43 protein-coding genes and 1 other RNA gene are annotated in these 44,350 nt (G+C 62.3%); 31 read left to right on the top strand and 13 right to left on the bottom strand.

Annotated features, from left to right (window positions below; genetic code table 11):
* Window positions 1-82: 82 nt before the first annotated feature.
* From BJN45_RS16930 to BJN45_RS16940, 3 genes are read left to right on the top strand one after another with little or no spacing between them, the layout of a single operon-like run.
* A complete protein-coding gene (locus BJN45_RS16930; RefSeq protein ID WP_076097409.1) occupies window positions 83-1,006 on the top strand; it encodes a branched-chain amino acid transaminase in 924 nt (307 codons plus the stop codon).
* A 54-nt stretch (window positions 1,007-1,060) separates the two neighbouring features.
* Window positions 1,061-1,531 (top strand): hypothetical protein, encoded by a 471-nt coding sequence (locus BJN45_RS16935; protein ID WP_076097411.1) that lies wholly within the window; start codon window positions 1,061-1,063, stop codon window positions 1,529-1,531.
* 4 nt (window positions 1,532-1,535) lie between these two features.
* The gene (locus tag BJN45_RS16940) at window positions 1,536-2,066 is read left to right on the top strand and encodes an ankyrin repeat domain-containing protein (protein WP_076097413.1); all 531 of its coding nucleotides are present in this window, start codon (window positions 1,536-1,538) and stop codon (window positions 2,064-2,066) included.
* A 34-nt stretch (window positions 2,067-2,100) separates the two neighbouring features.
* On the opposite strand, the gene BJN45_RS16945 is transcribed toward BJN45_RS16940, so the two are convergent.
* On the bottom strand, window positions 2,101-2,988 hold the full coding sequence (locus BJN45_RS16945) for a LysR substrate-binding domain-containing protein (protein WP_076097474.1): 888 nt from the start codon (window positions 2,986-2,988) through the stop codon (window positions 2,101-2,103).
* A 99-nt stretch (window positions 2,989-3,087) separates the two neighbouring features.
* On the opposite strand from BJN45_RS16945, the gene BJN45_RS16950 reads away from it, so the two are divergent.
* From BJN45_RS16950 to BJN45_RS16980, 7 genes are all read left to right on the top strand, one after another.
* Entirely contained in the window at window positions 3,088-4,275 is a 1,188-nt protein-coding gene (locus tag BJN45_RS16950) for an MFS transporter (protein ID WP_240494606.1), read from the top strand.
* 9 nt (window positions 4,276-4,284) lie between these two features.
* Window positions 4,285-5,166, top strand: a complete 882-nt coding sequence (locus BJN45_RS16955) for a DMT family transporter (protein WP_076097415.1) — start codon at window positions 4,285-4,287, stop codon at window positions 5,164-5,166.
* 25 nt (window positions 5,167-5,191) lie between these two features.
* On the top strand, window positions 5,192-5,581 hold the full coding sequence (locus BJN45_RS16960) for a PTS sugar transporter subunit IIA (protein WP_076097477.1): 390 nt from the start codon (window positions 5,192-5,194) through the stop codon (window positions 5,579-5,581).
* Between the two features lie 3 nt (window positions 5,582-5,584).
* Complete coding sequence (locus BJN45_RS16965) at window positions 5,585-5,854, top strand: HPr family phosphocarrier protein (protein ID WP_076097416.1); 270 nt, start codon at window positions 5,585-5,587, stop codon at window positions 5,852-5,854.
* Window positions 5,855-5,859: 5 nt separating this feature from the next.
* On the top strand, window positions 5,860-7,602 hold the full coding sequence (ptsP, locus tag BJN45_RS16970; protein WP_076097418.1) for a phosphoenolpyruvate--protein phosphotransferase: 1,743 nt from the start codon (window positions 5,860-5,862) through the stop codon (window positions 7,600-7,602).
* Between the two features lie 130 nt (window positions 7,603-7,732).
* Complete coding sequence (locus tag BJN45_RS16975) at window positions 7,733-10,024, top strand: TonB-dependent receptor (protein WP_076097419.1); 2,292 nt, start codon at window positions 7,733-7,735, stop codon at window positions 10,022-10,024.
* A 70-nt stretch (window positions 10,025-10,094) separates the two neighbouring features.
* On the top strand, window positions 10,095-10,679 hold the full coding sequence (locus BJN45_RS16980; RefSeq protein WP_076097421.1) for a Crp/Fnr family transcriptional regulator: 585 nt from the start codon (window positions 10,095-10,097) through the stop codon (window positions 10,677-10,679).
* A gap of 28 nt (window positions 10,680-10,707) precedes the next feature.
* On the opposite strand, the gene ssrA is transcribed toward BJN45_RS16980, so the two are convergent.
* The 4 genes from ssrA to BJN45_RS17000 all read right to left on the bottom strand — a co-directional run bounded on the left by ssrA (window position 10,708) and on the right by BJN45_RS17000 (window position 13,930).
* Window positions 10,708-11,038: a transfer-messenger RNA gene (ssrA, locus tag BJN45_RS16985) on the bottom strand.
* Window positions 11,039-11,044: 6 nt separating this feature from the next.
* A complete protein-coding gene (locus BJN45_RS16990; protein ID WP_076097423.1) occupies window positions 11,045-11,560 on the bottom strand; it encodes a hypothetical protein in 516 nt (171 codons plus the stop codon).
* Window positions 11,561-11,564: 4 nt separating this feature from the next.
* A complete protein-coding gene (locus tag BJN45_RS16995) occupies window positions 11,565-12,161 on the bottom strand; it encodes a riboflavin synthase (RefSeq protein WP_076097425.1) in 597 nt (198 codons plus the stop codon).
* A gap of 59 nt (window positions 12,162-12,220) precedes the next feature.
* Entirely contained in the window at window positions 12,221-13,930 is a 1,710-nt protein-coding gene (locus BJN45_RS17000) for a response regulator (protein WP_083651392.1), read from the bottom strand.
* A gap of 140 nt (window positions 13,931-14,070) precedes the next feature.
* On the opposite strand from BJN45_RS17000, the gene mnmG reads away from it, so the two are divergent.
* From mnmG to BJN45_RS17065, 13 genes are all read left to right on the top strand, one after another.
* Window positions 14,071-15,969, top strand: coding sequence for a tRNA uridine-5-carboxymethylaminomethyl(34) synthesis enzyme MnmG (gene mnmG / locus BJN45_RS17005; RefSeq protein ID WP_076097427.1), 1,899 nt, complete (start codon window positions 14,071-14,073; stop codon window positions 15,967-15,969).
* The gene (gene rsmG, locus BJN45_RS17010) at window positions 15,966-16,583 is read left to right on the top strand and encodes a 16S rRNA (guanine(527)-N(7))-methyltransferase RsmG (protein ID WP_076097428.1); all 618 of its coding nucleotides are present in this window, start codon (window positions 15,966-15,968) and stop codon (window positions 16,581-16,583) included. Before mnmG ends, rsmG begins: the two co-directional genes overlap by 4 nt.
* Window positions 16,580-17,341, top strand: a complete 762-nt coding sequence (locus tag BJN45_RS17015; protein ID WP_076097430.1) for a ParA family protein — start codon at window positions 16,580-16,582, stop codon at window positions 17,339-17,341. Before rsmG ends, BJN45_RS17015 begins: the two co-directional genes overlap by 4 nt.
* The gene (locus BJN45_RS17020) at window positions 17,338-18,189 is read left to right on the top strand and encodes a ParB/RepB/Spo0J family partition protein (protein WP_076097432.1); all 852 of its coding nucleotides are present in this window, start codon (window positions 17,338-17,340) and stop codon (window positions 18,187-18,189) included. The genes BJN45_RS17015 and BJN45_RS17020 overlap by 4 nt, the downstream gene beginning before the upstream one ends.
* Before the next feature lie 117 nt (window positions 18,190-18,306).
* On the top strand, window positions 18,307-18,645 hold the full coding sequence (locus BJN45_RS17025; RefSeq protein WP_076097434.1) for an ATP synthase subunit I: 339 nt from the start codon (window positions 18,307-18,309) through the stop codon (window positions 18,643-18,645).
* A 2-nt stretch (window positions 18,646-18,647) separates the two neighbouring features.
* Window positions 18,648-19,475, top strand: coding sequence for a F0F1 ATP synthase subunit A (atpB, locus tag BJN45_RS17030; protein WP_076097480.1), 828 nt, complete (start codon window positions 18,648-18,650; stop codon window positions 19,473-19,475).
* Between the two features lie 64 nt (window positions 19,476-19,539).
* On the top strand, window positions 19,540-19,794 hold the full coding sequence (atpE, locus tag BJN45_RS17035; protein WP_076097435.1) for a F0F1 ATP synthase subunit C: 255 nt from the start codon (window positions 19,540-19,542) through the stop codon (window positions 19,792-19,794).
* A 42-nt stretch (window positions 19,795-19,836) separates the two neighbouring features.
* Window positions 19,837-20,307, top strand: coding sequence for a F0F1 ATP synthase subunit B (locus BJN45_RS17040; RefSeq protein ID WP_076097437.1), 471 nt, complete (start codon window positions 19,837-19,839; stop codon window positions 20,305-20,307).
* 5 nt (window positions 20,308-20,312) lie between these two features.
* A complete protein-coding gene (locus BJN45_RS17045; protein WP_076097439.1) occupies window positions 20,313-20,846 on the top strand; it encodes a F0F1 ATP synthase subunit delta in 534 nt (177 codons plus the stop codon).
* Between the two features lie 9 nt (window positions 20,847-20,855).
* Window positions 20,856-22,394, top strand: coding sequence for a F0F1 ATP synthase subunit alpha (gene atpA, locus BJN45_RS17050; protein WP_076097441.1), 1,539 nt, complete (start codon window positions 20,856-20,858; stop codon window positions 22,392-22,394).
* A 15-nt stretch (window positions 22,395-22,409) separates the two neighbouring features.
* Window positions 22,410-23,273: a F0F1 ATP synthase subunit gamma gene (gene atpG, locus BJN45_RS17055; protein WP_076097442.1), complete on the top strand. Its 864-nt coding sequence runs from the start codon at window positions 22,410-22,412 to the stop codon at window positions 23,271-23,273.
* Between the two features lie 37 nt (window positions 23,274-23,310).
* Window positions 23,311-24,714: a F0F1 ATP synthase subunit beta gene (gene atpD, locus BJN45_RS17060; protein WP_076097444.1), complete on the top strand. Its 1,404-nt coding sequence runs from the start codon at window positions 23,311-23,313 to the stop codon at window positions 24,712-24,714.
* 25 nt (window positions 24,715-24,739) lie between these two features.
* Window positions 24,740-25,165, top strand: coding sequence for a F0F1 ATP synthase subunit epsilon (locus tag BJN45_RS17065; protein WP_170873120.1), 426 nt, complete (start codon window positions 24,740-24,742; stop codon window positions 25,163-25,165).
* A 64-nt stretch (window positions 25,166-25,229) separates the two neighbouring features.
* Here BJN45_RS17065 and BJN45_RS17070 read toward each other — a convergent pair whose 3' ends face one another.
* The 7 genes from BJN45_RS17070 to BJN45_RS17100 form a co-directional block, all read right to left on the bottom strand.
* Window positions 25,230-25,808 carry a ubiquinone biosynthesis accessory factor UbiJ gene (locus BJN45_RS17070; RefSeq protein ID WP_076097447.1) on the bottom strand — a complete coding sequence of 193 codons (579 nt, stop codon included), beginning with the start codon at window positions 25,806-25,808 and terminating at the stop codon, window positions 25,230-25,232.
* 16 nt (window positions 25,809-25,824) lie between these two features.
* The gene (gene ubiE, locus BJN45_RS17075; protein WP_076097449.1) at window positions 25,825-26,562 is read right to left on the bottom strand and encodes a bifunctional demethylmenaquinone methyltransferase/2-methoxy-6-polyprenyl-1,4-benzoquinol methylase UbiE; all 738 of its coding nucleotides are present in this window, start codon (window positions 26,560-26,562) and stop codon (window positions 25,825-25,827) included.
* Between the two features lie 5 nt (window positions 26,563-26,567).
* Window positions 26,568-26,984 (bottom strand): gamma-butyrobetaine hydroxylase-like domain-containing protein, encoded by a 417-nt coding sequence (locus BJN45_RS17080; protein ID WP_076097451.1) that lies wholly within the window; start codon window positions 26,982-26,984, stop codon window positions 26,568-26,570.
* A gap of 56 nt (window positions 26,985-27,040) precedes the next feature.
* Window positions 27,041-28,648: a hypothetical protein gene (locus BJN45_RS17085; RefSeq protein WP_076097453.1), complete on the bottom strand. Its 1,608-nt coding sequence runs from the start codon at window positions 28,646-28,648 to the stop codon at window positions 27,041-27,043.
* Entirely contained in the window at window positions 28,645-29,082 is a 438-nt protein-coding gene (locus BJN45_RS17090) for an HIT family protein (protein ID WP_430793462.1), read from the bottom strand. The genes BJN45_RS17085 and BJN45_RS17090 overlap by 4 nt, the downstream gene beginning before the upstream one ends.
* A 102-nt stretch (window positions 29,083-29,184) precedes the next feature.
* On the bottom strand, window positions 29,185-33,060 hold the full coding sequence (locus BJN45_RS17095) for a DUF3683 domain-containing protein (protein WP_076097457.1): 3,876 nt from the start codon (window positions 33,058-33,060) through the stop codon (window positions 29,185-29,187).
* 88 nt (window positions 33,061-33,148) lie between these two features.
* Window positions 33,149-33,574 (bottom strand): YqaA family protein, encoded by a 426-nt coding sequence (locus BJN45_RS17100; RefSeq protein ID WP_076097458.1) that lies wholly within the window; start codon window positions 33,572-33,574, stop codon window positions 33,149-33,151.
* A gap of 36 nt (window positions 33,575-33,610) precedes the next feature.
* Here BJN45_RS17100 and ilvA point away from each other — a divergent pair, with 36 nt between their 5' ends.
* The 4 genes from ilvA (at window position 33,611) to BJN45_RS17120 (ending at window position 37,577) form a co-directional block, all read left to right on the top strand.
* Window positions 33,611-35,143 (top strand): threonine ammonia-lyase, biosynthetic, encoded by a 1,533-nt coding sequence (gene ilvA / locus BJN45_RS17105; RefSeq protein ID WP_076097460.1) that lies wholly within the window; start codon window positions 33,611-33,613, stop codon window positions 35,141-35,143.
* 90 nt (window positions 35,144-35,233) lie between these two features.
* On the top strand, window positions 35,234-36,166 hold the full coding sequence (gene cysK / locus BJN45_RS17110; protein WP_076097462.1) for a cysteine synthase A: 933 nt from the start codon (window positions 35,234-35,236) through the stop codon (window positions 36,164-36,166).
* The gene (locus tag BJN45_RS17115; RefSeq protein WP_076097464.1) at window positions 36,163-37,293 is read left to right on the top strand and encodes a MalY/PatB family protein; all 1,131 of its coding nucleotides are present in this window, start codon (window positions 36,163-36,165) and stop codon (window positions 37,291-37,293) included. Before cysK ends, BJN45_RS17115 begins: the two co-directional genes overlap by 4 nt.
* On the top strand, window positions 37,290-37,577 hold the full coding sequence (locus tag BJN45_RS17120) for a hypothetical protein (protein WP_076097466.1): 288 nt from the start codon (window positions 37,290-37,292) through the stop codon (window positions 37,575-37,577). Before BJN45_RS17115 ends, BJN45_RS17120 begins: the two co-directional genes overlap by 4 nt.
* On the opposite strand, the gene BJN45_RS17125 is transcribed toward BJN45_RS17120, so the two are convergent.
* Window positions 37,561-38,139 carry a 5-formyltetrahydrofolate cyclo-ligase gene (locus BJN45_RS17125; protein WP_083651393.1) on the bottom strand — a complete coding sequence of 193 codons (579 nt, stop codon included), beginning with the start codon at window positions 38,137-38,139 and terminating at the stop codon, window positions 37,561-37,563. The two genes, BJN45_RS17120 and BJN45_RS17125, sit on opposite strands and share 17 nt — an antisense overlap.
* 15 nt (window positions 38,140-38,154) lie before the next feature.
* On the opposite strand from BJN45_RS17125, the gene BJN45_RS17130 reads away from it, so the two are divergent.
* The 4 genes from BJN45_RS17130 to BJN45_RS17145 all read left to right on the top strand — a co-directional run.
* Window positions 38,155-40,086, top strand: a complete 1,932-nt coding sequence (locus tag BJN45_RS17130) for a lytic transglycosylase domain-containing protein (protein ID WP_076097467.1) — start codon at window positions 38,155-38,157, stop codon at window positions 40,084-40,086.
* A gap of 87 nt (window positions 40,087-40,173) precedes the next feature.
* Window positions 40,174-42,252 (top strand): DUF1631 family protein, encoded by a 2,079-nt coding sequence (locus BJN45_RS17135; RefSeq protein WP_139326376.1) that lies wholly within the window; start codon window positions 40,174-40,176, stop codon window positions 42,250-42,252.
* Between the two features lie 79 nt (window positions 42,253-42,331).
* Window positions 42,332-43,294: a complex I NDUFA9 subunit family protein gene (locus BJN45_RS17140; protein ID WP_076097470.1), complete on the top strand. Its 963-nt coding sequence runs from the start codon at window positions 42,332-42,334 to the stop codon at window positions 43,292-43,294.
* 17 nt (window positions 43,295-43,311) lie between these two features.
* Window positions 43,312-44,350: multifunctional CCA addition/repair protein (locus tag BJN45_RS17145; protein WP_076097472.1), on the top strand; the 1,039-nt coding region annotated here is incomplete at its 3' end.

Raw genomic sequence — 44,350 nt, forward strand, 5'->3', positions numbered from 1 at the left:
CCCCGGAACCTGCCGCGCCCACCCCCGCGCCCTGCGAACGACCGATGTTGCGGTCGACCCCAATATTTCGAGGAAAACCATCATGCAAGACAAGGACGGATTCATCTGGCTCGACGGCCAGTGGTTGCCCTGGCGCGACGCCAAGGTGCACGTGCTCACCCATACCCTGCATTACGGCTACGGCTGCTTCGAAGGCCTGCGCGCCTACGCGACGCCGGCCGGCCCGGCGATCTTTCGCCTCGACGAACACCTGAAACGGCTTGAGGATTCGGCGCACATCCTGGCGATCGAGATGCCCTTCGACCGCGCCGCGCTGACCGAAGCCTGCCGCCAGGCGGTTGCCCGCAATGGCCTGGCCAGCGGCTACATCCGGCCACTGGTCTTTCTCGGCGCCGAAAAGATCGGCGTCGATCCGGCCGGCGCGGCAACGCACGTCATGGTCGCCGCCTGGGACTGGGGTGCCTATCTCGGCCAGTCAGCGCTGGACAACGGCATCCGTGTGCGCGTCTCGTCGTACGCGCGGCACCATCCGAACGTGCAGATGTGCCGGGCCAAGGCGATCTCGATGTATGCCAATTCCATCCTCGCCGTGCGCGAGGCGCGGCGAGACGGCTACGACGAGGCGCTGCTGCTCGATACCGAAGGCTATATCGCCGAGGGTTCGAGCGAAAACCTGTTCCTGGTCCGCGATGGCGAACTGCTGCAGCCGGAAACGACGTCGGCACTCGACGGCATCACCCGGCGCACGGTGTGCACGCTGGCCGGCGAACTCGGCCTGCCGGTGCGCAGCAAGCGCATCACCCGCGACGAGCTGTACTGCGCCGATGAGGTCTTCCTGACCGGCACCGCCGCCGAAATCACCCCGGTGATCGAGGTCGACCGCAGAAGAATCGGCAACGGCCGACCCGGCCCGCTGACCCGCCAACTGCAGCAGGCCTTCTTCGCCTGCGTGCGCGGCGAGGATGCGCGCCACGCGGACTGGCTGACGCTGGCAAAAAACCACTAATTCACATGTCATTAAAACAATATACTAGCGGCTGAATTCCTTCATGGAGCAATCATGGGTAACCTTCTCATCAGCGTGCCTGACATCGCTGACAGCGATCTCATCTACAGCGAACACGAAACTCGACAGATTCTCAAATTCTTCTGGCCGGAAGAGAGCGCGTTTATCGATGGGGCGAGCATTGACAATCCCACCCGGCGCCTGGCGCAAACTGCGCTGATCGCCGCAATCGACGGTTCTTATGCACAGGGTTTCATTGACGTGTTGTTACGCAGCCTTACCCATCCCGCAAAGGGACTGGGCCCGTTGGCAAAACGCCTGGCGCAACGCTACACACGTCACTGGTGGCAACACGCCCAGCGAGAAGATCTGGAAGATGTGCGGATTTATGAAAGTGTTCGCAATGGAATCGCCAGAGCACTCAAATCGCGCCTGATCGGCATCAAAAACGGGGTTGCCATCAAACGCGGCATATCTCCCTTTCATGTTCAAGTGCAATTAGTCAGCAACATTCTCTGGTCCTGAAAACATGAGAGCAAAACGCTGGGCAATCGGAGGGCTTGGCCTCGTTCTAGCTATTGCAGTCGGCTTGTACGGCTGGTTTGTCCTCGAAACCAGGAAACACTCGCCACTATTTCTGTTGTCCTGCATGGAGGCAGAGCCGGCATTGCTTGCCTGGACCTGCAAACAGGTACTGGTGCACGACAGCCTGCGGCCGGATCAGGTTGCCCAGCTCAATCGGGAAGGCGGTGCTTTGTACCCAGTACTGTCGAAGGATTTGGCAACGGCAGAGGAAATGCTTGTCCTGTTCATTTCCCGGGGGGTAGATATCAATGCGGGCAATGAATCCGTCAGGAACTGGAGCGCCTTGTACTCGACAATCGGCAGCAGCGATATCGCCCGCACAAAAATGCTGCTCCGGCACGGCGCACGGGCAGACGTACGGGACGTGGAAGGAATGACGCCGCTGGATTCTGCACGCAGATTGCAGCAAAAATATCCGAACGAGACAGATCGGCTGGAAATCATACAAATATTGGAAGATTCACTCAGCCCCTGATTGCCACACCAACTACCTGAATCGGTGTGAAGCTTCAGACGGCGGCGCCCATCGTCGCCAGGTGGTCGAACAGCGCGCGCGCCGCCGGGCCGAGGGCGGCGCGTTCGCGGACGCACAGCTGGAGGTCGCGCGGCGCCCAGGGGTCGGCGATTTCCACCGTTTTCAGGCGGTCGACCGCAGAAACCGACGAGCGCGGGACCATGCCGATGCCGACGCCGGCGGCGACCATGCGGCAGACGGCGGCGAAGCTGCGCACCTGGATGCGCACGTCGAGCCGGCCACCGAGGCGCGCCGCGTGGTTCATCATGAAGGTGTGGATGGCGCTGCCGGCGTGCAGACAGACGAAGGCTTCCGTCAGCACGTCGGCGAAGGCGATCTCGGTTTTTTGCGCCAGCGGGTGGTCGACCGCAACAATCAGCACCAGCCGGTCGCGCCGGTATGGCGTCACTTCCAGGCCACCGAAATCCCCCTCGGCGGCGACGACGCCGATATCGACCTGGCCGGCCGCGACCGCGCCGACGATCGCCGGGCTCGGCTGTTCTTCCAGGCTGACGCGGATCTGCGGGTGCTCGCGCAGGAAGTCGCCGAGGTCTTCCGGCAGGAAGCAGTTGATCGCGTTGGTGTTGGCGAACACCGTCACCTGGGTGTTCAGGCCGCTGGCGTAAGGGGCGAGGTCGGCGTGCATCTGTTCGAGCTGGGCGAATACCTGGCGGGCGTGGCGGAGCAGCGATTCGCCGGCGACCGTCGGCGTCAGGCCGCGTGCGTGGCGTTCGAACAGGGCCACGCCAAGGCTCGCCTCGAGCTGCGTCAGACGATGGCTGGCCGACGACGGCGCGAGGTGAACGCGCTCGGCGGCACGCGTCAGGGCGCCGCTGTCGGCAATTGCGGCGACGAGCCGGAGGTCGGGAAGGTCGTAATGCATGGTTTCGCCTGTATCGAATGCTCGCTTGCGATAATACCAATTGCCGGCAGCGCCGTCCGGGCGTTCAATCGCAGCCCTGACCTTCATTGTTGATTCGCCTTGTCGCCAACCACCGCCCCCGCCGACGCTTCCCGCCGCATCACGCTGGCGCTGTCGCTTGCCGGTTTTTCCTGTTTCATGCTGCTCTACGGCACGCAGCCGTTGCTGCCGCAGCTCGCCGACACCTTCGCCATCGGCCCGGGCACGGCCAGCCTCAGCGTCACCGCCGGCACCGGCCTGATGGCGCTGCTGCTGATCCCGCTCAGCCTGCTGACCGACCGTTACGGCCGCGAACGCCTGATGCGCTACGGCCTGCTCGGCGCGGCCGCCTTCTCGCTGGCTTCGGCCTGGGCGCCGGATTTCTGGCTGCTGGTGCTGGCCCGCGCCGGCCTCGGCCTGTGCATCGCCGGTGTGCCGGCGGCGGCAATGGCGCACCTCGGCGAAGAACTGCCGATGGCCGAAAGGGCCCGGGCGATGGGCCTGTACATCGGCGCCAACGCGCTTGGCGGCATGGCCGGCCGCCTGCTCGCCGCCAGCGTCAGCGACTGGACCGGCTCCTGGCACTACGGGCTGGCCGCCGTCAGCCTGCTCGGCCTGGTCGTCGCCATTGCCTTCTGGCGCCTGCTGCCGCCGGCCGTACACTTCGAAGCGCGTTCGCTGCAACCACGCCAGCTGTTCGCCGACGTTCGCCGCATCTACGCCGACCCCGGCCTGCCCTGGCTGTTCTGCGTCGCCTTCCTCGGCATGGGTACGCTGGTCGGCCTCTACAACTACCTGCCTTTCCTCCTTGGCGCGGCGCCCTACGGGCTCGGGCCGGCGGCGATCGGCAGCATCTTCCTGCTCTACGCGATCGGCAGCTATTCGTCGGCCTGGGCCGGCCAGCAGGTCGCCCGCCGCGGCCGCCAGCGCATCCTGCTGGCGATGGCGCTGCTGCTGACCGCCGGCATCGCGGTGACGCTGGCGCCGCCGCTGTGGCTGATCGTCAGCGGCCTGGCGGTGTACACCTTCGGCTTCTTCGCCGTGCATTCGGTCGCCAGCGCCTGGGTCGGCCACCGCGCCGGGCCGCGCCGCGGCCTCGTCTCGGCGCTCTACCTGGCGAGCTACTACCTCGGCGGCAGCGTCATCGGCACCGCTACCGGCTGGGCCTGGAGCCATGCCGGCTGGCCCGGCGTGATCGCGGCGATGCTCGCCTGCGGCCTGGCAGTGACCGGCATCGCCTGGCGTCTGCGCCGGCTGGCCACCGACTGAGCAGGCAACATGGAAAAAGCGAATTCCTGGGGCATCCTGCTGGCGCTGACCGCCGCGCTCGGTTTCTCGATGAAGGCCATCTTCATCAAGCTCGCCTATCCCTACGGCGTCGATGCGATCACGCTGCTGGCGCTGCGCATGGCTTTCGCGCTGCCGGCCTTCCTCTGGGTCGGGCTGGCCCGGCGACACCCGGACGCCGCCCTGAGCGCCGGGGACTGGGCGCGCGTCGGCATCCTCGGCTGCCTTGGCTACTACGGCGCCAGCCTCCTCGATTTCATGGGCCTGCAGTACATTTCGGCCGGCCTGGAACGGCTGATCCTGTTCACTTACCCGACGCTGACCATCCTCATCGGCGTGCTTTTCCAGGGCAAGGCCTTCAGCCGCCGCGAACTGGTCGCCATCGTGTTGTGCTACGCCGGCATCGGCTTCGCCTTCGTCCATGATCTCGGGCTCGGCGAGCCGCGCGACGTGCTCATCGGCGGCGCGCTGGTCTTCGCTTCCAGCGTTGCCTACGCGCTCTACCTGTCGGGCAGCGGGCCGATGATCGCGAAACTCGGGGCGATGCGCTTTTCGGCACTGGCGATGCTGGTATCGACCGCCGTCACGCTGCTGCATTTCGGCTTCGCCCAGCCGTTGACCGCAATTCTCCAGCCGCTGCCGGTCTATGGCTGGAGCCTGGCGATGGCGGTGTTCTCGACGGTGATTCCGGTGTTCGCGCTGTCGGCGGCAATCCGCCAGCTCGGCGCCGGCCGCACTTCGCTGTACGGCATGGTCGGACCGATGCTGACCATCGGCTTCGGCTGGTGGCTGCTCGACGAACAGATTTCGATGCCACAGTTGGCCGGCGCTGCGCTGGTCGTCGCCGGGGTCCTCGTCGTCAGCCGAAAATGAGGGCCTGCGGGTTAGAATGACCCGCATGATCGGCATCTTCCTCATCACGCACGGCAGCTACGGCGACACGCTGGTCCAGAATGCCTGCCATATCCTGAACCGGCGACCGGCGCAGCTGACCCAGCTCGGCCTCGTCGCCCAGGATGACCCGCTCGACCTGCTGCCGCTGGCCCGCCAGTTGTGCGCCGCGGTCGACAGCGGCAAGGGCGTGCTGATCCTGAGCGACCTGTTCGGTGCGACACCGGCCAACCTGGCGCTGAAACTGCTGCAACCTGGCCGCGTTGCCGGCCTCGCCGGTGTCAATCTGCCGATGCTGCTGTCGGCATTGACCCACCGCGACAAGGACCTTACAACCCTGCTGACCCGGGCCCGCGATGGCGGCCGGGACGGCATCCTCAACCTGCAGGACCACTGACCCATGCTTACCCGGGAAACCCAGATCATCAACAAACTCGGGCTGCACGCCCGCGCTTCCGCCAAACTCACCCAGCTCGCCGGCAAATTCACGTGCGAGGTGTGGATGAGCAAGGGCACGCGCCGGATCAACGCCAAGAGCATCATGGGCGTAATGATGCTTGCCGCCGGTAAGGGCTCGACCGTCACCATCGAAACCGACGGCAAGGACGAGAACGAAGCCATGACCGCGCTGCTGGCATTGATCGCCGACTACTTCGGCGAGGGAGAATAAGGGCCATGAGCTTTACCCTGCACGGATTGGGCGTTTCCGCCGGCATCGCCATCGGCCGGGCGATGCTGATGTCGCACGCGACGCTGGAAGTGTCACACCTGACGCTGGCGCCACGGCTGGTGGACAAGGAAATTGCCCGCTTCGATGCAGCCATCCTCGCCGTCAAGAGCGAACTGCTGACGATGAAAGAAAACACCGAGCACGCGCCCGCCGAACTCGCCGCTTTCATCGACATCCACACGATGTTCCTGGAGGACCCTGAACTCGCCGAAAAACCGCGCGAGATCATCCGCGAACGCCGCTGCAACGCGGAATGGGCACTGGTCCAGCAGATGGAACACCTGGTGCACCAGTTCGAGCAGTTCGACGATCCCTACCTGCGCGAACGCAAGTACGACGTCGTCCAGGTGGTCGAGCGGGTCATCAAGGAACTGCTCGGCCATCCCGGCCGGGCCTCGCTGAAGGCCGGCAAGCAGACCAAGGAAGAAGCGCTGATCGTCGTCGCCCACGACCTGTCGCCAGCCGACACCATCGCCTTCAAGGATCACCGCTTCGCCTCGTTCATCACCGACGTCGGCGGCGCCACCTCGCACACCGCCATCCTCGCCCGCAGCATGGCGATCCCGGCGGTACTCGGGCTGGAGAACGGCCGCGCGCTGATCCGCGACGGCGAACAATTGATCGTCGACGGCATGCGCGGCGTCGTCATCGTCAATCCGGACGCACGGGTGCTCGAAGAGTACCGGCTGCGCAAGGAACAGATCGAACTCGAGAAGACCAAGCTGCGCCAGTTGAAGAACTCGCCGGCGGTCACGCTCGACGGGATCGACGTTGCGCTCTACGCCAACATCGAGTTGCCCGGCGACGTGCGCGACGCGCTCGACGGTGGCGCCGAAGGCATCGGCCTGTTCCGTACCGAATTCCTGTTCCTCGACCGCGGCGACATGCCCGACGAGCAGGAGCAGTACGAAGCCTACAAGAAGGTGGTCAAGGGCATGGGTGGCCGGCCGGTCACCATCCGCACCTTCGACCTCGGCAACGACAAGGACCTGCGCCCGGACAACAACGCCAACGACCGCGTCAAGACCAACCCGGCGCTCGGCCGGCGGGCGATCCGCCTGTCGCTGTCCGAGCCGAAGATGTTCCAGACGCAGTTGCGCGCCATTCTGCGCGCGTCGAAGCACGGCCCGATCAAGCTGCTGATCCCGATGCTGGCGCACGCGCACGAGATCGACCAGACGCTGGCCGCGCTGGAACAGGCCAAATCCAGCCTGCGCGGCGAGAAGGTAGCCTTCGACGAAAACATCCAGGTCGGCGGCATGATCGAGATTCCGGCGGCCGCGCTGGCTGTCGGCATCTTCCTGCGCCGGCTCAACTTCCTGTCGATCGGCACCAACGACCTGATCCAGTACACGCTGGCCATCGACCGCTCAGACGAACAGGTCGCCAACCTTTACGACCCGCTGCACCCGGCGGTGCTGATGCTGCTGGCGCACACCATTTCCAGCGCCGAGAAAGCCGGCATTCCAGTCTCGGTCTGTGGCGAAACTGCCGGCGACCCCAAGCTGACCCGCCTGCTGCTCGGCATGGGCCTGCGCACTTTCTCGATGCACCCCTCGCAGGTGCTCAAGGTAAAAAGCCGGATTCTGAAGTCGGATGTTTCCGAGCTCGCCCCCAACGTGCGCAAGATGCTGCGCCTCGACGAACCGGCCAAGCTGCGCGAAGCGCTGGAAAAGCTGAACGGCTGAAAACCTGCGGTCGACCACGGGAATTGATGAAAAATCCCGATTGACCGCAGGGTGCGACGATTTGCCACATTCCCGAAGCACAAGGCCTTGCGGACAATCCGCCCTTTGTAAAAAGACAAAGGGGTTTTGCATGACCTACCGTATCCGGCCGCTGGCCGTCGCCATTGGCATCGCTTTTTCTGTACCCGGCTGGGCGCAGACCATGGACGAAATTGTTGTCAGCGCAGAGCGCGACAAGACGGCAGGCAGCACGACCCAACTCGATGCCGCTACCCTGCGCCAGAACGGCACCCGCAACAGCGACGTCGCCAGCCTGCTGCAGGATGTTCCCGGCGTCAGCTTCTACGGTGCCGGCGCCGTCTCCAGCCTGCCGGCGATCCACGGTCTGGCCGACGACCGCCTGCGGGTCAAGATCGACGGCATGGACCTGATCGCCGCCTGCCCCAACCACATGAATCCGGCGCTTTCCTACCTCGACCCGAGCCAGGTCGGCGCACTCACTGTCTATGCGGGCATCAGCCCGGTCAGCGTCGGTGGCGACAGCATCGGCGGCAGCATCGTCGCCGAAACCCGCGCACCCGAGTTCGCGACACTAGGCGAGCGCCTGGTCAAGGGCGAGGTCGGTGCCTTCTACCGCAGCAACAACCAGGCGCACGGTGTCAACGCCAGTGCCACGGCCGCCAGCGAAAACATCAGCCTGACCTACACCGGCGCCTACAGCGAGGCCGACAACTACACCGCCGGCAGGAATTTCAAGAACTATACGAACACCGGCCGCGCCGGTCACCGCCTCGACCGCGACGAAGTTGGCTCGAGCAGCTATGAAACAAGCAACCACACACTCGGCCTGGCAGTTAGGAACGCCAACCACCTCTTCGAGGTCAAGCTCGGCTATCAGGACATGCCGGAACAGCTCTACCCGAATCAACGCATGGACCTGCTCGACAACGAACAGAAGCGCATCAACCTGCGCTGGCAGGGTGAATACGACTGGGGCAAGCTGGAAGCCCGGGCCTACCACGAGACCGTCGACCATTTCATGGACTTCGGCGGCGACAAGCGCTGGTGGTATGGTGCGGCCTCGCTCGGCAACAACGGGGCTGATCCGATCAACTGCGGCGCAATGAGCGCCACCTGCGCGTACGGCATGCCGATGCTGACCGAAAGCAAAACCACCGGCGCCAGCCTGAAGGCCGACGTCAAACTCAGCCAGCGGGACTTGCTGCGTGTCGGCGGCGAACTGCAACAGTATCGCCTGGACGACTGGTGGCCGGCTTCCGGCAGCATGATGTTCCCCGGCACATTCGTGAACATCAACGACGGCGAACGCGATCGCAAGGCACTGTTTGCAGAATGGGAAAGCCAGCTGAATACGCAATGGACAAGCTTGCTCGGCTTGCGCTACGAGCGCGTCACCATGGATGCCGGCAATGTTCATGGATACAAGACAGATATCACGACCTTGCCAACGATCGGCACCGATGTCGGCGGCCAGATTGCCGACAGCAATGCCTTCAATGCGCGTGACCGCTCCCGCGACGACAACAACTGGGATCTGACTGCGCTCGCCCGTTACAACGCCAACGCCGGCCTCGATATCGAATTCGGCTTCGCCCGCAAGACCCGTTCGCCCGGCCTCTACGAAGCCTATCCGTGGTCGACCTGGAGCATGGCGGCAGTAATGAACAACTATGTCGGCGATGGCAACGGCTATGTCGGCAATCCCGACCTGAAGCCGGAAAAGGCACACACGCTGTCTGCCAGCTTTGACTGGCACGCCGCAGATCGTAATTGGGAATTCAAGGCCACGCCGTATTACACCCACGTCACCGACTATATCGACGCCGTGCAGTGGAATGCAGCGACAAACAGCGCCAGAACGACCCTGTTACGGAACCAGTTCACCGTTTTGCGCTACACCAACCAGTCGGCCCGCCTCTATGGCCTCGACCTTTCGGGCAAGATGCCGTTGGCTGCAACAGGCTTTGGCGAACTGGGCATGAAGGGCGTTCTCAGCTACACCCGCGGTAAAAACCGCGACACTGGCGATGACCTGTACAACATCATGCCACTCAACGCCAAACTGACGCTGACACAGAAACGTGGAAACTGGGACAACGCACTGGAAGTGATCGGCGTGGCAGCCAAGAACAAGGTTTCCGACATGCGTAATGAAACCAAGACGTCCGGATACGGGCTGGTCAATCTGCGACTCAGCCACAGCTGGAAGCAGATCCGGCTGGATTTCGGTATCGAGAACCTGTTTGACCGTTACTACGAAATGCCGCTGGGCGGCGCCTACCTCGGCCAGGGTCGGACGATGTCGATCAATCCGGCGACCACCGATGGCATGATCGGCTGGGGCAATCCGGTACCGGGCATGGGTCGTTCGCTGTATGCCGGCATCAATGTCAAGTTCTGAACCCGTCAGTTGAAGCAAGCGCCCCGGTCAATCCCGACCGGGGCTTTTGGCGTTTGTGGAGGAGCAAAAAATGGCCTTTTTCACGGTCGACCGCAACAAAGCGGAAAATTCGAGAAAACCCCGTCTGCTCGACTGCGGCGAGCGCCTCTACGATGCCGGCAGCGAAGGTCTGGCCTGGCGCCTGCAACGCGGCGTGATCCGCCTCGATAGCCCGCACGCGAACGGCGAACGCTTCGCCAGCCTGGCCATCGCCGGCGACATCGTCGGTTGCGAAACGCTGCTGTTCGGCGCCTACACCTTTTCCGCCAGCGCGCTGACCGGCTGTGAACTGGCCCCATGGCCGGAAGGCGAACCGGCGCTCGCCGGCGAAAGCCTGCTGGCCTCGCTGGCACGGGCCCAGCAACGGGCCGGCGAAATCGTCGCACTGCGCGGCGGTCAGGCGGCCGAGCGGGTGCTTGGCCTGATCCGGCTGCTGGTCGACCAGAACGGCCAGGTCATCCTGCCGATGCGCCAGGACATCGCCGAGATCACCGACCTGCGCTTCGAAACCATCTCGCGCATCATCAAGCAGCTGGAACGCAGCGGCATCCTGAACCCGGCTCGCGTCGCCGGCGTGCATGCGACACGCAGCTTCCACTACGCCGGACCGAACTGAACAGACAAAGGAAAAGGGAATCCGGAATTGACGACGGGGACCGAAGTCCCCGCCGGCTATCTTTGGTAACAAGGCTCTAGCAGCCCCGGCTAACCGTTTTTAGGCGGCAATAGCGAATTGCTCATCATTGGCAATTATGGATTTGCTTCATTAACGTCGATCGCCTGACGAGTTGCCTGCGCACCTTTGCCCGCCCTGTCGAAACCAGTACACCCCCATCCAAACGCACTGCAACCAATGCCCTTGGGTGGAGGTGAGGGGAATCGAACCCCTGTCCAGAACGCCTCCAGATTGCCGGAATTACAACCATGCTCTGGATTATGGGGGCGGGGGGATGCTTTTTCAAGCCATCCGCACAAATTGGGCTAACGGCCGCACCAGCCGAGGAAACGGGAAAAGCCGTGGATGCCCCGCAGATCTTCAGAAGCGGCGTAGGTTGAGCGGACGCGCCGGGTTGTGCCGTCGAACATGACATTGAAGCGCGCCGGCTCGTTCCAGTCGTTGCAGTAGCGCCATTCCCAGACCAGTTCGTCGCGTGCCTTGTAATAGATGGTCCAGTGCGGCACCGGCGGACCTAGCAGGCGCAGCACTTCTTCCTCGCTCATCTGAGGCTGGATTTTTGCGAATTGTTCGCCAGCCAGAACATTTTGCCGGGCGATGATCCGGCCGCTCGCATCGCTGCGCACGAACCAGGTACGGTAGCCTTGCGGCCCTTCCGGATAAACCAGGGTTTCGCCGCCGTCCGCATCGTGCCAGCGCATCACCGGCTGGCCCATGCGCTGCTCGATGTCGGCGATGCCGAGATTGGCTGACGCCAGATCGCCACCCGTCGCACAAGCTGCCAGCAAGATTGCCGTCAGGAGGTACGCGGCGGCGCGCAAGGGATCAGGCCTCTTGGGCGGCGCTCAGCAGGCGCTCGCAGTAGCGGGCGATCAGGTCAACTTCGAGATTGACCTTACTGCCCGGCTGCAGGCGATTCAGCGTGGTGTTTTCGAGCGTGTGCGGGATCAGGTTGATGGTGAAGTCGGTGCCCTTGACTTCATTGGTCGTCAGGCTGGTGCCGTCGACGACGATCGAACCCTTGCGCGCGATGAATTTGGCGATTTCCTCCGGCGCCCGGATTTCGAGCAGGCGGTTGTCGCCGACTGCATCGAAGCGCAGGACTTCACCAACACCGTCGACATGTCCGGAAACCAGGTGGCCGCCGATGACATCGTTCAGACGCAGCGCCTTTTCCAGGTTGACCGGGCCGGGCGCGTCGAGACCGACGGTGCAGGAAAGGGTTTCCGGCGATACGTCGACCATGAAACAGCCACCCTCGGTGGCAACCACCGTCAGGCAGACACCGTTATGGGCGATGGAGTCACCGAGCGCGACATCCCCGATGTTCAGCTTGCCGGCGTCGACAGTCAGCCGGTAACCGACTTCGCGCGGTGTGAGTTGCGTGATGCGGCCAACCGCCGCGACGATTCCTGAGAACATGGCAGATCCGTTGTACGAAAAGCGGGGACTTTATCACGTCGACCGCAGCAAACCATGGTTCAGAGGCCGGTTTCAATTCCGTGCTTTTTCGCCACGGTCATGTAGAGCTGGCGGGCGGAAGCAACCTTGGGGCTCTTGCGATCCTTGCGCTGGGCCCGCTGCAGGTAATCGAATGCACGTTCGGCAAGCGCCGGATTCCAGCCCTTCTGGTCCATCAGCGTGTAGATGGCCTTGGCGGCATTGACCAGGAACTGCAGATTCGGCACCTGATCGGCGGCCTGTATCAGCAATTGCACAGAACCCTCGAAATCACCGGCACGAGCCGCCAGAACGCCCTTGTTGTTGAGATCGACAATCTCCCGACCAACCTGTTCGAGCAGGACCTTGCCGGCATCCGACTGACCGGTCTTTTCAAAGACATTGTTGATATGGCCGATCAGATGGCTATCTTCGTGATTCTCCGCGGCTACCTGGCGCATGATCTTCTCGGCTGCTTGCTGCTTGCCGGTGGCGTAACAGGCGTGCGCGAGGTCGATGGCCAGACGCTGCGAGACGCTGCGCCCCTTCGCCGCACCCTCGGATTCGACTTCCTGCTGCAGACTCAGCGCCTGATCGACAAATTGCTGCGCCTTGTCGGTTGCTCCCTCGAATTCCAGACACAGGCTTTCGGTAACCAGTGCCGCGAGTTCTGCCTGCTTGTCACCGCGCAATTCGCGTTTCATGTCGGCAGCGACCTTGCGCGAGGCATCGACATCGCCGCGCTCGACGAGTACGCGCGACAGGTTGGCAAAGTCGTCCACCGTGCGCAGGCTGGACCCCTTGCTGCGCTCGATCACCTTGCCGTAGGCCTTTTCGGCCGCCAGCAGATCCTTGTTGCGGGCAGCCACGTCACCCACCAGGCGCTGACGGACAGTGTTGTGCGGCGAGGCGTCGGCGGCCCGCTGCAGCACCTGCTGGGCGTCCTTGAGACGCCCCTGGGCTTCATGGACGGATGCGAGAAAATCATAGGCCGAAAGATATTCCGGCGCCTCCTGCAGCACTTGCCCGGCCAACTGCTCCGCCTCATCGAGCGCGTTGCGGTCACGCAGCGCCGTCGCCAGACCCATTTTCGCCCAGGGCACGACGCGGCCCTCAAGAACACGCCGGTAAACCTCTTCAGCCTCACCGGTCCGGCCCAACTGGTGCAACAACTCCCCCTTGAAGCGCAGGGCGTCGAACTGATACAGCGGCTGCTGCTGGATCACCCGGTCGCAGGCGGCAATTGCCTCGTGCAATTCGCCGCGTTCGATCTGCTCGTAGATCTTGCGCAGCACATGCTTCTTGTAGATGGCCCGGACCAGTCGGGCCTGCAACTGTTCCGAAGTAAACGGCTTGATCAGGTAGTCGTCAGGCGCCAGCTCGGCCAGTGCCACCACATTGGTATAGCCTCGCTCGCTGGTGATGATCATGTACACCGTGGCCAGCGGAATCAGGTGAGCATGCCGGAGTTCCTCAAGCAGTTGCTGACCGTCACGGCCGTCGTCCAGCACGAAATCCGAGAGGATGATGTCGAAACGGTTAGACTTGACCTGGCGGATCACCTCGGCGGAATTGCCGGCACCATGTACCGCGGTGACGCCAAGCGCGCCCAGCATCAGACGCAGCGAGTCTCGCGCCGGCGAATGACGGTCGACGATCAGGACACGTTTTTTGGTCAGCGACTGGTGAAGAACGAGGAGCATTTCCTCGTTGTCCAGCGCGCCGACACTGTTGGCTGCTTGGCTACTCATTGCCGGCAAATTACTTGAGTTCGTCATGCAGGGCAAGGCAGGCCGGCGCATGCCTGCAGTCAGCCGTGCTAAACCTGTGATTTTTCAGCAACCTGACGTAAAATCGCCGGTCCTTACTGCGCCGCAACATTCCCATCCCGATGCTCTACCCAACCCGTTTCGATGTCATCGTTGTCGGCGGCGGCCACGCCGGTACCGAAGCCGCGCTCGCCGCGGCGCGGGCCGGCGCGAACACGCTGCTGCTGACGCACAACCTCGATACGCTCGGGGCGATGAGCTGCAATCCATCGATTGGCGGTATCGGCAAGGGCCACCTGGTGCGCGAGGTTGATGCGCTGGGCGGCGCGATGGCGGCAGCCACCGACGAGTCCGGCATCCAGTTCCGCATCCTCAACGCGTCGAAAGGCCCGGCCGTGAGGGCGACGCGCGCCCAGGCCGACCGCGTGCTGTACAAGCAGGCGATTCGCTCGCGCCTGGAAAACCAGCCCAATCTGACCATCTTTGCTGAAGCCTGCGACGACCTGATCGTCGAAGGCGACAAGGTCTGTGGCGCCGTCACCCAACTGGGCATCCGCTTTTTGGCCCAATCCGTGGTGTTGACCGCAGGAACCTTCCTCAACGGCAAGATCCACGTCGGGCTGGAGAACTACACCGGCGGGCGCATGGGCGATCCGCCGTCGAATTCGCTGGCGGCTCGCCTGAAAGAGTTGAAGCTGCCACAAGGCCGGCTGAAGACCGGCACGCCACCGCGCCTGGATGGCAAGACCATCGATTTTTCGGTGATGGAAGAACAGCATTCGGACGACCCGATGCCGGTGTTTTCCTTCCTTGGCAGCGCGGCGCAACACCCGCAGCAGTTGCCGTGCTGGATCACCGAAACCAACGAGAAGACGCACGACATCATCCGCAGCGGGCTCGACCGCTCGCCGATGTACACCGGCGTCATCGAAGGCGTCGGCCCGCGCTACTGTCCGTCGATCGAGGACAAGATCCACCGCTTCGCCGACAAGAACCGGCACAACGTCTTCCTCGAACCGGAAGGCCTGACGACGCACGAGATCTACCCGAACGGCGTGTCGACGAGCCTGCCTTTCGACATCCAGCTGGCGCTGGTGCGCTCGATCCGCGGCATGGAAAACGTGCACATCCTGCGCCCCGGCTACGCCATCGAATACGATTTCTACGATCCGCGCGGCCTGAAGGACACGCTGGAATCGAAGGCCATCAACGGCCTGTTCTTCGCCGGCCAGATCAACGGCACCACCGGCTACGAGGAAGCGGCAGCGCAGGGCCTGCTCGCCGGCATCAACGCCGTGCGCTACGTCAAGGGCGAGCCGGGCTGGTGCCCGAAGCGCAACGAGGCCTACCTTGGCGTGCTGGTCGACGACCTGATCACGCGTGGCGTTTCCGACCCGTACCGGATGTTCACCAGCCGCGCCGAATATCGCCTCTCCCTGCGTGAGGACAACGCCGACCTGCGCCTGACCGAACAGGGCAGGGCGCTCGGTCTGGTCGACGATGTCCGCTGGGAAGCTTTCTGCCGCAAACGTGACGCGATCGCCAGCGAACAGGAGCGGCTGAAGTCGACCTGGGTCAATCCGAAGATCACGCCAGTCGAGGACAGCATCCGCGTGCTCGGCAAGGCGATCGACCACGAATACAACCTGTTCGAACTGCTGCGTCGGCCGGAAGTCAGCTATCGCAGCCTGATTTCGCTGGAAATTGACGGTCGACCGCAAGAATTGCCGGAAATTGACGAAGCGGTCATCGAACAACTGGAAATCTCGGCCAAATATCAAGGCTACATCGACCGCCAGGCCGACGAAGTCGCCAAGGCGGCCAGCTACGAGAACACCGTGCTGCCGGCCGATCTCGACTACGTGACGGTCGCCGGCCTGTCCAACGAGGTCCGCCAGAAGCTGCAGCAACACAGGCCGCAGACCATTGGCCAGGCCTCGCGCATCCAGGGTCTGACGCCGGCGGCAATCTCGCTGCTGCTGATCCACCTGAAGCGCTTCAAGCTGTCGCAAGCCGCATGAGCACGATCACACTTGCCTCCGGCCTGAACCAACTCGGCCTCGACCTGCCTGCCGATGCACAGCAGAAGCTGCTCGCCTTCCGCGACCTGCTGCTGAAGTGGAACAAGACCTACAACCTGACCGCGCTGCGCGATCCGGCGCAGGCCATTTCGCACCACCTGCTCGATTCGCTGGCCATCCTGCCGCATGTCGGCGACGGCCCGCTGCTCGATGTCGGTGCCGGCGGCGGTCTGCCCGGCATCCCGCTGGCCATCGTCCGGCCGGCGTTGTCGGTGAGCATGGTCGATACCGTGCAGAAAAAAGCGACTTTCCTGCAGCAGGCGGCAATTGAACTGGGCTTGAAGAATGTTGCGGTCCACCATGCCCGGGTGGAAGAAATGCGCGGACAATACGCGCAGATCAGTTCCCGCGCCTTTGCCGAAATCGGGCTGTTCATCGAACTGACCCGTCACCTGCTGGCCCCCGGCGGCCGCTGGCTGGCGATGAAGGGCGTCCGTCCCGACGATGAAATCGCCGCGCTGCCGGCCGACATCGTCGTCGAAAAAGTCATTCCACTGCACGTACCCGGCCTTGATGCCGAAAGACACCTCATCCTCCTGAAAGCGGGCTCATGAAAGTACTCGCCATTACCAACCAGAAGGGCGGCGTCGGCAAGACGACGACCGCGGTCAACCTCGCCGCCTCGCTCGGCGCCGAAGGCCAGCGTGTGCTGCTGATCGACATGGATCCGCAAGGCAATGCGACGACCGGTGCCGGCATCACCAAGAAGGAAGCGCTGCCGACCGTCTATCAACTGCTGATCGGTGCCGCGACCCTGGTCGAAGTCTGCATCAAGACCGAGTTCGCCTTCGACATCCTGCCCGCCAACCGCGAACTGGCCGGCGCCGAAGTCGAACTGATCGAGCTCGACCGCCGCGAATACCGGCTCAAGGAAGCGCTGGCGCAGAACCACGACGAATACGATTTCGTCCTCATCGACTGCCCGCCGGCACTCAACATGCTGACGGTCAACGCGCTGGTCGCCGCCGACTCGGTACTGATCCCGATGCAGTGCGAGTACTACGCGCTCGAAGGCCTGTCCGACCTCGTCGAGACGCTGCGCAAGGTGCGTCACCACCTGAATTCGCGCCTTGAAGTCGAGGGCCTGCTGCGGACCATGTACAACGGCCAGAGCACGCTCACCCAGCAGGTTTCGAACGAACTCGAAAGCCATTTCGGCGACAAGGTCTACAAGACCATCGTGCCGCGCAACGTCCGACTGGCCGAAGCGCCGTCGTACGGCAAGCCGGTCATCGCCTTTGACAAGAACTCGAAGGGCGCGCTGGCCTACAGCGCGCTCGCCCAGGAAATCCTCGAAAGGACCGCCAAATGAGCAAATTTAAGGGATTGGGACGCGGCCTGGACGCGCTGCTCGCCGGCAGCGATGCGAAACCCGAAGACGAACTGCGCAATCTTCCGGTCGACCGGCTGAAACCCGGAAAATACCAGCCGCGCACGCACATGGACGAAGCTTCGCTGGCCGAACTGGCAAGCTCGATCAAGACCCAGGGCGTGATGCAGCCGATCCTGGTGCGTGCAATCAACAGCACGCCGGGGGCCGAGCGCTATGAAATCGTCGCCGGCGAACGCCGCTGGCGCGCCTCGCAACTGGCCGGCCTGAGCGAAGTACCGGTCTTGGTGCGCAGCATCCCCGATGAACAGGCACTGGCGATGGCGCTGATCGAGAACATCCAGCGCGAAAACCTCAACCCGCTCGAAGAAGCGCAAGGCCTGCAACGCCTGATCGACGAATTCGGCCTGACCCACCAACAGGCCGCCGATGCCGTCGGCCGTTCGCGCCCGGCTGCCTCCAATTTGCTCCGTTTGCTGCAGTTGACCGCAGCAGTCCAGGAATTGCTGGTTACCGGCAAGCTCGACATGGGCCACGCCCGCGCGCTGTTGCCGCTGTCCGGCGCGCAGCAGGTGGCAGTGGCGCAACGCATCGTGCAGAAGGGTCTGTCGGTGCGTGAAGCCGAACAACTGGTTCAGCAGATCGTCAATCCGCCGAAAAAATCTGCCGCCGCGCCAGTCGACCGCGACCTGCTCCGCCTGCAGGAAGAACTTTCCGACAGCGTCGGCGCCGCCGTCGCCATCCGCAGCAACAAGAAGGGGGCCGGCAAGATCACCATCGAATTCGGCAACCTCGACCAGCTCGAAGGCATCCTCGGACGGCTTCGGTAAGCGGCTTCCGGGGATTGCTGCATTGCGGTAAACCCTTAATTTTCATTGACGGTAATTTTTGAAGTCTTGTATCATTTAGGTCTGTGTGGCACAGCCGGTCAACGATTGCATTGCACCATGTTAAAAGCGATATATCTGCAACTAGGTGCAGCAGTGATCACCGCCATCGTGGCCGGTGCAATGGTGGGAACGCGGGGGGTCGTTTCGGTTGGGTTTGCGGCATTGGCCGCGATACTGCCCAACCTTTTCTTTGCCCTCCGGCTGACGATGTTGAAGAATCGCCCGGGTGCATCCTATGCGGCAAGCTTCTTCATCGGTGAGTTCCTGAAAATTGCCGCCACCATCGGAATTCTGGCAATCGCCATCAAGGGATATCCCGCGATGCACTGGCCGAGCTTGCTGATCGGTCTGGCGATTGTCTTGCATGCAGGTTTTTTAGCCTTTTGGAAGAAATGAACATGGCCGCAGGTAGCGCAGCACCGACATCTGGCGAGTACATCGTCCACCACTTGACCCATCTGAATTCCACCGGTCACGCACAAAAATCCGTGATCGACTGGACCGTGATCAATATCGACACGATGTTCTATTCCATCGTGCTCGGTCTGGCCACCGTCTTCGTCCTCTGGCTGGCCGCCCGCAAGGCCACCTCCGGTGTCCCGGGCCGCTTCCAGGCTGCTGTCGAAATCCTGGTCGACATGGTTTCCGAACAGGCCAAGGGCATCATCCACAGCGCCGAATCCCGCAAGTTCGTCTCGCCGCTGGCGCTGACCGTCTTCGTCTGGATCTTCTTCATGAACGCGATGGACCTGCTGCCGGTCGACCTGCTGCCGCGCATTGGCGAAATGTTCGGCATCCATTACCAGCGCGTCGTCGGCACCGCCGACCTGAACGCCGCACTCGGCATGTCGATCGGCGTGCTGCTCGTCTGCATCTACTACAACATCAAGATCAAGGGCCTCGGTGGCTGGATTCACGAACTCTTCACCGCCCCGTTCGGCAGCCACCCGCTGCTCTACCCGATCAACTTCGTCATGCAAATGATCGAATTCGTCGCCAAGACCGTTTCCCACGGCATGCGACTGTTCGGCAACATGTACGCCGGCGAACTGGTGTTCATGCTGATTGCCCTGCTTGGCGGCACCGCTACTGTCTTCGGCTTCGTCGGCCACATCATCGCCGGTTCGATCTGGGCCATCTTCCACATCCTGATCATCACGCTGCAAGCCTTCATCTTCATGATGCTGACGCTGGTATATGTTGGCCAGGCCCACGAAGCACACTGATTTAACTGTAGTATCCCTGTTTTAGCCTTACCTTTTCATTACTTAAACTTAGCAAGGAGTTGTCATGGAACACGTTCTCGGTTTTGTTGCTCTGGCTGCCGGCCTGATCATTGGTCTGGGCGCTATCGGTGCCTGTATCGGTATCGGCCTCATGGGCGGCAAATACATTGAAGCATCGGCTCGCCAGCCGGAGCTGATGAACGCCCTGCAGACCAAGATGTTCCTGCTGGCCGGTCTGATCGATGCCGCCTTCCTGATCGGCGTCGGTATCGCCATGATGTTCGCCTTTGCCAACCCGTTCCAACTGGTCGCAGGTTAATTACTCCTCTTCCGATCAACCCTTTAGAAGAGGACTAACACCGTGAATCTGAACGCAACGTTGTTTGCACAGCTCGTTGTGTTCTTCATTCTGGCGTGGTTCACGATGCAATTCGTGTGGCCGCCCATTGTGAAGGCGCTCGATGAGCGTGCGAAGAAGATCGCGGATGGTCTGGCTGCTGCTGAACGCGGCAAGCAGGATCTCGAACTGGCCACCAAGCGCTCCACGGATGCTCTCCGTGAAGGCAAGGAAAAGGCCGCAGAACTGATCGCCAATGCTGAAAAGCGTGGGGCTCAACTGATTGAAGAAGCCAAGCTGTCCGCCAAAACGGAAGCTGATCGCATCGTAGCCGGTGCGAAGGCCGAAATCGAACAGGAAGCCGTCCGCGCCAAGGAACAGCTGCGCGAACAGGTCTCGGCTCTGGTCGTCAAAGGCGCCGAGCAGATTCTGCGCCGCGAGATCAATGCCCAGGCTCATTCCGACATTCTGGCCACGATCAAACAGGATCTGTAACGCTTATGGCTGAATCCGTCACCATCGCTCGCCCCTACGCCGACGCCGCTTTCATGCTGGCCAAGGAAAGCGGGGCACAGGGCATCTGGTCCCAGCGCCTGCAAAGGCTGGCGCTGATTGCCCAGGACGGGGACATGGCTCAGGTCATGAGCAACCCCCGGCTCTCCGTTGAACAAGTTGCTGAATTGTTCATTTCGCTGTCCGACGACAACGATCCAATTCTCGCCAATTTTGTTCGTACCCTCGCCGAAAACCGGCGTCTCGCACTCCTGCCGGAAGTTTCCCGGCTTTTCGAACTGGCCCGCAGCCAGGAAGAAGGGGTTCAGGAGGCGGTGGTGTATTCCGCATTCCCGATTGACGCAAACCAGGTGGCTGCTCTGTTGCAGCAACTGGAACCCCGTTTCGGAACCCGCCTCACTGCCCGCGTCGAAATCGATGCGAGCCTGATTGGTGGTGTGCGGGTCACCGTCGGTGACCAGATGCTGGATGCTTCAGTCCGCGGCAAACTCGACGCGATGGCCGTGGCACTGAACAACTAGGAGATTTTCATGCAGTTGAATCCTTCCGAAATTTCTGAACTGATCAAGAGCAAGATCCAGAACCTGCAAGGCGCATCGGAAGTGCGCACGCAGGGCACCGTGGTTTCCGTCACTGACGGTATCTGCCGCGTGCATGGCTTGCAGGACGTCATGCAAGGTGAAATGCTGGAATTCCCCGGCAACACCATCGGCATGGCACTCAACCTCGAGCGCGACTCCGTCGGCGCCGTTATCCTCGGCGAATACGAGCACATCTCCGAGGGCGATATCGTCAAGACGACCGGTCGCATTCTGGAAGTGCCGGTCGGCCCGGAACTGCTTGGCCGCGTGGTCAATACCCTTGGTCAGCCGATCGACGGCAAGGGCCCGATCAACGCCAAGCTGACCGACAAGCTGGAAAAGGTCGCTCCGGGCGTTATCTGGCGCAAGTCCGTTTCCCAGCCGGTGCAAACCGGCCTGAAGTGTGTGGACTCCATGGTTCCGGTTGGTCGTGGTCAGCGTGAGCTGATCATTGGCGACCGCCAGACCGGCAAGACCGCCGTTGCCGTTGATGCGATCATCAACCAGAAGGGCACCGGCGTTTTCTGCGTTTATGTTGCTATCGGTCAAAAGGCTTCGACCATTGCCAACGTCGTGCGCAAGCTGGAAGAACACGGCGCGATGGCCAACACCATCGTCGTCGCTGCTTCCGCTTCGGAATCGGCCGCACTGCAGTACCTGGCACCGTACGCCGGCTGCACGATGGGCGAATACTTCCGTGACCGTGGTCAGGACGCACTGATCGTTTATGACGATCTGACCAAGCAGGCCTGGGGCTACCGTCAGGTTTCCCTGCTGCTGCGCCGTCCGCCGGGCCGCGAAGCCTATCCGGGCGACGTGTTCTATCTCCACTCCCGCCTGCTCGAGCGCGCTGCCCGCGTTTCCGAAGAATGGGTCGAGAAGTTCACCAACGGTGAAGTCAAGGGTCAAAGCGGCTCGCTGACGGCACTGCCGGTCATCGAAACCCAGGCAGGTGACGTTTCCGCCTTCGTTCCGACCAACGTGATCTCGATCACCGACGGCCAGATCTTCCTGGAAACCGACCTGTTCAATGCTGGTATCCGTCCCGCGATCAACGCCGGTATCTCGGTGTCCCGCGTCGGTGGCGCTGCCCAGACCAAGCTGATCAAGAAGCTTGGCGGCGGTGTCCGTCTGGCCCTGGCCCAGTACCGCGAACTCGCAGCCTTTGCTCAATTCGCCTCCGACCTCGACGAAGCCACCCGCAAGCAGCTGGAACGTGGCCGTCTGGTGACCGAGCTGATGAAGCAGCCGCAATACGCTCCGATGAGCATCTCCGAAATGGCCGTCACGCTGTACGCAGCTGACAAGGGCTACTTCGATGATGTCGAAGTCAAGCGCGCGCTGGAATGCGAAAAAGCCATGATCAGCTACCTCAAGGCCAATCACGCCGAAGTCATGAACACCATGGAATCGTCGGCTGACCTGAGCGGTGATTCCGAAAAGGCGCTGGCTGCCGGCATCCAGGCTTTCAAGAGCACCTGGGCCTGATCTTAGGAGAACGCCATGCCTAGCGGCAAGGAAATTCGCAACAAGATCAAGAGCGTAGAAAATACGCGCAAGATCACCAAGGCCATGGAGATGGTGGCCGCATCCAAAATGCGCAAGGCGCAGGAACGGATGCGGGCCGCCCGCCCCTACGGCGAGAAGATCCGGCGTGTTGCAGGCAATTTGTCGCACGCATTGACCGAGTACAAGCATCCGTTCCTGGAAAAGCGCGAGCAGAAGGCGATCGGCATCGTTCTTGTCACTTCCGACAAGGGCCTGTGTGGCGGTTTGAACTCCAACGTCCTGCGCCTGGTTCTGGGCAAGATGAAGGAACTCGACAGCCAGAAGATCGGTTTCCAGGCGACCTGCATCGGTAACAAGGGTCTGGGCTTCATGCAGCGAGCCGGCGCGAAGATCGTTTCGCACGTGATCTCGCTGGGTGACACCCCGCACCTGGAAAAGCTGATCGGACCGCTGAAGATCCAGCTCGACGCCTACATGAAGGGCGAAATCGACGCGCTGTACATTGGCTATACCCGTTTCATCAACACGATGAAGCAGGAGCCGGTTTTCGAAAGACTGCTCCCGCTGGCCGACGACGTCGTCAAGACCGATCATCAGCCGGGCTGGGACTATGTCTACGAGCCGGAAGCCCAGCCGGTTATCGACGATCTCTTGCTCCGCTATGTCGAAGCTTTGATTTATCAGGCCGTGGCTGAAAACATGGCCTCCGAGCAATCCGCCCGGATGGTCGCCATGAAGTCTGCTTCCGACAACGCGAAGAACGTTATCGGTGAATTGAAGCTGGTCTATAACAAGGCCCGTCAGGCCGCGATTACCAAGGAACTCTCGGAAATCGTCAGCGGTGCAGCCGCTGTCTGACGCAAGCGCGACGCTTTTAATTATTGGGGATTTGAATATGAGTCAAGGTTCCATCGTTCAGTGTATCGGCGCAGTTGTGGACATCCACTTCCCGCGCGACGCGATGCCGAAGGTCTACGACGCACTCAAGCTGGATGCAGCAGAAGTCAACGGCATGGCCGAAGAAGGCCTGACCTTTGAAGTTCAGCAGCAGCTGGGTGACGGCGTGGTCCGTACCATCGCCATGGGTTCATCCGACGGCCTGCGCCGCGGCATGAAGGTTAACAATACCGGCGCCGGCATCTCCGTGCCGGTCGGCATGGGCACGCTGGGTCGCATCATGGACGTCCTCGGCCGTCCGATCGACGAAGCCGGTCCGATCCAATGTGACGAGCTGCGTGAAATTCACGCCGCCGCACCGAAGTTCGACGAACTGTCGTCGTCCGTTGATCTGCTCGAAACCGGCATCAAGGTTATCGATCTGATCTGCCCGTTTGCCAAGGGCGGCAAGGTCGGCCTGTTCGGCGGCGCCGGCGTCGGCAAGACCGTCAACATGATGGAGCTGATCAACAACATCGCCAAGCAACACTCGGGTTTGTCCGTGTTTGCCGGTGTTGGTGAGCGTACCCGCGAAGGTAACGACTTCTATCACGAAATGAAGGACTCCAACGTTCTCGACAAGGTCGCGATGGTGTTCGGTCAGATGAACGAACCGCCGGGCAACCGTCTGCGCGTTGCGCTGACCGGTCTGACCATGGCCGAGCGTTTCCGTGACGACGGTCGTGACATCCTGTTCTTCGTCGACAACATCTATCGCTACACGCTGGCCGGTACCGAAGTGTCCGCACTGCTCGGCCGTATGCCTTCCGCCGTGGGCTATCAGCCGACGCTGGCTGAAGAAATGGGTCGCCTGCAAGAACGTATCACCTCGACCAAGGTTGGCTCGATCACCTCCATCCAGGCCGTCTACGTGCCTGCCGATGACTTGACCGACCCGTCGCCGGCCACCACCTTCCTGCACCTCGACTCCACGGTCGTGCTGTCGCGTGACATCGCCTCGCTGGGTATCTACCCGGCTGTCGATCCGCTCGACTCCACCTCCCGCCAGCTCGACCCGCAAGTCGTCGGTGAAGAGCACTACTCGGTTGCCCGTGCCGTGCAGATGAACCTGCAGCGCTACAAGGAACTGCGTGACATCATCGCAATTCTGGGTATGGACGAACTGTCGCCGGAAGACAAGCTGGCCGTGTCCCGCGCCCGCAAGATCCAGCGCTTCCTGTCGCAGCCGTTCCACGTTGCTGAAGTCTTTACCGGTTCCCCGGGCAAGTTTGTACCGCTCAAGGAAACCATCAAGGGCTTCAAGGGTATTTGCAACGGCGAGTACGATCACCTGCCGGAACAGGCCTTCTACATGGTTGGCGGTATCGAAGAAGCCATCGAAAAGGCGAAGACGCTGCAGTAATGCGGCCTCAGCATAGGAGCCAGTAATGGTTATGACCGTTCATTGTGATGTCGTCAGTGCCGAAGAATCGATTTTCTCCGGTCTGGTGGAAATCGCAGTGTTCCCTGGCGAAGCCGGGGAACTCGGCATCCTGCCGCAACATACCCCGCTGTTGACCCGCATCAAGCCCGGCACCATTCGTCTCAAGGTGCCGGATCAAAGCGAGTTCGAACTGGTGTATGTCTCCGGCGGCATGCTGGAAGTCCAGCCCAACATGATCACCGTGTTGGCGGATACTGCAATTCGTGCCCACGACCTCGACGAGGCGAAAGCCCTTGAGGCCAAGAAGCACGCCGAGGAAGCACTGGCCAATCGCCAGGCAGAGATGGACTACGCCGCAGCCGAAGCAGAACTGGCTCAAGCGATCGCCCAACTGCAAGCCATTCAGCGTCTGCGCAAGCATACCCACTGAGCGATTTTCGCCCAGTCAAAAAAGGCAGCCTAGGCTGCCTTTTTCATTTTTGTGGATACCGCAATCAATCGGTCAGCCGACTCAGACGTTTATCCAGACGGGCCAGATCGTCGCGCAATACGTCGACCTCGCCGAGGAATGCCTTGATTTCTGCCGGACTGGCCAGCAGACCCGACTCTTCCGTCACGAATTCCAGCATGTTTTCGGCCATCCGCTGCCCGCCGTCCCGGGCTGCCGAAAACAGCGCCGCCCCCGAACGCATCAGGCGGCGCGCCGGAATATCGCCAACCAGACTGGCCAGATCGCCTTCCATGTCCCAGCGCAGATTGCGAAAAACAAAAGCCAGGGTTTCGGCGATGTCCGCCGCACCACTCAAGCGGGCCGCCGACATCAGGCTGCTGCGGTCAACCATCGCCCGGGCAGGAAAATCCCCAGGGAGTTCGATGCAGACATCCGGAAAAATACTCGCATCGCCGCCGGCCTGCAGAAAGCCAGCCGCATCGATCTGCAGGCTGATCCTCAGGCCGCCGGCCTGAATCCTGACGTGAGCACCGGCATGCTGGCGCAAGCGCTCACCGGCCCATGGGGAATCACCGATCAGGTGATTGACCGGCACGACGACCAAGCGCTCGAGAAGATTCATGGGAAGCCGGTCCGCCTCAGAACTTGAAGCCGCGGTGCAGGGCAACGACACCGAGCGCCATGTTGAAGTACTCGACCTTTTCGAAGCCGACCGTCTCCATCATCGATTTCAGCGTTTCCTGGTCCGGATGGACGCGGATGGATTCGGAAAGGTAGCGGTAGCTGTCGGAATCCTTGGTCACCAACTGCCCGATGCGCGGGATGACCTGGAAGGAATAGAAGTCGTAAACCGGCGCCAGCGGTTTCCATACCTGGGAAAACTCAAGCACCAGCAAACGCCCGCCAGGACGCAGCACACGCCGCATTTCCGCCAGCGCCTGGTCCTTGTGCGTCATGTTGCGCAAGCCGAAGGCGACGGTCACGCAATCGAACCAGTCATCCGGGAACGGAAGTTTTTCCGCATCGCACTGCGCTACCGGCAGCATGTAGCCCTTGTCCATCAGCCGATCGCGGCCACGGGCGAGCATTGCATTGTTGATGTCGGTCAGCCAGACCTGCCCGGTCTTGCCGACGCGTTTGGCGAAGGCCAGCGACAGATCGCCGGTACCACCGGCGACATCGAGGACACGGGAACCTTCACGCACACCGCTGCGCTGAATCGTGAAGGCCTTCCACAGACGGTGCATGCCACCCGACATCAGATCGTTCATCAGATCGTAACGGCTGGCGACCGAGTCGAAAACGTCGGCGACGCGACGGGCTTTTTCCTGCTCGGCAACGGTTTCGAAGCCAAAATGCGTTGTATCGTTTTTCATGGCAATCAGTGATGGTGGCTACAGGATGATCCGCTGTGGCGTGGCGTATCGTCGATATCGCGCGACGCCCCTTGCGCCTCGACCAGCCGCAGATACTCCGCCCAGAGCTCGTCGTGATGTAGGGCGAGATTATGCAACAGGTCCCAGGTATAAAGGCCGCTGTCATGGCCATCGGAAAACACCAGTTTCAGTGCGTAGGTGCCCACCGGCTCCAGGGCCAGCAGATCTACATTGCGCTTGCCCACCTGCAGCGTCTCCTGTCCCGGGGCATGCCCCCGCGCCTCGGCGGACGGGGTAAACACCCGCAGGTATTCGAAATCCAGGCGAAAGGACTGCTCGCCATAACCCAGTTCCAGCACCCGGCTCTTCGTGTGCAAACGGATCACCTCCGGAATCGGGGTATCTTTTTCCATACCGGCCATTATTCTCTCCACACCAGATTGACTAGTTTACCTTGAAGCGCCGAAACTGCGAGCGTTCAAAGTTCGATGATGCTGATCCTGTCGAAATCCGCCTGCCGTTGCAGCACGTGATTCATTCTCACCCGTCGGGTACGTTCCCCCGAAACCAGCTCGAGTTCCCGTCCTGCGTGGTAGTGACCAGAGGGCAATACCAGCGAAGTTTCCTCGCCAATGGCGGGCAGTGCCGGCAGGACGAATCCCGACGCATAGCGGTCCGTCATCGCGACACCTTCCTGGTCCAGTGGCCGGAAGCAAACCCCGCGCGGAATTCCCGGCAATGTTGCCAGACCGACGACGACCCCCCCCGACTCTTCCTGCATCAGCCAGGTGGCGTAAGCCAGCAGGAAGCGGTCACCGTCATGAGGGCACACTGCCATCAACTGGCCGTGCAGGATACGCTGCCCGGCCTCGCTGCGAGCCAATCGAAAACCATTGGCTGAATGATTGATGACTGACCAGTCCTCCAGCGGAAAATCGGCACGTGGCTTGATGACCAGGGCCTGAGCCGGATCTGCCCGGTCGCGGAAGGTGAATAGCTGGTCGAAATCCCCACGGGAGTAGGCGACGGCTGAATCAGGTTGTTGAAACGCTTCACCGCTGATGTGAAAGTACATGGCATCAAAGCCAGTCACCAGCCTGGCCGTACCCTCACTGGCAAAACGCCGGAAGCGACGGGCCGAGGCGGACTGTGACCACGGTTTGGCAAGGTGCTCGAGCACCTTGCCGACATGACTCGCACTTTCCTCGCCCAGACCAAGTTGCGATGGTGTGAAACGCATGCGCAGCTGACTGAGCATATGATCGATCTGCAGGCCCAGCCGGCCCGTATCCAGGCGCCGGACATCGCTTGCCGAGCCTTCGACCGAGACACTGGGGTGCAGCGGCTGATCCTTCATCAATTCGACGACATACGGCGGCAACTCAAGATCATTGTCGAGCGTGCCGATACCGACCAGCGGCGCCCACATTGCCGCCCAGCGGCGGATCAGGTTGAGGTTACGCACACTGTTGCTGTATGGACTGGCAACATCGATCAGCAACAGCGTGATGTAGGCTGCCGCACAGTGGGTCGCCTGGACGCTGTTTTCCAGCGTATCGCTGACCGGCGTGAAAGCGATGCCCCATTCTTCGGCCGTTTCGTAAAACCCGTGAAAATCGAGCCAGATGCCGGGCGGCAATTCGCGACGAGCACGGTAGTGCTCAAGAATGACCATACCGGTGTAGTAGATGCAGCGATGCAGTATCGTCGCCATCAGTTCCTGGTAACCGGGATCTTCCGTCGCCGGTTCTTCCAGGCTGGCACATAGTGCATAGGCCTTGCTCATCTTGTGCCAAGCCTGCACCACCATCTGGAAGGCCGATTCTTCCTCGGCCGTCAGCGGCACCGCCTTGTTGTGATAGGCACGTGCCATTTCCTCCTCGACAAAGCACAAGGGCACCCGGGCTTGTTCAAGCAGTTGAAAAAAGACCCCTGGATCGGGCGGGGTTGCGAGCAGGGCATCGAGAAACCCGGTCAACTGCCGCTCGGCCACCGCTGGATTAGCCAGCATCAATCCGCCGAGATAGTATGTACCACTGACCAGATCGACAATCTCGATGCATGCATATTGCTGGTTATCGTTCATGCCAATCCCTCTTGCGCAATCCGGCAGGTGATCGCCGCCGCCAGTTCGGGGTCGTCAATTACCGGCCTTATCGTCGTCGACGTCCGCTGGATGCGACCCCAGATCGGTTCCGGGAAATGCCGGTCATCCGTCCAGCGGGGAATGACATGCCAATGCAGATGCGGTACGACATTGCCGAAGCTGGCGAGGTTGATCTTGTCCGGTGAAAAGCACTGGCGAACAGCCGCTTCGACGGCAAAAACGACCGACATCAGGATGCTGCGCGAGGCGGCATCAAGATCCGTCATCTCCCTGACATGGGCATTCCAGATAACGCGGCAAAACCCGGGCTGTGCCGGGTCATCGACCCGTACAACACGGCAGTCGGTCGATTGCCAGAGAACAACTTCCCGGGATTCGGCACACAGTTCGCAAACGCTTGCAGTCACGATCAAGTCCTGTAGTTTTCCATAGGATTGCACCAGCCCCTTCATCCTGCAAGAGGCCGCTGCAAAACACCATGGATTCTGCGGTCAAGCGTTGCGAAAACCCTTGATTCAGAGCAACACGCGTTCGATTCCGCCCGTATTGGCCTTGCCGACGTATTCCGCCATCCAGTTGTCACCCAGCAGGTGCTTGGCCATCTCGACGACGATGTAGTCGGCCTGCGTGCCGGCGTCGTCATCGTAGCGGGACAAGCCCTGCAGACAGGCCGGACAGGAGGTCAGGATCTTCACTTCACCAGCAAATCCATCGGCTCGCAGTTGCGCTGCGCCCTTTTCGATTTCCTGCTGCTTGCGGAACTTCACCTGCGTCGCAATATCCGGGCGCGAGTAGGCGAAGGAGCCGGAATCTCCGCAACAGCGGTCGGTCAGCGGCACATCCTGGCCCATCAAGGCCTTGGTCACGGCAAGCGGCGCATAGGCCTTCATCGGCGTGTGGCAGGGATCGTGGTACATGTAGCGCGTACCCTCGACGCCTTCGAGCTTGATGCCCTTTTCCATCAGGTACTCGTGGATGTCGAGCAGGCGACAGCCCGGGAAGATTTTCTCGAACTGGTACTTCTGCAACTGATCCATGCAGGTTCCACATGAAACAATCACCGTCTTGATGTCGAGATAGTTCAGGGTCGTGGCAACACGGTGGAAGAGCACGCGGTTGTCGGTCGTGATCTTCTGGCCTTTGTCCTCATCACCGGACGCATTCTGTGGATAGCCGCAGCACAGGTAACCCGGTGGCAGAACCGTGGTTGCACCGACTTCATAGAGCATCGCCTGGGTCGCCAGGCCAACCTGCGAGAACAGGCGCTCGGAACCGCAGCCCGGGAAATAGAAGACGGCATCAGACTCCTCCGTCGTTTTCTTCGGATTACGGATCACCGGGATGACCTTGTCGTCCTCGATATCGAGCAGCGCGCGCGAGGTACGCTTGGGCAAGTTGCCTGGCATCGGCCGGTTGAGGAAGTGGATCACCTGGGTCTTCACCGACGGCGCACCGAGCGAGGCGGGCGGGTGCTTACGCGTCTCCTGGACCAGGCCGAGCGCCTTGGCCGCCTTGTGCGCCAGGCGCTGGGCCTTGAAGCCGAAGTCCATCATGACGCCACGCATCAGCTTGATCGTCGCCGGGTCCTTCAGGTTCAGGTAGGTCATCGCCGCCACGGTGCCCGGGCTGAAGCGCTTCTTGTCCTGTTTGCGCAGGAAATTGCGCATGGCGACAGAAACATCGCCGAAATCGATGTCGACCGGACAAGGCTTCAGGCAGCGGTGGCAGACCGTGCAATGGTCGGCAACATCGTTGAACTCGTCGAAGTGCTTCAGCGAAATGCCGCGCCGGGTCTGCTCTTCGTAGAGGAAGGCCTCGACCAGCAGCGAAGTGGCGAGGATCTTGTTGCGCGGGCTGTAGAGCAGGTTGGCCCGCGGCACATGCGTCGAGCAGACCGGCTTGCACTTGCCGCAACGCAGGCAGTCCTTGACCATGTCGGAGATTTTGCCGATCTCGGACTGCTCCATGATCAGCGACTCGGCACCGAGCAGGTTGAACGACGGTGTGTAAGCATTGGTCAGGTCGCCCCCGGCCATCAGCTTGCCCTTGTTGAAGCGGCCTTCCGGATCGACCTTCTGCTTGTAGGCGCGGAAGGGACCGATTTCCTCCTCGGTCAGGAACTCCAGCTTGGTGATGCCGATGCCGTGTTCGCCCGAAATCACGCCATCCAGCCCACGGGCGAGATGCATGATGCGCTCGACCGCCTTGTTGGCTGTCTGCAGCATCTCGTAGTTGTCGGAATTGACCGGGATGTTGGTGTGCACGTTGCCGTCGCCGGCATGCATGTGCAGCGCGACGAAAACGCGGCCGCGCAGCACTTCCTTGTGGATCGCCTCGATCCGCTCAAGGATCGGCCGGTACATCGCGCCGTCGAAAATCTTGGCCAGGCGGGCTTTCAGCTCCAGCTTCCACGAGGTACGGACCGAATAGTCCTGCAAGCGATGGAACAGCTTAGGATTGGCCGCCTTGTTGGTCAGTTCGCCGGCGACCACACCGTACGACGCAAAGCGCGACTCGGCTTCGGCCAGCGGCAGGTCGAGGTTGTCCAGCAGCCATTCCCAGCGCAGGCGGACGGCTTCGACGTAGTCCAGTGCGGCCTGCTTGCGATCGCCGATCAGCACGTCCTTGTCGAGGTTGGCATCGCCGGCGTGCAACGGCAGTTCGCCCTGCAGGAATTCGCTCAGCGCAGCGCACAGCGCCAGCTTGTTCTGCGTCGACAGCTCGATGTTGATGCGTTCGATGCCGTCGCAGTATTCGCCCATGCGCGGCAGCGGGATGACCACGTCCTCGTTGACCTTGAAGGCGTTGGTATGACGCGAGATGGCGGCGGTGCGCGAACGGTCGAGCCAGAATTTCTTGCGCGTTTCACCGTCGACCGCAATAAAGCCCTCGGCCGCGCGCAGGTTGCACATGCGTACGACATCCGACGCGGCAGCCATCACCGCCTTTTCGTCATAACCGACGATATCGCCGATCAGCACCATCTTCGGTCGGCCGTGACGCTTGGCCTTGGTCGCGTAACCGACCGCCTTGACGTAGCGCTCGTCGAGGTGTTCCAGGCCGGCGAGCAGAACGCCCGCCGCATTGCCGGCGCCGCCCGGCTTGAAGTAGTCGGTGATCTCGACGATCGCCGGCACTGCTTCGCGCACCTGGCCGAAGAACTCCAGGCAGACGGTGCGCGTCACCGGCGGCATCTTGTGCAGCACCCAGCGGGCGGCGACGATGATGCCGTCGGTACCTTCCTTCTGCACACCAGGAATGCCGCCGAGGAACTTGTCGGTGACGTCCTTGCCCAGGCCGGTCTTGCGGCAGGCAGCGCCGGGCATGACCAGGACTTCCTCGCCGAGCAGCTTCCTGCCGCTCGGATCGAAGCGCTTGACGCGGAATTCGACGTTTTCCTGCTCGTGGATCTTGCCGTAGTTGTGATTGACGCGTTCGACTTCGAGCCAGTTGCCGTCCGGATCGACCATCTTCCACCAGGCCAGATTGTCGAGCGCGGTACCCCACAGCACGGCCTTCTTGCCGCCGGCGTTCATGGCGATGTTGCCGCCGATGCACGAGGCCGACGCCGAGGTCGGGTCGACGGCGAAGACGCGGCCGGCCAGCGAAGCAGCTTCGGAGACGCGGTCAGTGACGACGCCGGCACCGGTACGAATCGTTGCGTACGGCGTTTCATGGCCGGCCAGCACCAGTTCCTCGACCGGACCGATGTCGATCAGTTTTTCCGTATTGATCACCGCCGAGTAGGGCGTCAGCGGCACGGCGCCGCCGGTGTAGCCGGTACCGCCGCCACGCGGGATGATGGTCAGGCCGGCTTCGATGCAGCCACGGACGAGGTGGCCGATTTCTTCTTCGGTATCCGGATAGAGGACGACAAACGGGTATTCGACACGCCAGTCGGTCGCATCGGTGACGTGCGAGACGCGGGCCAGACCGTCGAAGGCGATGTTGTCGCGGCGGGTGTGCTTGCCGAGATACTTCAACACCTTGCGGCGCAGGTCGATGGTCTTGCCGAAATGGGCTTCGAAACGATCAACCGCTTCCTGGGCGGCAAGCACCAGCCGACGGACTTTTTCCGAACGCTCGTGATCCTCCGATTCGCTTTCCGTGCGCCGCTTCTCGACTTCCTTCAGCCGGTGGCGCAGGGCATTGACCAGCGCATCGCGGCGCTCGCGGTTGTCGAGCAGATCATCTTCCAGGTAGGGATTGCGCTGGACCACCCAGATGTCGCCCAGCACCTCGTAGAGCATGCGCGCCGAGCGGCCGGTGACGCGCTCGCTGCGCAGTTCGTCGAGCGCTGCCCAGTTGTCGGCGCCAAGCAGCCGGATGACGATCTCGCGATCGGAAAACGAAGTGTAGTTGTACGGGATTTCGCGCAGGCGGGCGGTCATGGAAGCAGCCGGGATCTGTCAAAAGATGGATTTTAGCGTATTGCGGCGCAACACGCGGGGCCAGTGGACCACGACACCGGCTCAGGGTTCAGTTCGTCAGCGCACTTTGCGCCACCAGCCAGTAGCGGGCGAACTTGCCGAGCGCCATGAACAGGCAGCACGGCAACCAGTGCAGGCGCAACCAGCCGGCGGCAAGACACAGCGCATCGCCGACCAGCGGCAGCCAGGAAAAGAGCAGGGCAGGGCTGCCCCAGCGTTGCAGGTGATGCATCTGCGGCAGTTGATCGAGTCGCTGCCAGCGCGGCAGGAAGCGGCCGCAGGCCCAGGACGTCATGCCGCCGGCCGTATTGCCCAGCGTCGCCAGCCATAGCGCGGTCGACGCCTGTTCCGGGTGCATTTTCAGAAAGCCCCAGAGCACCGCTTCCGAGCCGCCGGGCAACAGGGTTGCGGCAAGAAAACTGCTGAGGAACAGGCCGGCAAGCCCTTGTTCCGCCGTGACGTTTATCCACTCCACCCGTAGAATCTCCCTTTTGCCTTGTCGAATTGCGCCATGCACCCGGATTATCTCGAAAAAGTACTCAATGCCCAGGTTTACGATGTGGCGGTGGAAACGCCGCTGGACCTGGCCGGCAACCTGTCCGCCCGGGTCCATAACCGTATCTGGCTGAAGCGCGAGGACATGCAGCCGGTGTTTTCCTTCAAGCTGCGCGGCGCCTACAACAAGATCGCCAGCCTGTCGGCCGAGAAGCTCAAGCGCGGCGTCATCTGCGCCTCCGCCGGCAACCATGCCCAGGGCGTGGCGCTGTCGGCGGCCAAGCTGGGCTGCCGGGCGGTCATCGTCATGCCGACGTCGACGCCGGGGATCAAGATCGAAGCGGTGAAACGGCGGGGTGGCGAAGTCGTGCTGCATGGCGAGTCCTATGATGAAGCCTACGCGCACGCGCTGGAACTGGAAAAAAGCGAGAAACTGACCTTTGTTCATCCTTTTGATGACCCGGAAGTGATCGCCGGCCAGGGCACCACCGCGCTGGAAATCCTGCGCCAGCATTCGCGCCACAACGGGCCGATCCACGCCGTTTTCTGCGCCATCGGCGGCGGCGGCCTGGCCGCCGGCGTGGCCGCCTACATCAAGCGCCTGCGCCCGGAAATCAAGGTCATCGGGGTCGAGACTTTCGACGCCGACGCGATGAAACAGTCGATCGCCAAGGGACACCGCGTGCGCCTGCCGCAGGTCGGATTGTTCGCCGACGGCACGGCGGTCAAGTTCGTCGGTGAGGAAACCTTCCGCCTGTGCAAGGAACACCTCGACGACATCATCCTGGTCGATACCGACGCCATCTGCGCCGCGATCAAGGATGTCTTCGAGGACACGCGTTCGATCCTCGAACCCTCGGGCGCGCTGGCCGTCGCCGGGGCCAAGGAATACGCCCGCCAGAACAAGCTCAAGGACAAGAACCTGGTGGCCGTGACTTCCGGTGCCAACATGAACTTCGACCGCCTGCGCTTCGTCGCCGAGCGCGCCGAGTTCGGCGAACAGCGCGAGGCGGTGTTCGCCGTCACGCTGCCGGAGAAGCCGGGCGCCTACAAGAAGTTCCTGGCGCTGATCGGCAAACGCAGCATCACCGAGTTCAACTACCGCTACCACACGGCCAGCGAGGCGCATGTTTTTGTCGGCGTCCAGGTGGTCGACCGCAAGGAATCGCTGAAGCTGGTCGACAGCCTGCAGAAGCACGGCTACCCGACGCTCGACCTGAGCGACGACGAAATGGCCAAGAACCATATTCGTCACATGGTCGGCGGTCACGCACCGGCGGTTTGCGAGCAGGGGATGCGCGAACTGCTGTACCGCTTCGAATTCCCGGAACGGCCGGGCGCCCTGATGAACTTCCTGACCCAGATGAGTGCCGGCTGGAACATCAGCCTGTTCCATTACCGCAATCACGGCGCCGATTATGGCCGCGTGCTGGTCGGCATGCAGGTTCCACCCGGCGAAATGGGGCAGTTCCGCGAGTTCCTGAAGAACCTTGGCTACGCGCACTGGGACGAAAGCGACAACCCGGTGTACAAGCTCTTTCTCGGCTAAGCACGAAATCTCATAACAACTTGCCAATTGATTCTTTGCGGTGATCAAGGCAGCCACTAGACTGCCGTCATCGGATTCCGGAGAAAACCCATGAACATCGCCAGCAACATCAGCGCACTGGTCGGCAACACGCCGCTGGTCAAGCTCAATCGCCTCACCGCCGGCTGCGGCGCCACCGTCGTCGCCAAGCTGGAGTTCTTCAACCCCGGCCACAGCGTCAAGGACCGCATCGCTGTCGCCATGCTCGACGCCGCCATCGCTGCCGGCAGGATCGGCCCGGACACCGTCGTCCTCGAGCCGACCTCGGGCAACACCGGCATCGGCCTGGCGATGGTCTGCGCCGCGCGCGGCATCAAGGCGGCGTTCGTCATGCCGGAAACGATGAGCCGCGAACGCAAGCTGCTGCTCAAGGCCTACGGTGCCGAACTGATCCTGACGCCGGGCGCCGAAGGCATGGGCGGCGCGATTGCCAAGGCCAAGGCATTGGCTGATGCCGACCCGAAATACTTCATCCCGCAGCAGTTTGAAAATCCGGCCAATCCCGAGGTCCACCGCAACACGACGGCCGAGGAAATCTGGCGCGACACCGACGGTCAGGTCGACATCATCGTTGCCGGCGTCGGCACCGGCGGCACCGTCACCGGCATCGGCGAAGTCCTGAAAGCGAGAAAACCCGGGGTCAAGGTCATTGCCGTCGAACCCGATGCCTCGCCGGTACTGTCCGGCGGCCAGAAGGGCCCACACCCGATCCAGGGCATCGGCGCCGGCTTCGTCCCGGGCGTGCTCAACACCGCTATCTACGACGAGGTGATCCGCGTCCGCAACGACGACACTTTCGCCACCGCCCGCCGGATGGCGACGGACGAAGGCCTGCTCGTCGGCATTTCCTCCGGCGCCGCCACCTGGGCCGCGCTGGAACTGGCCAGGCGCCCGGAAAATGCCGGCAAGCTGATCGTCGTCATCATTCCGTCCTGCGGCGAACGCTACCTGTCCACCGCGCTTTACGAGCACCTGGACGTTTGAACGACTTCACCACCGTCATCGACCGACGGCATGGCGATTCCATCAAATGGGGCCGCTATGCCGGTCGCGACATCCTGCCGCTGTGGGTCGCCGACATGGATTTCGCCGCGCCGCCGGCGGTCATCGAGGCCGTCCAGCGACGCCTCGCGCATGGCGTTTTCGGTTACGGCGCAACACCGCCAACGCTGACGGAGTCAGTGCTTGCTCACCTGCAAGCTGAATATTCCTGGACGATCGAAGCCGAATGGATCGTCTGGCTGCCAGGCCTGGTCAGCGGCCTGAACATCGCCTGCCGGGCGATTGACGGTGACGTACTGACGGCAACGCCGATTTACCCGCCTTTCCTGTCCGCCCCCCGGCTGTCGGGCCGGGCCTTGCACAGCGTCGATCTGACCTGCGCCGCAGGCCACTGGCAGTGGGACAAAAATGCCCTGCAGGCGGCGTCGACCGCAACAACGCGGCTGTTCCTGCTGTGCCATCCGCACAACCCGGTCGGCCGCTGCTGGAACCGCGAAGAACTGCTCGATCTGGCCGATTTCGCCGAGCGCAACGACCTCATCGTCTGTTCCGACGAAATCCACTGCGGCCTGATCCTCGACACCGACAAACAGCACATTCCGTTCGCCAGCCTGTCGCCCGAAGCGGCACGACGCAGCATCACGCTGATGGCGCCGTCGAAGACCTTCAACATCCCCGGACTGGGCTGCGCCTTCGCGGTCATTCCCGATGCCGGCCTGCGTCGCCGCTTCCTGCGCGCGATGGACGGCATCGTGCCGCATGTGAATGTGCTCGGGCTGGCCGCCTGCGAAGCCGCCTACCGCGATTGCGGCGACTGGCACCGCGAACTGCTCGCCGTGCTCCGTGCCAACCGCGACCGCGTCGATGCTGCGGTCAACGGCCTGGCCGGGGTAAAAACCAGCCACGTCGAAGCCACCTACCTGGCCTGGCTCGATGTCCGCGAACTCGGGCTGGAAAACCCGCACGCGCATTTCGAGACGCATGGCATCGGCCTGTCCGAAGGCCGGGATTTTGGCGCCCCCAGCTGGCTGCGCCTCAACTTCGGCTGTCCGCCGGCGACGCTGGACGAAGCCCTGCGCCGGCTGGCAGCCGGCTGCCGCGCCGCATGAACGCCTACCAGCTCAGCCTGCTGGCGCTGGTTGCCGGCCTGCTGGGTCAGGCGGTCGCCAGCGGCCTCGCCCTCGAATGCTTTTTCCACCGCAAACTGCCTACCAGCACGCGCCGCCTGTGGTTCGTCCTCGCCATCGGCGCCTTGCTCCTTGGCCTGCATCACGGCTATTCGATCGAACTGGCGCTGAAGACCGGCCTCTACGATTTCCGCCAGGCGCTGCTCGCCGGCGCCGCCGGACTGCTCTATGCGATCGCCGTCATCGGCTTCAGTCGCCGGGCCTGAACGCACCGGCTTCGGTAACGATCCAGTCCAGACGCTGATCATGACTTTCCGGATGAATGCTGTCGACCCGGTTGATCTCGAAGCCGACACCGACCGTCAGCGGTCGTGGCCGCAGCGTTGCCAGCGTCCGGTCGAAATAGCCGCCACCGTAGCCGAGGCGATAGCCGGCCGCATCGAAACCGTTGAGCGGCAACAGGATCAGGTCGGGCACCAGCCAGTCGCCATCGACCGGCGTCGGAATGCCGTAGCGATCGGCCTGCAGCACGGATTGCCCGTGCCAGGCCCGAAAGCGCAAGGGCGCCGCTTCATCGATCACGACCGGCAGGGCAGCGCGTGTTCCTTGTTCGACCCAATCCCCGACAATCGCCCGCACATCGGGCTCGTTCTTGATCGGCCAGCAAAAGGCGCAAATTTCGGGTCTGGGCAGCGTCGACCGCAGGATTTCGACAATCTGCCCGGACAGGCGCGCATGCGCCGCCTCGCCGAGCGCCATGCGCCGGCTTGCCATCTCGCGCCGCAAGGCCCGTCGCCGGGCCGTGCTATCCTCAGACAGACTCATCATCCGGCCAAATCTAGCATGAAGTTTTGCGTTTTACTCATTGCCTTCACCCTGAGCTTTTCCGCTGTCGCCCAGACCGCCGACAACAGCCAGTTCCTCGCCGCCCGCGAAGCCTTTCGCAAGGGCGACCTGAACCGTCTCGAAGCCGCTGTTGCCGGCATCGGCAAACACCCGCTGGCGTCCTACGCGGAAAATTACCGGCTGCGCAACCTGATGGCCCGCGACGAGACCAGTGGCATTCCCGGCTTCCTGAACGCCAACGATGGCAGCTACGTGGCCGAGAAACTGCGCGCCGACTGGCTGCGCTGGCTGGCCCGGCGTTCCACGTGGAACCTGATCGAAGCCGAATACCCGAAACTGCGCGCCCCGGAACCGGAAATCACCTGCCTCAACCAGCAGGCCCGCTGGGCTCGCGGCGACCGCAGCGTCATCGACGAAGCCCAGAACCTGTGGCTGACCATGCTCGAACCGCCGGAAGGCTGCCAGCCTCTGCTCGACCTGCTGGTCGCGACCCGACGCATCGACAGCGATGCCGCCTGGGCGAGGGCGCGTCTGCAAATCGAAGCCAACCGGCCAGTCTGGGCCCGGCGTACGCTGAACTACCTGCCGGACAGCCAGTTGCCCGATGGCGGCAGCTTCGACGCCGCAGTCAAGAACGCCATGTCCTACCTGGCACGCCAGCCCGCCAGCTGGCACACCACGCGCAGCGGCCGTGAGCTGACCGCCATCGCCATCCGCTACGTGGCAGCCAACGATCCCGCCACTGCCGCCCGCGAACTGGAAAAACGCCAGAGCCAGTTGCAGCGCCCGGAGACGCAATGGGCCTGGAGCCAGATCGCCCTCCAGGCAGCGCGCAAGCATCTGCCGGAGACCCTGGGATGGTATGCCAGTGCCGGCAACACCCCGCTCAGCGAAGAGAATCATCAATGGAAAGTGCGCAGCGCCCTGCGCGCACTGGCCTGGGGCGAAGTCCGCAGCAGCATCGAAGCGATGCCGCCGGAACTCGCCGCCCGTCCGGAATGGGTCTATTGGCTGGGCCGCGCCTACAAGGCCGGCGGCCGCAGCAGTGAAGCCGATGCCTTGTTCGCCAAAATTGCCGGCCAGGCACACTTCTACGGCAACCTGGCTGACGAGGAACTCGGCCGCATCATCCAGACGCCCACCCGTGCCGCCGCCCAGAGCAGCGATGAAATCCGTGCCGCCCGCGATAACCCCGGACTGCAGCGAGCACTCACGCTGTTCCAGCTGGACATGCGCACCGAAGCCGTACGCGAATGGAACTGGTCGCTGCGCGGCATGAACGACCGCGAACTGCTGGCAGCGGCCGACCTGGCTCAGCAGAACCGGATCTGGGACCGGGCGATCAATACCGCCGACCGCACGCGCAACGAGCACGACTACACGCTGCGCTTCCTCTCGCCCTTCGCCGACCAGATCCGCCCGGTAGCCCGCCAGCAATCGCTGGATGACGCCTGGGTATACGGCCTGATGCGCCAGGAGAGCCGGTTCATCACCAGCGCCCGATCAAGCGTCGGCGCCTCCGGCCTGATGCAGCTGATGCCGGCCACCGCCAAGTGGGTGGCCAAGAAGATCGGCCTGACCAACTTCAGCCATAGCCAGGTCAACGACACCGACGTCAACGTGCTGCTGGGAACATCCTACATGCGCATCGTCATGGAAAACCTCGACAATCACCCGGTACTCGCCTCTGCAGCCTACAATGCCGGCCCCGGCCGGGCCAAGCGCTGGCGCGCCGAACAGCCACTGGAAGGCGCGATCTACGCGGAAACCATACCGTTCTCGGAAACGCGCGATTATGTGAAGAAGGTGATGAGCAACGCGGTTTACTACTCGGCACAGTTCACCGGCAAGCCGGATTCCCTGAAAACACGACTTGGCGTGATCACGCCAGCATCCGCGGCGCCAATGAAAGACCGTGATTTACCATGAAAAGCGTGCCCTCCCGCCCGCTCGGTGCCAGAATGGCGCTTTCGACAAATCCGTCGATACGGCGACCGTGAGTACGCGAACCTGCTTGTGAATACCGCAAAAACCTCTGCAGCATTTGACCGCTTCGACATCCAGAAGACTTGTCGGGCGTATTTTCTCGGACATCTCGCAGCCCTGTTGCGGGACAGCAAACTTGCCTCGGAAGCGGCGATTGCCGCCATCGTTGATGGCGCTGGCCGGTACTTTGACGACATGGTGGCAAGCCGGCGTCGCGGTGGTTTCGCCGAAGAGGCCAAAGGACTGACATCGTCACGGATATCGCTGGTCGGCGACGATGACCTTGAACTGAACATCCGTCTAGACAATCTGAGCACCCGGCTGGCAGAGACGACCAGCGTCCCGCTATGGAAGACGCATCTGCGCTTCGTCACCTTGCTCGGCCGGCCCGATCTGCCCAAGACCGATAATCCGGTCGGTCCGCCAGGGATCACCCACGGCCTGCTGGCGCTGTTCCAGGCCGCAGGTGCCACCTCGCTCGAAGAAAAGCTGGATCTGCTCGACCGTATCGAAGTCGTGTTGCGCGATGGTTTGCCGATTCTCTATACCCAGATCGACGCGCTGCTCGATCAGGCCGGCGCCGAAGCCGCGCAGCCAGGCATCATCGGTACGCAGGAGAGCCCGGTTGCGGCAAAACCAGGGGCGACCGCAGCCCCCCAGCCCCCGTCGACCACATCGGAAAACCTGCTGGCCAGGCTTTCCGGCCAGCAGGGTGCCGGCGGATTTTCCGGGCGCGGCAGCCCGCTGATCAGCCAGGCCAGCCTCGACAATCTCCTCTTCCGCCTCGATCAGATGGAGCGGACCCAACGCAACAGCAACGATTTCCTGACAGCGACTTCACCCAATCTGGAGTCCCTGATCCCCGGATTGTTCAGCGATACGCCAAAACCAGCCGAAACGCCGGCCCAACCGATCCGCGCACGTGATCTTGGCATTCCCTCAAATGTTGCGGAAGGGCAGGCGATCGATTCCGTGGGGCTGATCTGCGAAGCCATTTTTTCCGATCAGCAACTGCCGGATGTGCTCAAAACGCTGATTTCCAGCCTCCAGGTCAGCATCGTCAAACTGGCCCTGAAGGACAGCTCGCTGTTCACCCGCACCGAACACCCCTGCCGTCTGGTGATCAACCGCATGGGCCAGGCCCTCATTGGCTTGCCCATCGATGTTTCGATCCAGCATCCGACATGCACGCGGCTGTTCGAGATTGCCAGCCGGCTGCGCAACGGCTTTGCCGGTGATGTCGGCGCCTTTGTCACTGCCGCGGATGCCTTGGCGGAAGTGCTGCAAGCACGCCACGACGAGACCGTCCGGCAAGCGGCGAGCTACCTGCCGCTCCTGCACCAGCTCGACCGCCGCGACCAGGCATCGCGCGATATCCAGCAGTTGTTCGACGGTCTGGGTATGGACGAGATTCCGGAAGGCCTGCAGCGCTTCATCCGTCAGGACTGGAAACGGCTGCTCGAGAAAACCTGGTTCGAACAGGGACCGGAAAGCCAGTCCTGGCAGGAACACGCCAATACCTTGTCGACCCTTCTCTGGACCTTCCAGCCAAAGGCCGACAGCGAGCAGCGCAAGGCCCTGGCCCGCCAGCTACCGGGTGTGCTCAAGGCCATCAAGAGCGGCATGGAAGCATTGCAGCTGTCGCCAGATGCCCAGACGGAAGTTCTTGATCTCTGCTTCGCACTGCAAACCCGGGCTCTGCGGGCTGCCTCTGCAGAGAACGAACCGGCCGGCAGCATCCCGACGATTGCCGCAGCCGGCATCGGTAATTCCAGCAAGCAACTGGTGCAGGGCCGGATAGAAGCCGGCACGCTGATCCTGCACACGATGGATTTCGCTTCGCCACCTTCCGGCACTGCGCGCGGCGCTCATGCCGTCGGCGATTGGATGGAATTGCCGCTGGACGGCAGCCACCACCCGCTTTGTCTCTGTCACCAGAGCGCAGCGAGCGGCCGTTACCTGTTCTTCAATCCCGCGCTGATGCTGGCCGTTTCGGTTCATCCGATGCTCCTCGACAGCCAGCTGAAAAGCGGCAATGCCCGCAAGCTCGGGCAACCGCCCCTGTTCGATGCAGCTGTCGCCCGCGCACTGGATTCCATTGAGCGCTGAACGAACGCACAAGCCCATGCCGGGGTCGGCGCATTTGCCGTAAAATTGTAGTTTCACGAAACGTATGGCGGGGTTCCAGATGAGTATCAAGAAGGTCTTGCTGCTGGGGGGTAGCGGTTTTGTCGGTACCTATATCGTCAATCGTCTGGCCCAGCGCGGTATTGAAGTCACCGTACCGACGCGCCGCCGCGAGCGGACCAAGGCGCTGATCATGCAGCCTGGCGTGGACATGCCGGAAGCCAATATTCATTGCCAGGAAACGTTGACCGCACTGATGCGCGGCCACGATGCGGTGATCAATCTGGTCGGCATCCTGCACAGCCGCGACGTCAAGCTGCCGTACAGCGACGATTTCGCCAAGGCCCATGTCGAGCTGCCAAAGAAGATCGTCGCTGCCTGCAAGGCCACCGGCGTCCGCCGCCTGGTGCACATGAGCGCACTCAAGGCCGATCCGAAAGGCCCTTCCGAATATCTCGCCTCCAAGGGTGAAGGTGAAGCCATCGTGATGGCTGCCGCCGGCGAACTCGACGTCACGGTCTTCCGTCCGTCGGTGATCTTCGGCCTTGGTGATTCCTTCCTGTCGATGTTCGCCAAGATCCTCAAGATCGCCCCGATCTTCCCGCTCGGCTTCGGCCATGCCCGTTTCCAGCCGGTCTGGGCTGCCGACGTCGCCGATGCCTTCGTCAACAGCCTGAGCGATGTCAGCACTTTCGGCCAGGCTTACGACCTGGTCGGCCCGCAGGTGTACACGCTGCGCCAGCTGGTCGACTACACCGCCAGGCTGACCGGCAGCAAGGCCCGCATCGTTCCGCTGTCCGAAGGCTGGGCTTACCTGCAGGCCGGGCTGATGTGGCTGGCACCGAATCCGCTGATGTCGCCGGACAACCTGCGCTCGATGCAGGTCGACAGCGTCTGCGAAGGTGACTGCCAGTTGCCCGCCGGCTGGAAGCCGACCGCAGTGGAAGCGATCGCACCGACCTACATCGCCGGAAAAACGCCGAAGGGCAAGCTCGACAGCTTCCGCTTCCGCGCCGGTCGCTGAGAGCGACTCCGCCCGTCGTGCAGGTATTCATCGTCGGCGGCGCCGTCCGGGATGAATTGCTCGGTCGCGCCTGCGCCGACCGCGATTACGTGGTCGTCGGCGCCACCCCGGAAAGCATGCTGGCGGCTGGTTTCCGGCCGGTCGGCAAGGATTTTCCGGTGTTCCTGCACCCGGAGACGCAGGCGGAATACGCGCTCGCCCGAACCGAGCGCAAGACCGGCCGCGGCTATCACGGCTTCGCCTTCCACGCCGCGCCCGACGTCACGCTGGCAGAGGATCTCGGCCGCCGCGACCTGACCATCAATGCGATGGCCAGGGACGAGGCGGGCGAGCTGGTCGATCCCTTCCACGGTCAACGCGACCTGCAGGACAAAATCCTCCGCCACGTCGGCCCGGCCTTTGCCGAAGACCCGGTGCGCATCCTGCGCCTGGCCCGTTTTGCCGCCCGCTTCACCGATTTCTCGATTGCCCCGGAAACGCTGGCCCTGATGCGCCGGATGGTCGCCGATGGCGAGGTCGATCACTTGGTCGCCGAACGCATCTGGCAGGAACTGGCCAAAGGACTGATGGAAGAAAAGCCATCGCGGATGTTCGAGGTCCTGCGCGACTGCGGTGCGCTGGCCCGGCTGTTGCCGGAGGTTGATGCGCTGTTCGGCATACCGCAACGCGCCGACTATCACCCGGAAATCGACACCGGCATCCATACCCTGATGGTCATCGACCAGGCTGCCGGCCGCCAGTTTCCGCTGACCGTCCGCTACGCGGCACTGTGCCACGACCTCGGCAAGGCCCAGACACCGGCCGACATCCTGCCCCGGCACATCGGCCACGAAATGCGCAGCGTCGCCCTGTGCGAGACGCTCAGCGAGCGCCTGCGCGTGCCCAACGACTGCCGCGATCTGGCACTGCTGATGGCCCGCCATCACGGAACCATCCACCGGGCTGGCGAGATGCGCGCGTCAACGCTCGTCGAATTGCTGGAAAAATGCGATGCACTGCGCCGTCCTGCCCGTTTCAACGAACTGCTCGACAGCTGCCTGTGCGACTATACCGGGC

This window comes from Azonexus hydrophilus (assembly GCF_001956855.1).
Taxonomy (GTDB): domain Bacteria; phylum Pseudomonadota; class Gammaproteobacteria; order Burkholderiales; family Rhodocyclaceae; genus Azonexus; species Azonexus hydrophilus_A.

Excerpts from the sequence above, each read along its gene's own strand:
- BJN45_RS16930 (WP_076097409.1), top strand. The coding sequence starts at position 83 with ATGCAAGACAAGGACGGATTCATCTGGCTCGACGGCCAGTGGTTGCCC.
- BJN45_RS16935 (WP_076097411.1), top strand. The coding sequence starts at position 1,061 with ATGGGTAACCTTCTCATCAGCGTGCCTGACATCGCTGACAGCGATCTC.
- BJN45_RS16940 (WP_076097413.1), top strand. The coding sequence starts at position 1,536 with ATGAGAGCAAAACGCTGGGCAATCGGAGGGCTTGGCCTCGTTCTAGCT.
- BJN45_RS16945 (WP_076097474.1), bottom strand. The coding sequence starts at position 2,988 with ATGCATTACGACCTTCCCGACCTCCGGCTCGTCGCCGCAATTGCCGAC.
- BJN45_RS16955 (WP_076097415.1), top strand. The coding sequence starts at position 4,285 with ATGGAAAAAGCGAATTCCTGGGGCATCCTGCTGGCGCTGACCGCCGCG.
- BJN45_RS16960 (WP_076097477.1), top strand. The coding sequence starts at position 5,192 with ATGATCGGCATCTTCCTCATCACGCACGGCAGCTACGGCGACACGCTG.
- BJN45_RS16965 (WP_076097416.1), top strand. The coding sequence starts at position 5,585 with ATGCTTACCCGGGAAACCCAGATCATCAACAAACTCGGGCTGCACGCC.
- ptsP (WP_076097418.1), top strand. The coding sequence starts at position 5,860 with ATGAGCTTTACCCTGCACGGATTGGGCGTTTCCGCCGGCATCGCCATC.
- BJN45_RS16975 (WP_076097419.1), top strand. The coding sequence starts at position 7,733 with ATGACCTACCGTATCCGGCCGCTGGCCGTCGCCATTGGCATCGCTTTT.
- BJN45_RS16980 (WP_076097421.1), top strand. The coding sequence starts at position 10,095 with ATGGCCTTTTTCACGGTCGACCGCAACAAAGCGGAAAATTCGAGAAAA.
- BJN45_RS16995 (WP_076097425.1), bottom strand. The coding sequence starts at position 12,161 with ATGTTCTCAGGAATCGTCGCGGCGGTTGGCCGCATCACGCAACTCACA.
- BJN45_RS17000 (WP_083651392.1), bottom strand. The coding sequence starts at position 13,930 with ATGAGTAGCCAAGCAGCCAACAGTGTCGGCGCGCTGGACAACGAGGAA.
- mnmG (WP_076097427.1), top strand. The coding sequence starts at position 14,071 with ATGCTCTACCCAACCCGTTTCGATGTCATCGTTGTCGGCGGCGGCCAC.
- rsmG (WP_076097428.1), top strand. The coding sequence starts at position 15,966 with ATGAGCACGATCACACTTGCCTCCGGCCTGAACCAACTCGGCCTCGAC.
- BJN45_RS17015 (WP_076097430.1), top strand. The coding sequence starts at position 16,580 with ATGAAAGTACTCGCCATTACCAACCAGAAGGGCGGCGTCGGCAAGACG.
- BJN45_RS17020 (WP_076097432.1), top strand. The coding sequence starts at position 17,338 with ATGAGCAAATTTAAGGGATTGGGACGCGGCCTGGACGCGCTGCTCGCC.
- BJN45_RS17025 (WP_076097434.1), top strand. The coding sequence starts at position 18,307 with ATGTTAAAAGCGATATATCTGCAACTAGGTGCAGCAGTGATCACCGCC.
- atpB (WP_076097480.1), top strand. The coding sequence starts at position 18,648 with ATGGCCGCAGGTAGCGCAGCACCGACATCTGGCGAGTACATCGTCCAC.
- atpE (WP_076097435.1), top strand. The coding sequence starts at position 19,540 with ATGGAACACGTTCTCGGTTTTGTTGCTCTGGCTGCCGGCCTGATCATT.
- BJN45_RS17045 (WP_076097439.1), top strand. The coding sequence starts at position 20,313 with ATGGCTGAATCCGTCACCATCGCTCGCCCCTACGCCGACGCCGCTTTC.
- atpA (WP_076097441.1), top strand. The coding sequence starts at position 20,856 with ATGCAGTTGAATCCTTCCGAAATTTCTGAACTGATCAAGAGCAAGATC.
- atpG (WP_076097442.1), top strand. The coding sequence starts at position 22,410 with ATGCCTAGCGGCAAGGAAATTCGCAACAAGATCAAGAGCGTAGAAAAT.
- atpD (WP_076097444.1), top strand. The coding sequence starts at position 23,311 with ATGAGTCAAGGTTCCATCGTTCAGTGTATCGGCGCAGTTGTGGACATC.
- BJN45_RS17065 (WP_170873120.1), top strand. The coding sequence starts at position 24,740 with ATGGTTATGACCGTTCATTGTGATGTCGTCAGTGCCGAAGAATCGATT.
- BJN45_RS17070 (WP_076097447.1), bottom strand. The coding sequence starts at position 25,808 with ATGAATCTTCTCGAGCGCTTGGTCGTCGTGCCGGTCAATCACCTGATC.
- ubiE (WP_076097449.1), bottom strand. The coding sequence starts at position 26,562 with ATGAAAAACGATACAACGCATTTTGGCTTCGAAACCGTTGCCGAGCAG.
- BJN45_RS17080 (WP_076097451.1), bottom strand. The coding sequence starts at position 26,984 with ATGGCCGGTATGGAAAAAGATACCCCGATTCCGGAGGTGATCCGTTTG.
- BJN45_RS17085 (WP_076097453.1), bottom strand. The coding sequence starts at position 28,648 with ATGAACGATAACCAGCAATATGCATGCATCGAGATTGTCGATCTGGTC.
- BJN45_RS17095 (WP_076097457.1), bottom strand. The coding sequence starts at position 33,060 with ATGACCGCCCGCCTGCGCGAAATCCCGTACAACTACACTTCGTTTTCC.
- ilvA (WP_076097460.1), top strand. The coding sequence starts at position 33,611 with ATGCACCCGGATTATCTCGAAAAAGTACTCAATGCCCAGGTTTACGAT.
- cysK (WP_076097462.1), top strand. The coding sequence starts at position 35,234 with ATGAACATCGCCAGCAACATCAGCGCACTGGTCGGCAACACGCCGCTG.
- BJN45_RS17120 (WP_076097466.1), top strand. The coding sequence starts at position 37,290 with ATGAACGCCTACCAGCTCAGCCTGCTGGCGCTGGTTGCCGGCCTGCTG.
- BJN45_RS17125 (WP_083651393.1), bottom strand. The coding sequence starts at position 38,139 with ATGATGAGTCTGTCTGAGGATAGCACGGCCCGGCGACGGGCCTTGCGG.
- BJN45_RS17130 (WP_076097467.1), top strand. The coding sequence starts at position 38,155 with ATGAAGTTTTGCGTTTTACTCATTGCCTTCACCCTGAGCTTTTCCGCT.
- BJN45_RS17140 (WP_076097470.1), top strand. The coding sequence starts at position 42,332 with ATGAGTATCAAGAAGGTCTTGCTGCTGGGGGGTAGCGGTTTTGTCGGT.